General features: G+C 61.9%; 56 protein-coding genes, 1 tRNA gene and 2 riboswitches (1 of these 59 cut by a window edge). Of the genes, 25 read left to right on the top strand and 32 right to left on the bottom strand.

Translation table 11 applies throughout. The features are described from left to right. Positions 1-134: 134 nt before the first annotated feature. The 5 genes from AB0O97_RS10140 to AB0O97_RS10120 form a co-directional block, all read right to left on the bottom strand. Positions 135-365: a lipoyl domain-containing protein gene (locus tag AB0O97_RS10140; protein ID WP_363837430.1), complete on the bottom strand. Its 231-nt coding sequence runs from the start codon at positions 363-365 to the stop codon at positions 135-137. Next, the gene (locus AB0O97_RS10135; RefSeq protein ID WP_363882165.1) at positions 362-1,429 is read right to left on the bottom strand and encodes an alpha-ketoacid dehydrogenase subunit beta; all 1,068 of its coding nucleotides are present in this window, start codon (positions 1,427-1,429) and stop codon (positions 362-364) included. The genes AB0O97_RS10140 and AB0O97_RS10135 overlap by 4 nt, the downstream gene beginning before the upstream one ends. Further along, positions 1,426-2,448, bottom strand: coding sequence for a thiamine pyrophosphate-dependent dehydrogenase E1 component subunit alpha (locus AB0O97_RS10130; protein ID WP_363882163.1), 1,023 nt, complete (start codon positions 2,446-2,448; stop codon positions 1,426-1,428). Before AB0O97_RS10130 ends, AB0O97_RS10135 begins: the two co-directional genes overlap by 4 nt. A 249-nt stretch (positions 2,449-2,697) precedes the next feature. Then, positions 2,698-3,480 carry an IclR family transcriptional regulator C-terminal domain-containing protein gene (locus tag AB0O97_RS10125; RefSeq protein ID WP_363882161.1) on the bottom strand — a complete coding sequence of 261 codons (783 nt, stop codon included), beginning with the start codon at positions 3,478-3,480 and terminating at the stop codon, positions 2,698-2,700. A 288-nt stretch (positions 3,481-3,768) separates the two neighbouring features. Beyond that, positions 3,769-3,993 (bottom strand): hypothetical protein, encoded by a 225-nt coding sequence (locus tag AB0O97_RS10120; protein WP_363882159.1) that lies wholly within the window; start codon positions 3,991-3,993, stop codon positions 3,769-3,771. Between the two features lie 205 nt (positions 3,994-4,198). On the opposite strand from AB0O97_RS10120, the gene AB0O97_RS10115 reads away from it, so the two are divergent. Then, entirely contained in the window at positions 4,199-5,302 is a 1,104-nt protein-coding gene (locus tag AB0O97_RS10115) for a VIT1/CCC1 transporter family protein (RefSeq protein ID WP_363882157.1), read from the top strand. Between the two features lie 56 nt (positions 5,303-5,358). Here the strand turns inward: AB0O97_RS10115 and AB0O97_RS10110 are convergent, their stop codons facing one another. After that, the gene (locus tag AB0O97_RS10110) at positions 5,359-6,471 is read right to left on the bottom strand and encodes a Rossmann fold nucleotide-binding protein (RefSeq protein WP_363882155.1); all 1,113 of its coding nucleotides are present in this window, start codon (positions 6,469-6,471) and stop codon (positions 5,359-5,361) included. A gap of 115 nt (positions 6,472-6,586) precedes the next feature. On the opposite strand from AB0O97_RS10110, the gene AB0O97_RS10105 reads away from it, so the two are divergent. Beyond that, the gene (locus AB0O97_RS10105) at positions 6,587-6,895 is read left to right on the top strand and encodes a rhodanese-like domain-containing protein (protein WP_363837449.1); all 309 of its coding nucleotides are present in this window, start codon (positions 6,587-6,589) and stop codon (positions 6,893-6,895) included. A 63-nt stretch (positions 6,896-6,958) separates the two neighbouring features. Here AB0O97_RS10105 and AB0O97_RS10100 read toward each other — a convergent pair whose 3' ends face one another. Together AB0O97_RS10100 and AB0O97_RS10095 are read right to left on the bottom strand one after the other, a co-directional pair. Next, complete coding sequence (locus AB0O97_RS10100; protein ID WP_363882153.1) at positions 6,959-7,786, bottom strand: aldo/keto reductase; 828 nt, start codon at positions 7,784-7,786, stop codon at positions 6,959-6,961. A gap of 40 nt (positions 7,787-7,826) precedes the next feature. Further along, positions 7,827-9,047 (bottom strand): MFS transporter, encoded by a 1,221-nt coding sequence (locus AB0O97_RS10095; RefSeq protein ID WP_363882152.1) that lies wholly within the window; start codon positions 9,045-9,047, stop codon positions 7,827-7,829. Positions 9,048-9,198: 151 nt separating this feature from the next. Here AB0O97_RS10095 and AB0O97_RS10090 point away from each other — a divergent pair, with 151 nt between their 5' ends. Next, positions 9,199-9,657 carry a MarR family transcriptional regulator gene (locus AB0O97_RS10090; RefSeq protein WP_363882150.1) on the top strand — a complete coding sequence of 153 codons (459 nt, stop codon included), beginning with the start codon at positions 9,199-9,201 and terminating at the stop codon, positions 9,655-9,657. Between the two features lie 201 nt (positions 9,658-9,858). Here AB0O97_RS10090 and sucD read toward each other — a convergent pair whose 3' ends face one another. The 5 genes from sucD to AB0O97_RS10065 all read right to left on the bottom strand — a co-directional run bounded on the left by sucD (position 9,859) and on the right by AB0O97_RS10065 (position 16,440). Next, positions 9,859-10,761, bottom strand: a complete 903-nt coding sequence (gene sucD, locus AB0O97_RS10085) for a succinate--CoA ligase subunit alpha (RefSeq protein WP_363837463.1) — start codon at positions 10,759-10,761, stop codon at positions 9,859-9,861. Between the two features lie 15 nt (positions 10,762-10,776). Next, a complete protein-coding gene (gene sucC / locus AB0O97_RS10080; RefSeq protein WP_363837466.1) occupies positions 10,777-11,946 on the bottom strand; it encodes an ADP-forming succinate--CoA ligase subunit beta in 1,170 nt (389 codons plus the stop codon). A 265-nt stretch (positions 11,947-12,211) separates the two neighbouring features. Beyond that, positions 12,212-12,979, bottom strand: a complete 768-nt coding sequence (locus AB0O97_RS10075) for a hypothetical protein (RefSeq protein WP_363882148.1) — start codon at positions 12,977-12,979, stop codon at positions 12,212-12,214. Positions 12,980-12,982: 3 nt separating this feature from the next. Beyond that, positions 12,983-15,400, bottom strand: a complete 2,418-nt coding sequence (gene pcrA / locus AB0O97_RS10070; RefSeq protein WP_363838158.1) for a DNA helicase PcrA — start codon at positions 15,398-15,400, stop codon at positions 12,983-12,985. Positions 15,401-15,570: 170 nt separating this feature from the next. Next, positions 15,571-16,440, bottom strand: coding sequence for an inositol monophosphatase family protein (locus tag AB0O97_RS10065; RefSeq protein ID WP_363882146.1), 870 nt, complete (start codon positions 16,438-16,440; stop codon positions 15,571-15,573). Positions 16,441-16,472: 32 nt separating this feature from the next. Between AB0O97_RS10065 and AB0O97_RS10060 the strand changes: the two genes are divergently transcribed. The 6 genes from AB0O97_RS10060 to AB0O97_RS10035 all read left to right on the top strand — a co-directional run bounded on the left by AB0O97_RS10060 (position 16,473) and on the right by AB0O97_RS10035 (position 19,652). Next, positions 16,473-17,099 (top strand): hypothetical protein, encoded by a 627-nt coding sequence (locus tag AB0O97_RS10060; protein ID WP_363837474.1) that lies wholly within the window; start codon positions 16,473-16,475, stop codon positions 17,097-17,099. Between the two features lie 45 nt (positions 17,100-17,144). After that, a tRNA-Arg gene (locus AB0O97_RS10055) sits at positions 17,145-17,216 on the top strand. Positions 17,217-17,222: 6 nt separating this feature from the next. Continuing rightward, a complete protein-coding gene (gene rarD / locus AB0O97_RS10050; RefSeq protein WP_363882144.1) occupies positions 17,223-18,197 on the top strand; it encodes an EamA family transporter RarD in 975 nt (324 codons plus the stop codon). Positions 18,198-18,271: 74 nt separating this feature from the next. Next, on the top strand, positions 18,272-18,766 hold the full coding sequence (locus tag AB0O97_RS10045; RefSeq protein WP_363837479.1) for a hypothetical protein: 495 nt from the start codon (positions 18,272-18,274) through the stop codon (positions 18,764-18,766). A gap of 63 nt (positions 18,767-18,829) precedes the next feature. After that, complete coding sequence (locus AB0O97_RS10040; protein WP_363837482.1) at positions 18,830-19,165, top strand: YnfA family protein; 336 nt, start codon at positions 18,830-18,832, stop codon at positions 19,163-19,165. A 70-nt stretch (positions 19,166-19,235) separates the two neighbouring features. After that, positions 19,236-19,652: an NUDIX domain-containing protein gene (locus AB0O97_RS10035; RefSeq protein WP_363882142.1), complete on the top strand. Its 417-nt coding sequence runs from the start codon at positions 19,236-19,238 to the stop codon at positions 19,650-19,652. On the opposite strand, the gene AB0O97_RS10030 is transcribed toward AB0O97_RS10035, so the two are convergent. Together AB0O97_RS10030 and AB0O97_RS10025 are read right to left on the bottom strand one after the other, a co-directional pair. Next, the gene (locus AB0O97_RS10030; RefSeq protein ID WP_363882140.1) at positions 19,649-20,839 is read right to left on the bottom strand and encodes a M20 family metallopeptidase; all 1,191 of its coding nucleotides are present in this window, start codon (positions 20,837-20,839) and stop codon (positions 19,649-19,651) included. The two genes, AB0O97_RS10035 and AB0O97_RS10030, sit on opposite strands and share 4 nt — an antisense overlap. Positions 20,840-20,950: 111 nt before the next feature. Further along, a complete protein-coding gene (locus AB0O97_RS10025) occupies positions 20,951-22,852 on the bottom strand; it encodes an ABC transporter ATP-binding protein (protein WP_363882138.1) in 1,902 nt (633 codons plus the stop codon). A gap of 329 nt (positions 22,853-23,181) precedes the next feature. Here AB0O97_RS10025 and AB0O97_RS10020 point away from each other — a divergent pair, with 329 nt between their 5' ends. From AB0O97_RS10020 to AB0O97_RS09995, 6 genes are all read left to right on the top strand, one after another. After that, positions 23,182-23,991: an amino acid ABC transporter substrate-binding protein gene (locus AB0O97_RS10020; RefSeq protein WP_363882136.1), complete on the top strand. Its 810-nt coding sequence runs from the start codon at positions 23,182-23,184 to the stop codon at positions 23,989-23,991. 31 nt (positions 23,992-24,022) lie between these two features. Then, positions 24,023-24,682, top strand: a complete 660-nt coding sequence (locus AB0O97_RS10015) for an amino acid ABC transporter permease (RefSeq protein WP_363837495.1) — start codon at positions 24,023-24,025, stop codon at positions 24,680-24,682. Then, positions 24,669-25,475: an amino acid ABC transporter ATP-binding protein gene (locus AB0O97_RS10010; RefSeq protein ID WP_363882134.1), complete on the top strand. Its 807-nt coding sequence runs from the start codon at positions 24,669-24,671 to the stop codon at positions 25,473-25,475. Before AB0O97_RS10015 ends, AB0O97_RS10010 begins: the two co-directional genes overlap by 14 nt. A 189-nt stretch (positions 25,476-25,664) precedes the next feature. Beyond that, entirely contained in the window at positions 25,665-26,600 is a 936-nt protein-coding gene (locus AB0O97_RS10005; protein ID WP_363882132.1) for a hypothetical protein, read from the top strand. Further along, positions 26,597-28,195, top strand: coding sequence for a hypothetical protein (locus AB0O97_RS10000; protein WP_363882130.1), 1,599 nt, complete (start codon positions 26,597-26,599; stop codon positions 28,193-28,195). Before AB0O97_RS10005 ends, AB0O97_RS10000 begins: the two co-directional genes overlap by 4 nt. A 4-nt stretch (positions 28,196-28,199) precedes the next feature. Beyond that, positions 28,200-28,625: a hypothetical protein gene (locus AB0O97_RS09995; protein WP_363882128.1), complete on the top strand. Its 426-nt coding sequence runs from the start codon at positions 28,200-28,202 to the stop codon at positions 28,623-28,625. Between the two features lie 107 nt (positions 28,626-28,732). On the opposite strand, the gene AB0O97_RS09990 is transcribed toward AB0O97_RS09995, so the two are convergent. Beyond that, the gene (locus AB0O97_RS09990) at positions 28,733-29,809 is read right to left on the bottom strand and encodes an alpha/beta hydrolase (protein ID WP_363882126.1); all 1,077 of its coding nucleotides are present in this window, start codon (positions 29,807-29,809) and stop codon (positions 28,733-28,735) included. Positions 29,810-29,898: 89 nt separating this feature from the next. Then, positions 29,899-30,732 (bottom strand): formate dehydrogenase accessory sulfurtransferase FdhD, encoded by an 834-nt coding sequence (fdhD, locus tag AB0O97_RS09985; protein ID WP_363882124.1) that lies wholly within the window; start codon positions 30,730-30,732, stop codon positions 29,899-29,901. 68 nt (positions 30,733-30,800) lie between these two features. Here fdhD and AB0O97_RS09980 point away from each other — a divergent pair, with 68 nt between their 5' ends. Both AB0O97_RS09980 and AB0O97_RS09975 read left to right on the top strand, forming a co-directional pair. After that, entirely contained in the window at positions 30,801-33,128 is a 2,328-nt protein-coding gene (locus AB0O97_RS09980) for an FdhF/YdeP family oxidoreductase (protein WP_363882174.1), read from the top strand. A 584-nt stretch (positions 33,129-33,712) separates the two neighbouring features. Further along, positions 33,713-34,426: a hypothetical protein gene (locus tag AB0O97_RS09975; RefSeq protein ID WP_363882122.1), complete on the top strand. Its 714-nt coding sequence runs from the start codon at positions 33,713-33,715 to the stop codon at positions 34,424-34,426. 136 nt (positions 34,427-34,562) lie between these two features. On the opposite strand, the gene AB0O97_RS09970 is transcribed toward AB0O97_RS09975, so the two are convergent. The 4 genes from AB0O97_RS09970 to AB0O97_RS09955 are packed head-to-tail and all read right to left on the bottom strand — an operon-like array spanning position 34,563 to position 37,826. Next, positions 34,563-35,438 (bottom strand): alpha/beta fold hydrolase, encoded by an 876-nt coding sequence (locus tag AB0O97_RS09970; RefSeq protein WP_363882120.1) that lies wholly within the window; start codon positions 35,436-35,438, stop codon positions 34,563-34,565. Then, on the bottom strand, positions 35,435-36,763 hold the full coding sequence (locus AB0O97_RS09965) for a molybdopterin molybdotransferase MoeA (protein ID WP_363837524.1): 1,329 nt from the start codon (positions 36,761-36,763) through the stop codon (positions 35,435-35,437). Before AB0O97_RS09965 ends, AB0O97_RS09970 begins: the two co-directional genes overlap by 4 nt. A 7-nt stretch (positions 36,764-36,770) precedes the next feature. Further along, the gene (locus tag AB0O97_RS09960; protein WP_363882118.1) at positions 36,771-37,103 is read right to left on the bottom strand and encodes a DUF6457 domain-containing protein; all 333 of its coding nucleotides are present in this window, start codon (positions 37,101-37,103) and stop codon (positions 36,771-36,773) included. 3 nt (positions 37,104-37,106) lie between these two features. Continuing rightward, on the bottom strand, positions 37,107-37,826 hold the full coding sequence (locus AB0O97_RS09955; RefSeq protein WP_363882116.1) for an NTP transferase domain-containing protein: 720 nt from the start codon (positions 37,824-37,826) through the stop codon (positions 37,107-37,109). 145 nt (positions 37,827-37,971) lie between these two features. On the opposite strand from AB0O97_RS09955, the gene AB0O97_RS09950 reads away from it, so the two are divergent. Further along, the gene (locus tag AB0O97_RS09950) at positions 37,972-38,691 is read left to right on the top strand and encodes a helix-turn-helix domain-containing protein (protein ID WP_363882114.1); all 720 of its coding nucleotides are present in this window, start codon (positions 37,972-37,974) and stop codon (positions 38,689-38,691) included. Between the two features lie 187 nt (positions 38,692-38,878). Then, positions 38,879-40,543 (top strand): MDR family MFS transporter, encoded by a 1,665-nt coding sequence (locus AB0O97_RS09945; RefSeq protein WP_363882112.1) that lies wholly within the window; start codon positions 38,879-38,881, stop codon positions 40,541-40,543. 165 nt (positions 40,544-40,708) lie between these two features. Here the strand turns inward: AB0O97_RS09945 and AB0O97_RS09940 are convergent, their stop codons facing one another. From AB0O97_RS09940 to AB0O97_RS09930, 3 genes are all read right to left on the bottom strand, one after another. Then, on the bottom strand, positions 40,709-41,506 hold the full coding sequence (locus tag AB0O97_RS09940) for an NlpC/P60 family protein (RefSeq protein WP_363882110.1): 798 nt from the start codon (positions 41,504-41,506) through the stop codon (positions 40,709-40,711). 4 nt (positions 41,507-41,510) lie between these two features. Next, positions 41,511-41,712: riboswitch (cyclic di-AMP (ydaO/yuaA leader) on the bottom strand. A 151-nt stretch (positions 41,713-41,863) separates the two neighbouring features. After that, positions 41,864-42,673 (bottom strand): M23 family metallopeptidase, encoded by an 810-nt coding sequence (locus AB0O97_RS09935; RefSeq protein WP_363882108.1) that lies wholly within the window; start codon positions 42,671-42,673, stop codon positions 41,864-41,866. Positions 42,674-42,677: 4 nt separating this feature from the next. Next, positions 42,678-42,942: riboswitch (cyclic di-AMP (ydaO/yuaA leader) on the bottom strand. 104 nt (positions 42,943-43,046) lie between these two features. Beyond that, positions 43,047-43,742 carry a metal-dependent transcriptional regulator gene (locus tag AB0O97_RS09930; protein WP_363837549.1) on the bottom strand — a complete coding sequence of 232 codons (696 nt, stop codon included), beginning with the start codon at positions 43,740-43,742 and terminating at the stop codon, positions 43,047-43,049. Positions 43,743-44,020: 278 nt separating this feature from the next. Between AB0O97_RS09930 and serC the strand changes: the two genes are divergently transcribed. Next, positions 44,021-45,148 carry a phosphoserine transaminase gene (gene serC / locus AB0O97_RS09925; RefSeq protein WP_363882106.1) on the top strand — a complete coding sequence of 376 codons (1,128 nt, stop codon included), beginning with the start codon at positions 44,021-44,023 and terminating at the stop codon, positions 45,146-45,148. Positions 45,149-45,291: 143 nt separating this feature from the next. Here serC and AB0O97_RS09920 read toward each other — a convergent pair whose 3' ends face one another. Together AB0O97_RS09920 and AB0O97_RS09915 are read right to left on the bottom strand one after the other, a co-directional pair. Further along, a complete protein-coding gene (locus AB0O97_RS09920; protein ID WP_363882105.1) occupies positions 45,292-45,864 on the bottom strand; it encodes a DUF3027 domain-containing protein in 573 nt (190 codons plus the stop codon). A gap of 11 nt (positions 45,865-45,875) precedes the next feature. Next, a complete protein-coding gene (locus tag AB0O97_RS09915; protein ID WP_363837558.1) occupies positions 45,876-46,256 on the bottom strand; it encodes a cold shock domain-containing protein in 381 nt (126 codons plus the stop codon). A 198-nt stretch (positions 46,257-46,454) separates the two neighbouring features. On the opposite strand from AB0O97_RS09915, the gene AB0O97_RS09910 reads away from it, so the two are divergent. From AB0O97_RS09910 to AB0O97_RS09895, 4 genes are all read left to right on the top strand, one after another. Beyond that, positions 46,455-46,694, top strand: coding sequence for a hypothetical protein (locus tag AB0O97_RS09910; protein WP_363837560.1), 240 nt, complete (start codon positions 46,455-46,457; stop codon positions 46,692-46,694). Positions 46,695-46,714: 20 nt separating this feature from the next. Further along, positions 46,715-48,709 carry a helicase-associated domain-containing protein gene (locus AB0O97_RS09905; RefSeq protein ID WP_363882103.1) on the top strand — a complete coding sequence of 665 codons (1,995 nt, stop codon included), beginning with the start codon at positions 46,715-46,717 and terminating at the stop codon, positions 48,707-48,709. Further along, on the top strand, positions 48,702-50,447 hold the full coding sequence (locus tag AB0O97_RS09900) for a DNA repair helicase XPB (RefSeq protein WP_363882101.1): 1,746 nt from the start codon (positions 48,702-48,704) through the stop codon (positions 50,445-50,447). The genes AB0O97_RS09905 and AB0O97_RS09900 overlap by 8 nt, the downstream gene beginning before the upstream one ends. Before the next feature lie 248 nt (positions 50,448-50,695). Further along, a complete protein-coding gene (locus AB0O97_RS09895) occupies positions 50,696-51,487 on the top strand; it encodes a class I SAM-dependent methyltransferase (RefSeq protein ID WP_363882099.1) in 792 nt (263 codons plus the stop codon). 46 nt (positions 51,488-51,533) lie between these two features. Here the strand turns inward: AB0O97_RS09895 and AB0O97_RS09890 are convergent, their stop codons facing one another. The 6 genes from AB0O97_RS09890 to AB0O97_RS09865 form a co-directional block, all read right to left on the bottom strand. After that, positions 51,534-51,770 carry a hypothetical protein gene (locus tag AB0O97_RS09890; protein WP_363882097.1) on the bottom strand — a complete coding sequence of 79 codons (237 nt, stop codon included), beginning with the start codon at positions 51,768-51,770 and terminating at the stop codon, positions 51,534-51,536. After that, positions 51,771-51,947: a hypothetical protein gene (locus tag AB0O97_RS09885; RefSeq protein WP_363882095.1), complete on the bottom strand. Its 177-nt coding sequence runs from the start codon at positions 51,945-51,947 to the stop codon at positions 51,771-51,773. It abuts the gene before it with no gap. 84 nt (positions 51,948-52,031) lie between these two features. Beyond that, a complete protein-coding gene (locus AB0O97_RS09880; RefSeq protein WP_363882093.1) occupies positions 52,032-52,253 on the bottom strand; it encodes a maleylpyruvate isomerase N-terminal domain-containing protein in 222 nt (73 codons plus the stop codon). Positions 52,254-52,264: 11 nt separating this feature from the next. Continuing rightward, the gene (locus tag AB0O97_RS09875) at positions 52,265-52,621 is read right to left on the bottom strand and encodes a WHG domain-containing protein (protein ID WP_363882091.1); all 357 of its coding nucleotides are present in this window, start codon (positions 52,619-52,621) and stop codon (positions 52,265-52,267) included. Between the two features lie 481 nt (positions 52,622-53,102). Beyond that, complete coding sequence (locus AB0O97_RS09870; RefSeq protein WP_363882089.1) at positions 53,103-54,518, bottom strand: sulfatase-like hydrolase/transferase; 1,416 nt, start codon at positions 54,516-54,518, stop codon at positions 53,103-53,105. Positions 54,519-54,578: 60 nt separating this feature from the next. Further along, positions 54,579-55,523 (bottom strand): TIM barrel protein, encoded by a 945-nt coding sequence (locus AB0O97_RS09865; RefSeq protein WP_363882087.1) that lies wholly within the window; start codon positions 55,521-55,523, stop codon positions 54,579-54,581. Between the two features lie 122 nt (positions 55,524-55,645). On the opposite strand from AB0O97_RS09865, the gene AB0O97_RS09860 reads away from it, so the two are divergent. Then, a protein-coding gene (locus AB0O97_RS09860) for a sulfatase-like hydrolase/transferase (RefSeq protein WP_363882085.1) crosses the window boundary here: on the top strand, positions 55,646-56,109 show its 5' portion. Its footprint extends 1,126 nt past the window's final position; only the first 464 of its 1,590 coding nucleotides appear in the window; the start codon lies at positions 55,646-55,648; the stop codon falls past the right edge of the window.

The raw sequence follows: 56,109 nt of genomic DNA, 5'->3' as shown, positions 1-56,109 counted from the left end.
TTAGACGGCCGTCTTTTCCCGCAAGCGCCGTCCGATGTGGAGCTACCCCACTATTTAGGTGCCCACATGATGAGGCGGGCCACAGCTCATCACCCCGGGTCCACTAAATGGATAGCCATCTTATTCAATGGCGTCTATTCAATCGCGGCGATCACCGCGCCCTGAGCCACCTCGTCCCCCTCGGCGACCCGAAGCCGGACGGTGCCGGGAACGGGTGCGTAAATCTCGGCGTCGACCTTGTCAATGGAGACCTCGGCGAGCAGGTGCTTTTCCGCCACCTGTTCGCCGTCCTCCACATACCAGGTGGACACGACGCCGGGCTCGCTGGCGTCCCCGGTCATCTTCGGGAAGAGAATTTCAGTCATTCGGCAACCGCCTTTCGCACCGCGGCCTCTATGCGTGTGGCCGTTGGCAACACAGCATATTCCAGTTCCTGGGCGTACGGAATGGGCGTATCCGGCATGCACACCCGGCTGAAGTGTGTCAGCAAGGTGGGGCTGTGCTCGGTGATGGTGGCAGCGATCTCCCCGGAGAGGCCGAACGATTGGTAATCCTCATCCACCACAATGACTTTTCCGGTCTTGGCGGCGGTGGCGATGATGGCCTCACGGTCCAGCGGAACCAGCGAGCGCAGGTCCAGGACCTCAACGCTGATGCCTTCCTCCGCCAACTTTTCAGCGACGTCCAGGCTGTGATGCACCGAGAGTGACAGCGTCACAATGCTCACGTCCGTGCCCTGACGAACAACCTTGGCCTTGCCCAGCGGAACCTCGTAATCTTCCTCGGGCACGGCGCCGATGGAGCGCTTGTTCTTCGACATCCAGGCCAAGCCCATGACGCCCTTGTGGAACATGTACACCACGGGATCATCGGAGCGGATGGCCGCGGTCATGAGCCCCTTGGCGTCATACGGGTTCGACGGGATCACCACCTTCATCCCGGGCAGGTGGGCGAAGGTGCCCCACAGCGCCTGGGAGTGTTGGGCGCCGTCGGAATAGCCGCCGCCCACGGCTGTCATGAGCACCATGGGGACGCGGACATTGCCGCCGGATTCGTAATGGATCTTGGCCATGTGGTTGTAGATCTGGTCCATGCAGACACCGAAGAAGTCCACGAACATCAGCTCCACAATGGGCCGCATACCTTCCACGGCCGCCCCGATGCCCAGCCCAATGAAGGCCGACTCCGAGATGGGTGTGTCAATGATCCGCTTCGGCCCGAACTTCTCCAGCAAGCCCGTTGTGGAGGAGAAGATGCCGCCGTAGGCACCTACATCCTCACCTAGGACAAACACGGCCGGATCCTGCTCCATCGCCGAACCGATGGCCTCCTGCAACGCCTTGGCCGTGTTGAGGCGGCGAGTCCCTGCGGGAGGTTCCAGCGGCAGCGCCTTGAGTGCCGCCGTCGTATTTTCCGTTGTTGCACTCATGATGAGGCTCCTTCCACAAAGACGTACTTGAGTGCCTCGGCCGGGTTGGGCGTTGGCGAGTTTTTGGCATGCTCGACGGCGTCCTCCACCTGCGTGCGCGCGTCGTCTTCCATCGTGGCGATGTCAGCGTCGGTGAGCACACCGGCGTCGAGCAGTTTCCGGCTGTAGACAGGGATGGGGTCGTCGTCGGAAACGGTGGCCAAGTCCGGCCGGTAGCCTTGGGCGTCGCCCTCGAAGTGGCCCCACAGGCGCAGGGTGTGCACCTCGATCAGGCTGGGTCCCTCCCCTGCCCGTGCCCGGGCCACTGCCTCGGCGGCCGCGGCGTACACGCCTTCCACGTCATTGCCCTCGACCCGCACGCCAGGAATCCCGTACCCGGCGGCACGGACTGCGTTGGAGGGAACCGACGTTGAGCCACTGCGGGGAACGGAAATGCCCCAGTCGTTGTCCTCGATGACAAAGATGACGGGCAGTTTCCACAGCGCGGCCAGGTTCAGTGACTCGTGGAAGGCGCCGGCGTTGGCCGCGCCCTCACCGGCCACGGCGACGGCGACGTTGTTGGTGCCAGCGTTGCGGAACGCGAACGCCTGGCCCAGCGCCGGCGGAAAGCCCTCCGCGACAATGCCCGAACAAGAGAAATGAATTGATGGATCAAACAGGTGCATGTGCCCGCCGCGTCCTCGGCCCAGCCCGGATTCACGGCCGAAGATCTCACCGGTCAGCGAACGCAGGTTCATCCCCTTGGCTATGGCCAGGTGGTGCGGACGGTGAGCTGCCGTGAGTGCGTCACCTTGTTCAAGGTGGGCACACAGACCGGCCGCCACCGGTTCCTGCCCGGCGGCCAGGTGCATTTCGCCCGGAATCAGACCCTTGCCGATGTCGAATCCCGGCCCCTTGTCCGCATGGTATTCGCGCAGGATGGCCTCTTCGAAGGTTCTGATCAGTATCATTTGGCGCAGCAGCCCGCGCTGCTGCTCTGCGCTGAGCGCCGTTGCGGCCTCAGTTGCTTCGGTGGTCATAGCGACTCCTTTGTCCAGCCCTAGTGTCCGAACAGGGTGCGTGGGAGCCCGCGGTTGCGCTGCTTGCTGCGCTGTATCAGCACTCGCCACGCCGCGCATGGCCAGCTCGACGCCCCTGTCTTCCGAGCGTAGGCGTGCGGCGTGTGGGAGGGTATGGCCAAGATTTCAGTCCGTGAAAAGTGCGGCCTTGACCGTGGGAATTGTCTCGGTTCGTCTCGGCACGCTTCGGTTGGCCTCGGAAGGAGCCGGTCAGGGGCCGTCGTGGCCGGTGCCGAGCACCAAGGATAATTGCCCGGCAGCCTCATGCAGCGCCTTCGCGTACTCGGCGCGCGAAGTCCCGGACGCGTCCCGTTCTCCTGAGGGCACCGACAGCGCCAGCGCCCCAATCCAGGACGAGGTGGACACCGGAACCGCAATGCAGGTGAAGCCCAGGGCGTATTCCTGGTGGTCCATCATGGTGGTGGAATTTTGCTCCAGTTCCCGCAGGAATTCCCGGGGCGATCGGATGGTGTACGGCGTCAATTCGGCCAGCGGGTGGCGGGCGATGTAGTCCAGACGGATGTTGGCGTCGAGGGAGGCCAGTATCTGTTTGCCGAAGGCTGTGGCGTGCGCACCGTCCTGCATGCCCACCCAAAGATCCACCCGCGGCGTCAGCGGCGTGTCCACAATGTCCACCACCTCGATCTCACCATCCGTGAATCGGCTCAGATAAATGGCCGCACGAACCTCATCCCGCAGACCGTTCATGATGCCGCGGCTGCGCGCCAGCGTGACCGCTTGGCTGCCCGCGGCCAGAGCCGGATGTGCCGGCCCCAACACGAAACCGTCGCGCTCGGCCACCACATAGTTCGAGTGGGCCAGGGTGCGCAGCACGTTGTAGGTGGTTCCCAGACTTTGACCCGTGGCGCGTGCAATGGACTTTGCCGAGAGCGGGCGGGACGCCGAGCCGATACAGTCCAAAACCGTCAGGGCGCGGCCTACCGATGTCAGCAGTGTGCCCGGTTTTTCACCCTCGGTTGCCATCGTGTGCATGGTTGAGCCTCCACTGCCAGCGTACAACGAGACGCTGCGGGCGGGGCTGTTACCCATCCGTCGGCCGCGGTGCGCCCCCTCCAAGGTACGACGCCGGGACGTCACCTTGCGCTGTCAGGCGGGCTCACGCCGTCGTTGCTCAGGTGCCCGGCGAGGGGCTGGCGTTACCCATTGCCGAAGTCCCGTTTCACTCTGCCACGAGTTGGGTACGGAAGCTGGTGTGGGTGTCCCGCGGGATATGTCCCGCGGAAATGGTTTTCTGTGTACTCGTGTACTGGGCCGGGCTGCTCAGTTGTGGGCCGCTGCCTTCTTCTTGGCCGCGGCTACGGTGGAGGACCAGACCGCGGCGAGCAAGGCTGCGGTGGTGGCGGCCATGACAGTCATTCCAGCGCTGCCTGTGATCAGCCCGGCGATGAACAGGGCGGCCATGCATGCGAGCCCAGCAACAGGGCCAATCCACAGCAAGCGGGTGCCATAGTTGTTTGCTGCTGGGGTCTTTGTGGTGGTGTTCATGGTGTTCTCCTTGAGATGAGGTATTCGATGGTGAAGCAATAACTCAATACTAGGGAAGTACTTTCCGTTACGTCAAGTACTTTCTAATAATTGTTTTTCTTGATGTGTGATTTTGCGGGCAACCTAAACTTTTTTCCGAGGCTAACCGGCCAAAAAACCGCGTGATTCCGCGCTACAGTGGTTGCTGACTTAGAGGAGTAACACCGTGGCAGAGACAGCGCCAGACCGAATACCCACACCTGCAGAAATCAAGCGTTGGCGCCAATACTTGGCTGATGAACGGGCCGAGGCAGCCGTGTACCGTGACTTGGCTAAGCGTCGAGAAGGCGAAGAGCAAGCCATCCTGCTAGCCCTCGCCGAGGCCGAAGGACGCCATGAACGGCATTGGCTGGAGCTACTGGGCGAGAATGCAGGGGCTCCAGTCCGCGGTTCACTGCGCAACCAACTACTGGGCTTACTGGCACGCCGTTTTGGCTCCGTTTTTGTTTTAGCGCTGGCTCAGCGTTCCGAGTCCAGGTCCCCCTACGCCACGGATGTTGACGCAACCGACGCCATGGCTGCCGATGAATCCATCCATGAAGAAGTGGTTCGAGGCCTAGCTACGCGGGGCCGCATCCGCCTCTCGGGTTCATTTAGGGCAGCAGTCTTTGGCGCCAACGATGGTTTGGTCAGCAACCTCTCGCTCGTCGTCGGCATGGCCGCGACAGGTGTATCCAGCCAAGTAGTACTGTTCAGCGGAATCGCCGGGCTGCTGGCCGGAGCCCTGTCCATGGGCGCCGGCGAATTTGTTTCCGTCCGCTCCCAGCGCGAACTCCTCGACGCTTCCCAACCCACACAGGTCACCCTGACAGCTGCCCAATCGCTGGATCTGGAAAACAACGAACTCGTGCTCGTCTACTTGGCCCGCGGCATGACGCGCGAAGCCGCCGAACACCGTGCGGCCGAGCGAATGGGACAGTTCAGCTGCGACTGCGATCCCAGCCTGTCGTTGCAGCCAGAGAACTTTGAATCTCCCGACGAACACGAAACTCTTGGCACAGCCTGGGGCGCCGCCGGATCAAGCTTCTGCTTCTTCGCTTCTGGCGCCATCATTCCGATCCTGCCATTCCTCTTCGGCATGACCGGACTCGGCTCGCTACTACTCTCCTGCATCTTGGTGGGCATTGCGCTCATGGGAACCGGAGCCATTGTTGGCCTGCTCTCCGGAGCATCACCACTCTGGCGCGGTCTGCGCCAGCTGGCCATCGGCATGGGTGCCGCCGCGGCCACGTACCTGCTGGGCTTGGCATTCGGCGGTCTGATCGCCTAACGCACGGCGCAACGCGAGACCTAGCGCGCGGGTCCGGCCCAAGACTGGCCCGTCGGTCAGCCAGCTAGAACCTGACACGCTTCCTCCACGGTGTCCACCACATGGACAAAGTTAGCCATAATCCGGCCCTTGGCCAGCGTGTGCAGCAACGGCACTACAGGCACTTCAACGGCCCAATAGTGATGGTCCACCAACACCATCGGCGCCACGGCACCTTCGGCGGCGTAGTAGTTTTCGCAGGCGTCTTGGAACACTTCTTGCACAGTCCCCGCAGCGCCGGGCAGGAACACGATCCCGCCACGGGAACGGTCCAGCAAGATCGCTTCACGCAGCGCGTTTGTAAAATATTTTGCGATGGCGCTGGCAAACACATTGGGCGGTTCGTGGCCGTAAAACCAGGTCGGAATCCCCAGGCTCGGGGCCCCGTCCGGATACCGTTCCACCACCGCCATCGCCGCCCGCGCCCATTCGGTGACCGAGGGGCGGAAACCGGGGACGTCTGTCAAGGTGAGTAGGGCACTTTCTAAGGTCCCGGCGTCGTACGTGGAAAGATAGGCACCCAAGTTTGCAGCTTCCATGGCGCCGGGCCCGCCGCCGGTCGCGACGAGAAATCCGGCCTGCGCCAAGGCCCGACCCAACTGGGCCGCCTGCACGTACTCCCGGCTCCCCCGCGCCGCCGCGTGCCCGCCCATCACGCCAACCACCGGCGCCGACTGCTGGGCAAGGAAATCATCGAGTGCGTTGGTGATGGCGTGGTCGTGCATGGCGGTGGCGAGTGTGGAATGCAGCGCGGGGCCCGTCTGCAGGCTCCACTGGTAAATGCGTGCGTCCGGTACCTGCTCATATTTCGCAGCGGAAATCCCGGCGAATAGCTCGGCGCCCGTGTACAGGTGGCCGCGGTAAGCGTTGAAAGGCAGGTCCGGCAGCGCTGGAAAAATCAGGGCACCGCGCCCGCGCAACAGATCTGCCACACCCGTATCAAAACTGCAGCCCATGAAAACTGCACCGGAAGCATGCAACGCCACCAGCGCCGCCGACCTCTCGCGCAGATCGACCGATTGGAAATGCCAGCCGTGCATGGACTTCGCACCGCCGGCAATCAGCGCATCAAAATGATCCAGCTCTTCAATCTCAACGGTGCGGGCATGGGGCGCGAGGGGTGCATTCACGCACCCAGCCTAGCCGCGCCGCCCACCAAATCCCGTCTAGGCTGGGGGTACTTCATTCGTGCGCGGCGCCAGCAGCTACGTCAGCACCGCGTCCACCCATCATTCAGGAGACCCCATGCAAGAAATCACCCCCGCCGATATCTTGGCCGCCGATCCCGATGTGCAGATCATCGACGTCCGCGAAACTGCCGAACTGGCCACGGGCATGATCGAGGACGCTGTCCATATTCCTTCGGGCTCTGTGGTTGAGCGTGCGGGTGAGCTGGATAAGAATCGCCGCGTCATTGCCGTGTGCCACGGCGGCGGGCGCAGCGGTCGGGTTGCTGCAGCCCTAACCGAGCTCGGATTCAACGCCGACACGCTGACCGGCGGCATGAGCGGATGGGAAGCCGAGGGCCTGCCTATGGTGCCCCCGGACGCCTAAGCTCCGCCGCCGCACGCGCTCGCCCGCACCCGCCCGTACTCGCCGCACGCACGCGCCGAGATCTTAGCCGTTGAAGTCAGCCGGATTCAGGCCCGTGCGGCACTCTCGCTCCAACGCGTCAATGGCAGCAACCTCAGCCGAGGTGAGTTCGAAGTCTAGAATGTGCAGGTTCTCGGCAATGCGGGCCGGGGTGACCGATTTCGGAATGATGATGCGCCCCTGCTGCAAGTGCCAGCGCAGCACCGCCTGAGCGGGTGTGCGTCCGTGTGCCCCAGCAATGGCCAGTACTGCGGGATCGTTCAGCACGGCGCCTTGAGCCAGCGGACTCCATGCCTCGGTGGCGATCCCGTTAGCTGCATTAAAATCAGTGATTGAGCGCTGCTGCAGGGCCGGGTGGAGCTCCACCTGGTTCACAGCCGGAATAGTTCCACCGAGAGCAATGACCTTCTCCAGGTGTTCAGGCAGGAAGTTGGAGACGCCGATCGCCCGCACCCGCCCAGCCGCCAACAACTCCTGCAGCGCCTTCCACGACTCCAGGAACGCATCCGTTGCCGGGGCTGGCCAGTGAATCAAATACAGGTCTAGGTAATCAAGGCCAAGCTTGGCCAGACTCGCATCGTAGGCGGCCAAGGTCGCTTCATATCCGAGATCGGAAATCCACACCTTTGAGGTGATGAACAGCTCCTCGCGGGCCAGTTCAGATGTGGCCAATGCGCGGCCCACACCTTCCTCGTTGCCATAGATCGCGGCCGTGTCGATGCTCCGGTAGCCAGCAGCAAGCGCCGCCGTCACTGCCTTCTCGGTTTCATCGTTGGGGACCTGGAAGACGCCGAAGCCGATCTGTGGCATGGCCACGCCATTGTTCAAAGTGATGGTGGGGATGGAAATCATGATGTGTTCTACTTTCGTGAGTGGTTAGAAATCGGGGTAACTAGAGTGCCGCGTGAGCGGTGGCCTCATGCTGCGAACCATGGCCGACGGAGGGCGAAAGCGTGAGTGCTTTGGCTTCCCTTTTGCGGCCGTCAACTGCAGCAAAAGCCATGACGGCCACGGCCAGCAGGGTCAGGCCAGCCCCGGCCCAGATGGGCGAGGTGTAGCCGAGTCCGGCCGTAATGGTGACTCCGCCCAACCAGGCGCCCAAGGCGTTGCCCAAGTTGAACGCGCCAATATTGGCGCCGGATGCGAGGGTGGGTGCCGCCGTCGCCCATTTCATGACACGCATCTGCAAGCCGGGAACGGTGGCAAAACCAATGCCACCCATCAGGAACAAGGACGCAATAGTCATGGGCTGGTTGCTGGCAGTCAGGGCGAACACGGCGAGGATAACCACGAGGACCGGCAGGATCACCATGAGCGTCGCATCGACGTTCTTATCAGCTGCCTTACCGCCGAGCGTGTTGCCAATGAACAGACCTACGCCGAGGAGGATCAGCAGCCACGGCACGGAGGTCGCGGCGAATCCGGAGACATTGGTCAGGGTGAAGGCGATGTAGGTGAAGGCGCCGAACACACCGCCATAGCCGAGCACTGTCACGGCAATGGACAGCCAGACCTGGCGCGATTTGAAGGCCTGCAATTCACCGCGGAGGCCAGCGCTGCGTTCGTGGGTAATCTTGGGCACGAGGAGCAAAATGCCGATCAGCGCAACCACGCCAACAGCCGTGATGGCCCAGAAGGTGGAGCGCCACCCGGCCTGCTGGCCGAGCAAGGTACCCAACGGCACGCCCAAAACGTTGGCAGCGGTGAGGCCCGTGAACATGATGGCGATGGCGCCAGCCTTCTTGTTGGGTGCCACCATGTCGGCGGCCACCACGGCACCAATACCGAAGAACGCTCCGTGACAGAGGGCAGCGATGACGCGGCCGATCATCATGGTGCTGTAGTCGGGGGCGAGGGCGCACAACAGGTTCCCGGCAATGAAGAGGACCATGAGTGCGGCAAGCACGGGCTTGCGCGGAAGGTGGGTAACGGCGGCGGTGAGGAACAGTGCGCCAATGACAACGCTGAGCGCGTAGCCGGAGATGAGCCAGCCAGCGGTGGCTTCGCTAACTTGGAAGTCGGCGGAGACTTCGGGCAATAGGCCCATGATGACAAACTCGGTGAGTCCGATGCCGAACCCTCCCAAGGCCAGTGCAATGAGGCCAAGAGGCATGATTTTCCTTTGAGAGACTTGGGTACTGCTTGCAATGCGCGTAAACTATTAGTTGCAGACGCGTTATAAATTGTTGCACACGCAACTATCCCGCGCAAGCAACTAAATACTTTTGTGCTGCACAGCACGTAATCTCGGGAGGGGAAGGTCCATGGGCATCAAGGACGACGCCGTTGAAGTTCGCGCCCAGGGCTGGCGAACACTGGCGGCTCTGCACGGACTGATTGAGTCCAGCATGGAGAAGTCGCTGCAGAATGCAGCCCAACTCTCTGTTGTTGAATTCACAGTTTTGGATGCTTTGGCACGGCAGGATGGCTGGCACATGCGCATGCAGCAACTGGGCCGGGCTACGGCGCTGAGCCCTAGTGCCACCACGCGCCTGGTCAACCGGCTGGAGGATCGCGGGCTACTCACGCGGATCCTGTGCGCCGATGACCGCCGTGGGATCTATACCGAGCTCACGCCTGCGGGATCCGAACTACTGACCTTGGCGCGGCCTGTTCACGACGAGGCTCTCGAGCATGCCCTCGCCGAAGCGGCCCTGCTGCCCGAGCTGGCACCGCTGGTTACCGCACTCCCCCAGCTCCACGCCGCGGTTCCTGCCCCGTAGCGCCGGGTACCCACCGGGAACCGTAGGAACTTTAGGCACGTTCGGGACGGACTGCCTTCGCCTCATCCCATCAGGGCGGGCACCAATGAAAAATGCCGCCGTTTGACGTAATTGCCATAGTTCAAACCATGGCAATTACGTCAAACAGCGGCATTATTCACAAGTGGCGCCAGTTTGGCGGCACCCGGGAGTAAAGAAGAATTACAGAGCTGCGTAAACTTCGCGCAGCAGGGTTGCGGTCTCGGAAGGCGTCTTGCCAACCTTGACACCAGCAGCCTCGAGGGCTTCCTTCTTGGCCTGAGCCGTACCTGCGGAGCCAGAAACGATGGCGCCGGCGTGGCCCATGGTCTTGCCCTCAGGAGCAGTGAAGCCTGCAACATAGCCAACAACGGGCTTGGTGACGTGGGCCTTGATGTACTCGGCTGCGCGCTCTTCAGCGTCGCCACCAATTTCACCAATCATGACGATGGCCTTGGTCTCCGGGTCAGCCTCGAACGCAGCAAGTGCGTCGATGTGCGTGGTGCCGATGACGGGGTCGCCACCGATGCCGATTGCGGTGGAGAAGCCCAGGTCGCGCAGTTCGAACATCATCTGGTAGGTCAAGGTACCGGACTTGGAGACCAAGCCGATCGGGCCCTTCTGGGTGATGTTGTTCGGGGTGATGCCAACGAGTGCTTCACCGGGGGTGATGATGCCGGGGCAGTTCGGGCCGATGATGCGGGTGATCTGCTCACCATTAGCGTCAACCTTGGACTGAGCCAATGCCCAGAACTCGGCAGCGTCCTGAACCGGCACGCCTTCGGTGATGACAACAACCAGCGGAACGCCAGCTTCGATGGCTTCAACGACGGCGTCCTTGGTGAATGCCGGGGGGACGAACACGATGGAGACGTCTGCGCCGGTAGCGGCAACAGCTTCTGCAACAGCGCCGTAAACGGGCAGTTCAACGTCGCCGTGCACAACCGTGGTACCGGCCTTGCGTGCGTTCACGCCACCAACAACCTGGGTGCCAGCCTTGAGCATCAGGGCGGTGTGCTTGGTGCCTTCGCCGCCGGTGATGCCCTGGACGATGACCTTGGAGTCTTTAGTCAAGAAGATAGACATAAGTTTTCTAAACCTCTACTTTGCTGCGTGGGCGAGTTCGGCAGCCTTGTCGGCGCCCTCGTCCATGGTTGCGGCCAGGGTGACCAACGGGTGGTTGGCTTCGTTGAGAATGCGACGGCCTTCTTCAACGTTGTTGCCGTCCAGACGGACAACCAGCGGCTTGTTGGCAGCTGAGCCGAGCTCGGCGAGTGCGCCGACAATGCCCTTGGCAACAGCGTCACAAGCGGTGATGCCACCGAAGACGTTGACGAAAACGCTCTTGACCTGGGGGTCGTTGAGGATGACGTCCAAACCAGCGGCCATGACCTCTGCGGATGCTCCACCGCCAATGTCCAAGAAGTTGGCGGGCTTGACGCCGCCGTGGTTTTCGCCAGCGTAAGCAACAACATCCAGCGTGGACATAACCAGGCCGGCACCGTTACCAATAACGCCAACTTCGCCGTCGAGCTTGACGTAGTTCAAATCCGCAGCCTTGGCCTTGGCCTCCAACGGGTCAGCTGCAGCAGCGTCTTCGAGTTCCAGGTGGTGCGGGTGACGGAAGTCGGCGTTCTCATCGAGTGAGACCTTGCCGTCCAGAGCCACGATGTCACCGGCGCCGGTGAGAACCAGCGGGTTAACCTCAACCAGGGTTGCATCTTCCTTGATGAAGACGTCCCACAACTTGATGATGGTGGCGGCCACCTTCGGAGCCAGCTCGGCGTTGAAGCCTGCGGTGGCGACGATCTCGTCGGCCTTGGCCGCATCGATACCGACGGCCGGGTCAACAGCAACGCGGGCCAGAGCTTCGGGGCGCTCAACGGCGAGTTCCTCGATCTCCATGCCGCCTTCTACCGAGCACATGGCCAGGTAGTTGCGGTTTGCGCGGTCCAGCAGTACGGAGAAGTAGAACTCCTGCGCAATGTCTGCACCCTGTGCGATCATGACCGTGTTAACGGTGTGACCCTTGATGTCCATGCCGAGAATGTCAGAGGCATAACCGAACGCCTCTTCAGCGTTCTTGGCTACCTTGACGCCGCCAGCCTTACCGCGGCCACCGACCTTCACCTGTGCCTTGACGACGGTGACGCCGCCAATCTTCTCGGCTGCTGCCTTTGCTTCTTCAGGGGTGTGCGCCACGATGCCGGCCAACACGGGAACGCCGTGAGCCTCAAACATGTCGCGCGCCTGGTATTCAAACAGGTCCACGGATTAGTGTCCTTCTGCGTCGAAGTAGTGATCTTGAGGGTGTTAGCCCCTTTCACACATTACCGTCTCACACCACAAGCACATATTTGACTAATTCACCACTGTTTTAAAGCGATTAACGGGTAATTCGGCTCACACTGACCCTCTAGTGACGCACGGAACGCACGACGGCGTGACCTTCCTTGCGCGCGCACCAACCGTGCGCGCTCCCTCGGCTAGGGCGTGGGTGCGCCCCCTTCCACAAGGAGCGGGCACTTTCCCGCACTTATGAAGTGGGTGCGGCCGAAGTGGGTGCAGCAGATGCCTTGACGTCGGGGACGTCGGGGACGTCGGGGACGTCGGGCCCGAAGATTTCATATTTCTTGGCCGCAATGAAGAATCCGGTCTCGTCGGCCAGGTTGGCACAGGCCACCCCGTCGTCCAGGGGTGCGCAGCGATACCCTTGGGCCTCCATGGCATTGCCGGGTGGCAGCACGGCAATGCTGTTCATGTCTTGGCCACCCGAGTTTTGCTTGGCCGCTCCGCTGAAACCAAATACAGCTTCAACAGCGGTGACCCCTGCCCGGCAGCCACCATATTCGGCATAATCTGGGTAAAGCAGGGCTGTGCCTCCGAGGTAGCCGATATTGGTGCCGGCGCAGTTATCAACGATGTCGTTCTGGGCAGGCGTCGGATAGTTCGCCATCTGACAGTGCGCCACGGGGATGATCGGTGCGGCCTCGTTGGCACTATTGCCGTAGTTGTTGGGTTCCCACGGCAGGTTCAAGTTTCCAGCCTGTGAGGTGGTGAAAATGCAGGCGATATTGCGTGAATCCGTCACAAACTGCGGCAGTTCAGTGCTGGCGAGACCATCCGTGGGCTTCACCACCGGAGTAGCTTTCAGCCGCTCCACATAAGTGAGCGGATCCGTGGGCCCTTGGCTGGTGGCAGTTGCCGGCGCTGGATCCGGAACGGTGATGCAGCCGGAAAGAGAAACACAAAAAAACAGCATGGCCGCGAGCAAAGCCGCAGTTCTGCGCAGAGCCACTCCCATCCGTTACCCTTCTTCTTTCACCAGCGGTGCATAGCGCAACAGCAGACGCTTTTCGCCAATCTCAAAACGCACCTTGGCCACTGTCTTGTCCCCTGCACCACTGATTTCCAGAACCACGCCGTTGCCAAAGCTGGTGTGGTTGACCTTGTCGCCCACGCTGACGGAGATGACTTCTTTCTGCGGTTCCACACGCCCAGCAGCGGTGCGGGCGGAGATGCTGGGCGGCAATGCACCAGAATCGCGGCCGCCCACGGCCGATCCTGCACCCCAGGAGGAACCGGAGTAGCGGCTGGTGCCAAAGTTTCCCGCCACCGGCGCCACCCGGGCCGTGCCTTCGCGCTTCCATTCGATCAATTCGGCAGGAATCTCATCGATAAACTGGCTGGCCGGGTTGTACTGACTCTGTCCCCAGAGGCTGCGCATTTCCGAGCGGGTAATGTATAGCCGCTTGCGGGCACGGGTGAGCCCCACATAGGCCAGCCGGCGTTCTTCGGCCAGCTCCTTGGGGTCAGTGGCGGAGCGCGAATGCGGGAACAATCCGTGTTCCAACCCGGTCAAGAACACCACCGGGAATTCCAGTCCCTTGGCCGTGTGCAAGGTCATCAGCGTGACCACACCCAGCCGTTTGGCTTCGGCAACGGCAGCCGCGGCTTCAGCTTCGGAGCCGCCGGGGGCATCGGGAATCTGGTCGGCATCTGCCACGAGTGAGACCTGCTCCAAGAACTCCCCGAGTGTCCCCTCCGGGTTTTCCTGCCCAAATTCACGCACGACGGCGACCAGCTCGGCTAAGTTTTCCACCCGCGATTCGTCTTGCGGATCGGTACTGGTGCGCAGTGCTTCGAGGTAGCCGCTCTGCTCCAACACAGCTTCCAGCGCTGTGGCCGGTGAGGAGGTTGCCGCAATTTCGGCAAGGTCGGCCATCATCTTGGCGAAGGTGTTGACGGCGTTCAGCGAGCGGGAGGCAATGCCGGGGGCTTCTTCGGCACGAGCCATGGCCGCCGAGAATGAAATCCGCTCGCGTTCTGCCAGCGCTGCCACGGCACCCTCGGCGCGATCGCCAATCCCGCGCTTGGGTTCGTTGAGAATCCTGCGCAAGTTGACGTCGTCGTCCGGGTTGACCAGGGCACGCAGGTAGGCGAGGGCGTCCTTGATTTCCTTGCGCTCGTAGAAACGGGTGCCACCCACCACGCGGTAGGGCAGGCCCACGCGGACCAGGATGTCCTCAATGGCGCGTGATTGGGCGTTCGTGCGGTAGAAAATGGCAACGTCGCCGGGGCGGAGTTCGGACTCGTCCTGAAGCCGATCAATCTCCTTGGCGATGAACCGGGCTTCCTCGTGCTCGGACTCGGCAACGTAGCCCACGATCTTTTCGCCGTCGCCCTCGGCAGTCCACAGCCGCTTCTCCCGGCGATTCGGGTTGCGTGAAATCACGGCGTTGGCGGCGCTGAGGATGTTCTGCGTGGAGCGGTAGTTTTGCTCCAACTTGATGGTGGCCGCGTTGGCGTAGTCCTGCTCGAACTCCACAATATTGCGGATGTCAGCGCCACGGAACGCGTAAATGGACTGATCGGAGTCGCCCACAACTGTCAGCTCGGCGGGAGCCACAGCGGCGCCGGCTTCGGTCCCCACAATTTCTTTTACCAGCGCGTATTGGGCGTGGTTGGTGTCCTGGTACTCGTCCACCAAGACGTGGCGGAAACGGCGCCGGTAGTACTCGGCAACGCCGGGGAAGGCGCGGAACATGTACACGGTTTGGGCGATCAGGTCATCGAAGTCCATGGCGTTGGCCTGGCGCAGACGCTGGGCATAGCCCTTGTAGACTTCGGCAACGGCTGCCGCGAAGGGGTCGCTGAAGTTGGTGTTCATGGAGTTTTCATCGTCGTCGATGAGCTCATTTTTCAGCGCTGAAATCTTGTGCATGATCGATTTCGGTGTGAACTTCTTCGGGTCCAGATCCAGCCCCTTGGCCACCAAGGTGATCAGGCGCAGCGAATCGGCAGAATCATAAATGGAGAAGTTGGAATTCAGCCCGATCGTCTTGGCTTCGCGGCGCAGGATCCTTACGCACGAGGAGTGGAACGTGGAAATCCACATGCTTTTCGCCGCGTCCCCAATGAGCGCCTCGATACGTTCGCGCATTTCCGCGGCGGCCTTGTTGGTGAAGGTGATGGCCAGAATCTGCCCCGGATGAGCCTGTCCCGTGGCCAGCAAATACGCGATACGGTGGCTGAGCACTCGGGTTTTGCCCGAGCCTGCACCGGCCACAATGAGCAGCGGTGAGCCAGTGTGGATCACGGCGGCTTCCTGCTGCGGATTCATGCCCTCGAGCAGGCTGTCCCGATCGGGCCAGCGACGCTGCGAAGGCTCCTCCGGCTGCGCGTGCTGCTCCCAAGCAGGGGCCGCTCCGGCGAACTCCGGCATATCGGCGCCGGGATCTTCCTGCTCAAAAGGCTGCCACGCGGGCAGTCCGGCACCTGCGCTCAGCGTTGGCTTGGGCTTCTGGGGGTAAGGGTCAAACAACATATCCATGGTGCAATCCAGTGTAGTTCGCCCCACTGACATTCCCGTGCCTACCCGCTACTCGCGCGCAGCTACCCCGGCAGAGCTCCTGTCCGCAGCGCTGCGGCAAGCTCGGCCACAGCAGCTTGAGGACCAGCCACACACCAATCCAAGCCATTGACGCGCACGACGGCGGTGTCCCCGCCTGCCGCTTCAACGATCCCTTTGCCCGGGAGCCAGTCCCAGGACGGGACGCTGTGCTGGAACCATACTCCCAACTCGCCTTGGCCGACCCGGGCAAGATCGCACGAACCGGATCCCATCATGCGCAGCGTGGCGGGCAGTTCGGCGGCTTTCCGCCACGGCAATGCCGCCCGGGGCTGGGCTAGCCAACCGGGGTGGATGTACGTTCCGGCAGACAGCGACCCCACCAACGCCGGCGCAAGGGTGCGGATCGGCTGCCCATTCAACGTGGCAGGCACGTCGGCGCCCCCCAACCACAGTTTGTCTTCTTCAGGCTGGAACACTGCGCCCAGCAGCACCTCAGCGTTGGTGAGCGGGTCCGGCGTCGAACTTTCAGGGGCGCCTTCATCGGTGGAGAGTGGCGAAGATCGGACCAGGGCCAGCGCCGAGCACCAATAGGAGGAGCCGCTGGTGAAGTTGTAGGTGCCATCCACGGGGTCGATGATCCAGGTCCGCCCCGAGGTGCCCACATATCCGGCGCCTTCCTCACCCAGAATGGAGTCCTCCGGGCGGGCGGCGCGCAGGGCCTTAAAGATGTGGGCCTCGGCGGCGAGGTCGGCGGCGGTGGCAAAATCGGCGACGTTCGCCTTGATCTGGCGGCCGGAGTGCAGGGCGTCGAGGCCTTCGGCTCGGATGGATAGGGCCAGTGCCCCGGCTTCGCGCAGGAGTTTCGTCGCCAATTCGCTGTCGCTGGGCGCTGAATTCTGAAAGTGTGCCATGCCCCAAGCCTAATCTGGGCGATAATGGATTCATGGCAAAAACTCCCGCCCAGCGTGCTGCCCTGCATGGCAAGGCTGCAACACCGCCCAGTACACCTATCGTTAACACGAGCACGACGCGGACGCCGCAGAAGGCTCAGGGCAACGCAAATCTGATCCTGATCGCCGGCTCCGTGGCCAGCCTATTCTTGTTTGCGTACCTTCATCTGCTGACACTGAACCAGATGAGGGACCTAGCCGACGGTTTGGCCATGCCGCAGTCGTTCGTTTTTGGTTTTAGTTCGGCCCATGTGGAGGCGCTGCGCCTGGCCATGGATGCCGATGCGCTGGGCCAGCTGAACTATGTGGGCAAGACCGCCGGGACCCTCTTCGCCCTGATTTTCGCCATCACGGCGTTGACCTTGATCGCCTCTAATGTGGCCAAAAAGTCGCTGCGCTGGACGCTGTGGGTGCTGCCGCTTGCCTTTGCCGCGATTTCCCTGTGGTCCAATGCGGCCGTGGATTCCATGCTTGGGGCCGAAACCCTTGACTCGGGAGCGGTGTCGCTGGCTTCGGGACTCGTCACGGCCTCATGGATGTTGCTGATCGCCTCACTGCTGGCTATCGGTGTTGCCCTGTTCCTCGGCGGCAAGAAGAAAGCCGCTTCGCTGCGAGCCTGAACCAGTTTTTTGCTTGCCTGCCTGTTCCGCTAGGCTAGGTGACGCGCCTCTGTAGTCCAATGGATAAGACAGCCCTCTCCTAAAGGGCAGATCCGGGTTCGATCCCCGGCGGGGGCACTTTTCATGCCCGCATTCAGCGCTGCCGTCCCGGCGTTTTTTGGCGTTTTGGAGAAAGTGAGAACGGTCATGGCTTCCGGGCTTACTTCCTCAGCTCCTTCCCATGCCGGCCGTGGTGTGGCCACATCCATCGTTGCCTCGGTCCTGTTCGCCGTCATTTTCCTGATTGCCGGGCTCCTTCCGGGGTGGGGCGCTCAGGAGATCTTTGGCTGGCGCGTGGTCCTGACGTTGGCAACTCTGGGCGCAATGATGCCGTTCCTGCCCGGGGCTCGTACTGAGCTCCGGAACCTTCTCTTTAGAGTTCGACGCCGGCCAGCCCTCCTTCTGCCCGGGGTATTCGCGGCCGGGATCGTCGGCGTGCAGCTATGGCTTTTCATGTGGGCGCCGCTGAATAATATGGCGCTCTCGGTGTCCTTCGGTTATTTCCTGCTGCCACTGACCATGGTTTTGGCGGGGCGGATTTTCTTCGCCGACAGACTCAGCCGATTGCGGAAATTTGCGGTTGCCGCAGCGGCGGTGGGCGTGGCTCATGAGGCGTTCTCCGCGGGCGGTCTGGCCTGGCCAACTCTGGTGGTGTGTTTGGGCTACCCCATCTACTTTGTGCTGCGGCGCAAATTTGGATTCGACAACCTGCCAGCCTTTGCTGCCGAGCTACTGCTGTTGCTTCCGGTGGGCCTTTTTTTCATTCTGACCGGTCCACACGGCGTGGGTTCTGATGCCGGAACCACCGGCCTCTTCGCAGCCATCTCGATCGGCGTGCTCGGTGGTGTCGCCATGGCCCTGTATTTGCTGGCGAGCAAGTGGCTACCCCTCTCACTGTTTGGACTGCTCAGTTATGTGGAACCGGTCCTCTTGGTGGGCGTTTCCGTGTATTTGGGCGAAACGCTGGGCTGGAGTTCCATATTCACCTACGGTCCCATCTTGTTGTCGCTGCTATTCCTAGCGGTGGATGGCCGGCGCCGGACCCCTCGCCTCCGCTGACCGGCGCCGTCCACCTGCCACACCCAACGCTCCCTCTCTGCGTGCAAAACACTGGCCGCGCTAGACTCAACGCCATGAACCAGCCCCTGGCGTTTAACGGATCTTTCCCTCTTGACGAAGACGGTTTTCTGGCCTTGGTTTCCCCGGCACACTACAGCGGGTTCGTTGGCGAGGACTGGACTCTGGCTCAACTCCTGGACCGGTTCGTGGAGCAAATGAACCTGGGGAACGCCTTCATCGCCTATCCAGGAGACGACGCTGCCGATGAACCATTCCAGCTTGTGAACCGGCATGTTGCTGGCAGGGTGGTGCGGGAGGCGTCTGGCACACTCCGGGTGGGCGACGCCGGTCTGTGGCTGACGAGCTATACGCAGCTGACCATGGCAGCACAATTTCAGGACGAGGACGCTGCCGATCCTCAAAATAGCCTGCGCCTGCCCTGCGCCCCTGGCGTTCACCGGGTGTCGCTGCGTGAACTGGCAGACGCCGACTCCTCGTTTGAACTTGAGCTCCAACCGGCGGACAACGCCGTACCAGTGCAGCACAAGTCTGTCCCCTGGTTTGGGTAATGAGATTGCGTGGGCGGCGCCTCCCACTCGGCGGGCCAGGTCCCAGCGGGGGATGATGGAGCCATGAGCATTGCAAAAACCGTCATCTTGTTCGTCCTGGCCGCCGTGGCTGAAATCGGCGGCGCCTGGCTCATTTGGCAGGCGGTGCGCGAGGACAAGGCCTGGTGGTGGGCCGGACTGGGAATCGTGGCGCTCGGGGCGTACGGCTTCATCGCAGCAATGCAGGCCGACGCCAACTTTGGCCGCGTCCTGGCCGCGTACGGCGGGGTGTTCATTGCAGGTTCCCTGGTCTGGGGCATGGTGTTCGACAAGTTTTCACCCGACCGCTGGGACGTGATCGGCGCCCTTATTGCACTGCTTGGCGTCAGCGTAATCATGTTCGCCCCGAGGGCAGCCTAGCCAGTCTCCACCATTGCACCCGTTCTCGGCGCCGTCAGTACTTTGGAATTTCGACGGCTAGGATCAACACGTGAAAAAAATCCTCAGAGTCTCAGCCGTCTGCATTTACGATCCAGCCGGGCGCCTGCTGACAGTCCGCAAACAGGGCACCAGCAAGTTCATGCACCCTGGAGGCAAACCGGAGCCCGGCGAATCCGCCGCTGAGGCCGGTGTCCGGGAACTATCCGAGGAAGTCGGACTGAAGATAACCGCCGTCGACCTTGAACTCATCGGGGTGTGGACGGGCACCGCCGCGAATGAGTCCAATACCGACATCGAAGCCACGGTCTTCACGGCTCCCGGCACGTGGGACCCTGCTGAAATACACCCGGCAGCCGAGATCGCAGAACTGCGTTGGATGCATCTGGATGCGGCCGCGGACTTCGACGATCTCGCCCCGCTCCTCACCGAGTACGTCCTCCCCCACCTCACCAACCTAAACAACTAGCCCTCCTGCGGGCCGAGGTGACTGTAGGCAAGCTGGGCCAGTGCCGCTGCCTGGTCGCCAAGGACGGCGTCGTCGAAAAGCACGCGGGGTGAGTGGTTGAATTCGGCGGTGGCCAGGTCCACCCCATCCGGCGAACAGCTCAGGAAAACAAACGTCCCGGGGACTTCCGCCAGCACGAGTGAGAAATCCTCGGACCCCATCAAGGCCGTGTCCATCAAGGCCACCCGGTTCTCACCAAACTGCGCGCGCAGCACCTTGATGGTGGCGGCGGCACTGTCGGGATCGTTGTTGGTCACCGGGTAGGTGGTCAGGAATTTCACGTCAGCGGTGCAGCCGTGGGCGGCGGCAATACCGTCGGCCAGCTGTTTGGATTCCGCGGCGAGCTTGTCGGTGGAGGCCTTGGACAGGGTGCGCACGGTGGCTCCCAAGGACGCCGATTCGGGGATGACATTGAGCCCCTCGCCGGCGGACAGCTGGGTGACCGAGATGATGACCGGGTCAAAGGCATCGAACTTCCGGGTTGCCATGGTCTGCAGGGCCGTGCCGATCTCCAGGAGTGCCGGTACGGGATCCGTGGCGGTGTGCGGCTGCGAACCGTGCCCGCCAACCCCGTTGACGGTGATGTGCAGTTCGTTGGCGCCAGCCAAGATGGGTCCCGGCTTCGTCATGAAGACACCGTTGGGCCCCGGCCCCACGTGGATCGCGTAGGCGGCAACCGGCTTGTCCCCGGTCGCTTCAAGGAGACCCTCGCCGAGCATGACCCCGGCACCGTTGTACCCTTCCTCGCCGGGCTGGAACATGAATATGACATTGCCGGCAAGCGCATCGCGGCGGGCAGTCAGCAGGCGGGCGGCACCCACAAGTCCAGCAGTGTGGAGGTCGTGTCCGCAGGCGTGCATGTAGTCGTTGGTTGAGGCGTAATCGAGGCCAGTCAGCTCCTTGACGGGCAGGGCATCCATGTCGCCGCGCAGCAGCACCGTGGGCCCGGGCGCGGCCCCGCGCAGGACGGCAACAACAGAGGTGGCTTCGGCACCGAGCGTAATTTCTAGGCCCAATCCGCGAAGGGCGGCAAGGACCTTGGCCTGAGTGCGGGGCAGGTCCAGACCAATCTCCGGGTTTAGGTGGAGGTCGCGGCGAATGGCCACGAGGTCATCGAGAATCTCGGCTCCGGCTGCGATGAACGACATTTAGTACCTTTCACATGGTGCAGGTTTCACCGCGCAGGAAACACGCCTGTCACCCAGAAGATACAACTTAAAGTCCCGCTTGGCCACAGCTTGGCCACAGCCGGGGCGCCGCTAGTTGCCGTCCGGCACCTCGGCGTCCGCAACAGCGGCCACAGCCTGGGCGAACTGGGTGTCGTGCAGTTCGGCGTAACGGCCACCGGCACCAATGAGCTCCTCGTGCGTGCCACGCTCAACAATGCGTCCAGCTTCCAGCACCAAAATCACGTCGGCAGAGCGGATGGTGGAGAGCCGGTGCGCAATGACCAGCGCGGTCCGGCCTTCCAAAGCCTCACCCAAGGCGGCCTGCACGGCGGCCTCATTGGTGGAGTCCAGAGCGGCCGTTGCCTCATCCAAAATCACCACGGCCGGCTGCACCAACAACAGTCGCGCAATGGTCAGGCGCTGACGCTCGCCACCGGAAAGCCGGTACCCGCGCTCCCCCACCACAGTGTCCAGACCGTCGGGCAGCGCCTTCGCGAAATCCTCCAACCGGGCACGGTGCAGCACATCCCAAATCTCCGCATCCGTGGCCGTGGGCTTGGCCAGGCGTAGGTTGGAACGAATGGATTCGTGGAACAGGTGCCCGTCCTGGGTGACCATGCCCACGCCGGCGCGGAGGCCATCGAAGGACAGATCCCGCACGTCCACGCCACCCAAGCGCACGGTGCCGGAACCGACGTCGTACAGGCGGGACAAAAGCTGGGCAATGGTTGATTTGCCGGCACCCGAGGATCCCACCAGCGCAATGGTCTGGCCGGGCTCGGCGCGGAAGGAAATCCCGTGCAGCACGTCTTCGCCGCCGCGCGTGTCCAACACGGCAACGTCTTCCAGCGAGGCGAGCGAGACCTTGTCAGCCGACGGATAGGCGAAGCGGACATCGCTGAACTCCACGGCGAGCGGGCCCGCCGGCAGCACCACCGGCACAGGCTTTTCGGCAATCAGCGGCTTCAAATCGAGAATCTCAAACACGCGGTCAAAGGAAACCAGCGCGCTCATGATGTCCACGCGGGCGTTCGCCAGGGCGGTGAGCGGGGCGTAGAGGCGGGTCAACAGCAGGGCCAGTACGACGACGTCGCCCGCGTTGAGCGTGCCACCGATGGCTAGGGCGCCACCCAAGCCATACACGAGCGCCAGGGCCAGGGAGGAGACCAGCATGAGCGCGGTGAAGAAGACGAATTGCAAGATGGCCGTGCGCACGCCAATGTCACGGACACGGTTGGCGCGGGAGGCGAACTCGCGGGATTCCTCGGCGGGGCGGCCAAACAGCTTGACCAAGGTGGCGCCGGGAGCCGAGAAACGCTCGGTCATCTGGGTGCTCATATCCGCGTTCAGGTCGGCGGCCTCGCGGCGCAGCCCGGCCAGTCGGCGACCAAAACGGCGGGCCGGCATGAGGAAGATCGGCAACAAAATCAGGGCCAAAACCGTCACCAGCCACGAGGTATTCAGCATGACAATGAGCGTCAACACCAGCTGAACGGAGTTGGACACAATGCCCGAAAGCGTGCCGGAAAATGCCTGTTGCGCGCCAATGACATCGTTGTTGAGGCGGCTGACGAGCGCACCCGTGCGGGTTCGGGTGAAGAAGGCGATGGGCATGCGCTGCACGTGGTCGAACACGGAGGTGCGCAAATCCAAGATGACCCCCTCACCCAGATTCGCCGAAATCCAGCGGATCACCAGGGAGAGCCCAGCGTCCAAAACAGCTACGAGAGCAATCAGACCTGCAAGGCGGATCACCACATCCACGGCAGATTTCGCCACAATGGCATCCACCACCTGGCCTGCCAGCACCGGAGTGGCCACCGCCAGCGCCGCCGAGATGACCGACAGCACCACAAAGATCAGCAGTTTGCGGCTGTAGGGCTTGGCGAACAGGATGGTGCGGCGCAGGGTGTCCTTCGAGATTCCGCCGTTGGACTTATCCGAGCGCATGGTGCTCCAAAGTGAGCTCCAGGCAGCGCCTTCCATACTCATGCGTGTGTTCCTAATCATTAAGAGGGCAAGCTACAAGCCTAAACGCCCGGCCCCGCCTTGGGAATTCCCGGGTTCCGATTCCGCTGCCGGCCTGCGCCTCCGGCATCCAGCTCCGGCATCCAGCTCCGGCACCCTTGAGACCGAGATTCACATCACCAACGTCTCCATTGCTACGCCGGAGGAAATATTGCCGACCGTTTTGTGGTTTCACAGTGGTAGCGTCCAAGCATGGGCTCGCCGTGACCCAACAATTTGGCGGCATACGGCATTACAAAAACGTGCACAACAAACGCGCACGGCAATCGTTCACAGTAAAGGAACACATCAACATGAATCGTCGCAGTTTCGGAGTCGTCGGATTACTTGCAGCAGCATCGCTTGTCCTGGCGGCATGCGGCGGCACCACGGATACGGGAACCACCGCTGGCGGGGACACGTCCTTGAGTAGCGTGAAGGATGCCGGTGAGATTGTGTTCGCTACCGAGGGCACCTACAAGCCGTTCAGTTACCACGAAGGTGGTGCTGGCGAGCTGACCGGTTACGACGTTGAGGTCGCCAAGGCTGTGGCCGAGAAGATCGGTGTGAAGGCCAAGTTTGAAGAAACCCAGTGGGATTCCATCTTTGCCGGGCTGGAAGCCAAGCGCTTTGACGCCATTGCCAACCAGGTGACAGTCAGCCCGGAACGTCAGGAAAAGTATGAGCTGTCCACGCCGTACACGGTTTCCCGTGGCGTCATCGTCACCCTGGAAGGCACCACGGATATCAAGTCCTTTGCCGATCTCAAGGACAAGACCACGGCTCAGTCGCTGACCAGCAACTGGTACACGCTGGCAACTAAAAACGGCGCCAAGGTGGAGGCCGTTGAGGGTTGGGCCCAGGCTGCCTCGCTGCTGAAGGACGGCCGCGTTGATGCCAGCGTCAATGACAAGCTCACCGTGGAGGACTACATGAAGAACACGCCTAACTCGGGCCTGAAGATCGCCGCAACCACCGATGAATCCTCCGACTCCTCCATCGCCTTCCACAAGGGCTCTACTGCTCTCAAGGACGCCGTTGATGTGGCGTTGAAGGATCTCGCCGCAGATGGCTCGTTGACCAAACTGAGCGAAAAGTACTTTGGCGAAGACTTCAGCAAGTAAGCGCCGGTCACGAACCCGTTAGAGTTCAGCCATGGACTTTAATCTTTTCTGGAGTTCCTTAGGCCCCATGCTGCTGGGCGCCATCAAGGGCACCATTCCACTGACACTGGCCTCGTTTGTTCTGGGCTTGCTGATCGCGCTGGTCATTGCCGTCATGCGCATTAGCTCGAACAAACTGGCCAGTGGCGTGGGCCGGGTCTACGTCTCGATCATCCGTGGCACACCCCTACTGGTGCAGTTATTCGTGATTTTCTACGGGCTGCCCACCATCGGGGTGAAGCTCGATCCCTGGCCCAGTGCCATCATCGCCTTCTCCCTGAATGTGGGTGGTTACGCGGCCGAGATCATTCGCGCCGCTATCCTCTCGGTGCCCCGCGGCCAGTGGGAAGCCGGGCACATGATCGGGATGTCGCGCAACCAGACGCTGCTGCGCATCATCTTGCCGCAGGCCGCTCGGGTGTCCGTCCCACCGCTGTCCAACACCTTCATTTCGCTCGTCAAGGACACGTCCCTGGCATCGCTGATTCTGGTCACCGAGATGTTCCGTGTGGCCCAGCAGGTGGCCGCATTCAGCCAGGAATTCATGCTGCTTTACCTTGAAGCAGCCCTGATCTACTGGGTCATTTGCCTCATCTTGTCGACTGCCCAGACCCGCGTGGAAAAGAGGTTGGACCGCTATGTTGCCCACTAATACTGCTTCAGTTCTTCAGGTCCGTGGCCTGACTAAGGCTTTTGGTGCCAACACCGTGCTGCGCGGCATTGATCTCGATGTCCCGCGCGGCAAGGTGGTGGCGCTCATTGGCCCATCTGGGTCCGGCAAGACCACTGTGCTGCGTTCCCTTAACGGCCTTGAAACCCCCGACGCCGGATCCGTCACCATGGGTGCCCGGGACGCAACCGCAGAGTCCGCGCTCACCATTGACTTCGGTGACTCCGCCGCCTCGAAGAAGGCTCGTGCAGCTGAGGTTGCCGCGTTACGTGACCGCAGCGCCATGGTCTTCCAGCACTACAATCTGTTCCCCCACAAAACGGTGTTGCAGAACGTCATCGAGGGCCCGGTTCAGGTGCAAAAGCGCCCCCGTGCCGAAATTGTCGCCGAGGCGGAAAAGCTGCTGGCGCGCGTGGGCTTGGCCGACAAACGCGACGCCTACCCCTTTGAACTTTCCGGCGGACAGCAGCAGCGCGTGGGCATTGTGCGCGCCCTGGCTTTGAAGCCGCAACTACTCCTTTTCGACGAGCCCACCTCTGCACTAGACCCTGAACTGGTGGACGATGTTCTGGCCGTTATCAAGGAGTTGGCCGAAGAAGGCTGGACCATGGTGATCGTGACCCACGAACTCGCCTTTGCCCGGCAGACAGCGGACGAGGTGGTCTTCATGGACGGCGGCGTGGTGGTGGAGCGCGGTCCGGCCAGTCAGGTGCTACGCAACCCCCAACAAGAACGCACCCAAGCTTTCGTACGGCGCCTGCTTCACGAAAACTAACGCCGGGCGCTGCTTCTGGGTAGCCCGCTCTCAGGTAGCGCCGCTCTGAGGTAGCCGCGCTCTCAAAAGATGGGGAGTGCGCCCCATCGCCAACTGCATACTCGGTGACATAGCTTGATACAAAGCTATTCCACGCTACTGGATTGATTTTTTTATCCGGCGTATTCCGATCTTGCACAGGGGAAACACATGAGCGAACCATCCACCGCCGGCCCTATTATTTTGCGGCGCATGCAAATGAGCACCACGGCATGGACACTGCTGTGCGAATCAACCAGCGCCACCCTGGGACTACCGGCAGAAACCACAAACAGTGCAGCACCCTTAGCTAAGGAAGCCACGGCGGCGGGCTGGGCAGAACTCAATGAACTCCAGATGTCCCCGCTGCCAGGTGAGGTAACGCGGCAGTGGACGGGCGCCGTCGCACTTCTTTTGACGGCTCCCATCACGGTGACGGCGCGGGGCACGTACAACGGTGTCAGCACTACTAGTGCTGTGGGGCTGCGGGCCGGGCGCGGGCTGGCCGTCCACCAGCGGCACGTGTCGGAGCAAGGCCCGGCTGGGACCACCATCACCGGCAGCGAAGACAGCATGGAGATCACGCTGTTCAACGAGGAAAACGTGTGGGGTGCGGTGTCCCGGCTACTCCCGCCACTGGATGTAGTGCGTGCACCGGCCAAGGCTGGACCCAGCAACGCCGAACCTGCGGTGGTCCTCGGTGCGGGGACCGATCCGGCGTCGCTCCCTCCCGAGGACGCGAATATCACTCTCAGCGTCACCACGGTATCCCCCGGACTTCCACCGCGGGTATGGTCAGGCATGTGGTCGGTCCAGGGCGAGACGTTGTATTCGGTGACCACCCGCAACACGGCATCCAGCCCTGAGAATAACAGCGAAAACAGCGCTGCGGCTAACACCTCAGCCAATGGGGCGGCCCCTGAATTGCGGATGACCGAGGTGCCTGCAGGGCACATCGCCCACGAACTGGTCTTCGCCGTGGTTGGCGCCCACGACGCCTTGGCGGCAGCCGAAGCCGCCGCTGCAACCGCGCCGAGTGCGGCCGGTGCGCCTGGTGCGGCCGGTGCACCGAGTGCGCCGAGTGCGGCCGAAGATAGCACCAAATGAGCACGGGGATGCAGGGGCTTGATCCCGCGGACTGCCGTGATCTGATCAAGGTCTTGAAGAATTCCGCGCGTCAGCTGGACCAGGCAGGTGCGTTCCTGAGCCAGACTGTTGCCCACACGGGATGGCAGGGTCCGGATAGCCAGCGGTTCCGCGCGCAGTGGCCGGCCAACCGGAAACGCCTGAGCAGCACTGCCCGAGATTTGGACGATGCCGCAACGCAGCTGCTGCGCGAAATTGCTGAGCAGGAACGGGCCAGCTCCGTGGACGATGGCGGAGGCTTCTGGGACAGCATCATCGATGCTGGACAGAACCTCTGGGAGGACGTCACCGAAGGCGTCGGCGATGTTGTGGATGGTGTCGGCGATGCTGTTGACGGCGCCCTTGACACGGTGAGAGACGGGCTGAGTTGGCTTGGCGGGGAAATCATCCGGCTCCCCGCCATTAGCCCGGTGTGGAACTTCGCCAACCAGTTGGGCCATTTGAGCGTCATGGGCTTCAATATGCTCACCGGCAATCCACCGTCCGTGTCTGCACTGGCCGCCCAGGTGGGCTTGACCATAGGGGCTGGCATCAATTTCGGGGTGAACGTGTTTACCCGGGGCCAGGTGGATCTCCATATTTTTGACGACGGACGTCCCTACGCTGGGGAACCCATCCCTGTAGCTGACAACACCTCACGACCCGAACTGACGCTACCCAGCTCCGCCAGCGCCATGATTCAAAGCGTCTCCGACGCGTACGTTGCCGGAGATGTGCCGGGCACCGAGAACGGTGATATCCGCATCCTGAAGATTGAACAGCCCGACGGTAGCTTCGCGTACATAGTCAACATCCCGGGAACAGAGAATTGGGGCGTCACTGGCGGTGGACAGAGCCGGGATCTGACCAGCAACTTGATGGTCATGGCGGGCCAATCCAGTTCAGCCCAGCAAGCCGTAATCCTGGCCATGCAGCGCGCCGGCATCCCTCCGGGAGCGCCCGTCATGATCAATGGGCACAGCCAGGGCGGCATGCTGGCGATCGCCCTCGTATCGGATCCTGCCTTCATGGCACAGTACAACATTACAAACGTCATGACTGTCGGTTCACCTGTGGACGGCGCCAATGTGGACCCCCGCGTCAATATCTTGGAAGTTGCACACGCGGGCGATCTAGTCCCCCAGCTGGACCTCGGCGGCCTCCGCGCTGATGACTCAGTCCCCAGCCAACCCTCCAATGTCACCACCGTGACCATGGACAACCCACCTGCCAACGAGCAACAGGACGCTCAGTTTAGTCAGACGGGTCGGGGCATCGGAGCTGGGGTTGGTGAGGCCATAGGAAACCTTCCGGGCGGAGCTACCCCAGATCAGGCCAGCAGGGTTGTCGGCGCTGCCGGGGCGGCTACTGGCACGGCTGCCAGTGACGCCATCACGAATCATGACTTCAATAATTACGTCGATTCCATGGCCAACACCGATCGGTACACGCAAATCGCGGACTATGAAAACGATCCGTCCATGAATCCGTTCCTCACCAATGATGCGTCCCGGGTGACCGCCGTGGATGTCCCCACCGGCCGGTATGAGATTTGGGACAGGATTAGGTTAAGGTAGCCAGATGCTCAAGAAAGCAAAAACTGTCGCCCTCGTGGGGCTGCTGGCACTGCTGCTCAGCGCCTGCAACGTCGGCGGAGGTGCCAATAAAACCGGCGACGACGGCTCCGTGGCACAAAACCTCAACGTAGCCATCGCAGCTGTTCCCGGTGTGGAGTCGGTAGATTCGCGGTACACCGTGAAATCCGGTATGGGTTCCTCCGTCACAGTGAGGATTACGGCCGAGGCCGGAACCCCTTCATTGGAAACAGTCATGGAGGAGTCCTTGAGAGCGTTTGCGGGTGCCTCCGAAGGGATCAACACAACGTCAAAGGTGTCCTTCCAAGTCACCGAGGCTGGGCAGGAAAACACCATCAACCCCACCGCGCTCGGACTTCCTCAGAAGCCCAGCGTCACGCAGATCATCGCCTACGCCAACGGTGCTCAATAAACGGGGCTCAATAAACGCACTACCGATAATGTTCGCCGTAAGTTCCATGATCACCGTGGCCCCTAGCCCGTTGCAGCTGGCCCGTTGCTAGTTGATCGCCGCCCGTTCTAAGGATCAACTCTGGATTGGCGAATCGCGGCGATCCCCGCTCGCAAAGATTCAACCGCAAGAGCGAGCTCCCGGCGTCCGGTCTGGCCAACGCCAATAACATTGACAAAGGCGTGGATGTGTCCGGTAGCGATCTGCCGAGTGACAGGGACCCCTGCAGCCTCAAGCTTGTCGGCGTAGGCCAGCCCCTCATCGCGCAGCACATCAAAACCGGCAACGGCCACGTGAGCAGGCGGGTGGCCGGCAACCTCCCCTAGGAGAGGTGAGACCAGCGGATCGGTGGCTTGTCCGGGATCGCTCAGATAGCGCTCCCGGTACCAATCCATCTTGGTGCCGGTCAGGAAGAACCCTTCGCCGAACAGTTCGTAGGAGCGGTGTTTCGTGGACAAATCAGTCGCTGGGTAAAACAACAACTGGTAATCCGGTGCACCCTCTTCAAGCGTCTGGGCACACACAGCTGCGCTGAAGGTGGCGCCTGCACTATCTCCGGCCACCACAACAACATCGCCCCATTGCGGCTGCGTCCGCACCCACCGGTACGCATCCACAGCGTCTTGAAGTCCGGCTGGGAAGCGATGTTCAGGCGCCAGCCGGTAGTCCACCGAAATCACGGCCACATTCGCATGGGCGGCTATGTAGCGGCACACTGAATCCGTGGAATCGAGCCCACCCACCACCCAGCCGCCACCATGAAAGTAGACCACGGCCGCTTCCACCGGGCTGGCCGGATCATTGATATAAACGCGGGCTCCCACCGAGGCTGCACGGGTTGGAATAGTAATGCTGCGCACCTCCCCCACCGGCGTACTCAACCCCAGGAGCAAGGCCGCATCGACGGTCTGTTCCCGCGCCTGAGCCAAGGAGGGGTCGTGGGGCTCTGGGAGCGCGTTGAGCAGCCGCAACGCCATCTGCACTTCGGTGAACAACCGCTGGCCGTCAATTTCCACAGGCTTTCCGGCGATCAGCCGCTGAACGGGTTCCGGCAGCGCAGCAACAGCACGAATCAGTCCACGCGCTACGCGCATTGAAACCGCACCGACCGAAATTGCCCGGGCTGAAACTGAACTTTTCGGCATGTTTCTCTCCTCATCAGGCGCCAGAAACGCCACATCCGCACAACATCGCGCCCGGATATGTGACGCGCCCGGATATGTGAGCCGTGGCGTCAGCCCACGCGCCCAGGATGTGTGTAGACGTTTAACGTGCTGCCGCGGCTAAAGCCCACCAGCGTGATCCCTGCGGTTTGGGCCAGTTCAACAGCCAAGGACGACGGCGCACTCACGGCCGCGAGCATCGGCACCCCTGCCATCGCTGCTTTTTGGACGAGCTCAAATGAGGCTCTTCCCGACACCTGCAAGATGGTGTTATTCAAGGGGAGCTGTTTTTCCCTGAACGCTGCACCCACCACTTTGTCTACGGCATTGTGCCGGCCCACATCTTCGCGCAGCGAGAGTAGCTCGCCATCCGGGGCAAACAGCCCTGCCGCGTGAACACCACCGGTCTTTTCAAACAATTTCTGCTGTTCCCGCAGCGTGTCAGGCAATGCAGCCAGCACGGAAGCTGAAAGTAGTACCTCATCCAAGGGCGCCGCGACCCTAAAGTGTGATGACTTGTGGACCGCATCAATGGAAGCAGTCCCGCAAATTCCGCAGGCACTGGAGGTAGTGACGTGGCGTTGGGCTGCCGGCAACGGCATGGCCACATCGGGGCGCAACTGAGCTTCGACCACATTGAAGGTTTGCTGCCCGTTTTCATCCTCACCGGCACAGAACCGCAGCGAAATCAGCTGTTCCGGTTCAAAGATGATCCCTTCCGAGACCAGAAAACCTGCCACCAGATCGAAATCATCGCCCGGGGTGCGCATCGTGACAGTGAAGGACTCGTGCCCTAAACGAATTTCAAGGGGCTCCTCAACGGCCAGAGCTTCCTCGCGTATAACTCGGCGGCCATCGGTGATGCTGACCTTGGTGGCCTTGAGCCTGCGAATGAGCCGTCCCATAACATTCCTCCAATAAAACTAAAGCGTCTAAGATCAACAGTAGATGCTCCGCGATGAAGGGAACCATCATGGCTGGCAAGGCGCCGCAGGAAAACATTGACGAACAGCAACTCTCGGTGGGTAGCGTGCAGAAAAAAGCTGTAGGCATTCCAGGGATCGTGCACGCCTTGGAAATCTCCCTCAAGCAAATGGGGCCGCTGCGGTCGGTCCAAACCTTGGTGCAGATCAACCAAAAGGACGGCTTTGACTGCATGGGCTGTGCCTGGCCCGAATCCGACAAGCGGCACAAGGCAGAGTTCTGCGAAAACGGGGCCAAGGCTGTCGCCGAGGAAGCAACGAAAAGGCGCGTGCCGCCGTCGTTCTTCGCAGAGCACAGCGTCAGCGAGCTGCGCACGTGGGATGATTTCCGGCTGGGACAGCAGGGCCGCCTGACCGATCCCATGTATCTCGCCGAGGGCAGCGATCACTATGTCCCGGTCTCGTGGGAACGGGCGCTGGGGATTCTGGCCGATGAGCTCAAGGCGCTCAAAGACCCCAACGAGGCCATCTTCTACACCTCCGGGCGCACCTCCAACGAGGCAGCGTTCCTGTACCAGCTGATGGTGCGCGGGATGGGCACGAACAATCTGCCGGACTGCTCCAATATGTGCCACGAGTCCAGCGGTTCTGCCCTGACGGAGACCATCGGCATTGGCAAGGGCTCGGTGTCGCTGGAGGACATTTACGAGTCGGAGCTGATCCTGATTGCGGGCCAGAACCCGGGCACCAACCACCCCCGCATGCTCACGGCGCTGGAGAAGGCCAAGAAAAATGGGGCCATCATCGTCGCCATCAACCCGCTGCCCGAGGCCGGGCTCATGCGCTTTGAGAACCCGCAGACCATCCGTGGTTTGGTGGGTGGAGGCACCGCGCTGGCTGATGATTTCTTGCAGATCAAGCTCGGCGGTGACCAGGCGCTGTTCCAGGGGCTGGGTAAATTCCTGCTCGAGGAGCAGCGTCGCCCGGGGTCCGCGCATGCCGGCCGGGTCTTCGACACCGCGTTCATCGATTCCCACACCATGGGCCTGGGCGAGTATCTGGAACAGTTGGAGCAGGTCAGCTGGGCCGAGATTGTCAAGGCCACCGGACTCACCGAGGCGCAAATCCGGACCACCGGCGAACGCCTCTTGGCGTCCAAGGCAACGGTGGTCTGCTGGGCCATGGGCTTGACCCAGCACAAACACTCGGTGGCCATGCTGCGTGATATCGTCAACGTGCTGTTGCTCCAGGGCAACATCGGCAAGCCCGGCGCCGGTGTGTGCCCGGTCCGTGGCCACTCCAACGTCCAGGGAGACCGGACCATGGGCATTTTTGAGCGCATGCCCGAATCTTTCCACGACGCCCTCGATGCCGAGTTCTCCTTCGCCTCCCCGCGCCCCCATGGCTTCGACACCGTAGCCGCGATCGAGGCCATGCGCGACGGTTTGGCCGGTGTCTTTCTGGGCATGGGCGGCAACTTTGTCCGTGCCACTCCGGACTCAGATGTCACCGAGGCCGCGCTGGGCCGCTTGTCATTGACGGCGCAGATCTCGACGAAACTGAACAAATCGCACCTGATTACGGGCCGCTCTGCCCTGATCCTGCCCACGCTGGGCCGCACCGAGCGTGACACTCAGGCCGGCGGCGACCAACGCGTCACGGTTGAGGATTCCATGAGCGCCGTGCACGCCTCGCGCGGGCGGCTCGCTCCGGCGTCGGATAATTTGCTCTCCGAGGTTGCCATTGTGTGCCGGCTGGCCAAGCTGCTGTTTTCCTCGGACGACGGCGGCACCCGCCCAGGTGCCCCCGACGCCGACTGGGATGCCATGATGGGCGACTACAGCCTCATCCGCTCCCACATTGCGGCAGTGGTACCCGGCTTTGAGGACTTCGAAGCGAAGATCGACGTGCCCGGCGGCTTCATCCTGCCGCACGGTCCCCGCGATTCCCGCACGTTCACCACCGACTCCGGATTGGCACACTTCACCGCCAATGAACTGGAGTATCCGAAGGTGCCGGAGGGGCGGCTGCTGTTGCAGACCCTGCGCTCGCACGATCAGTACAACACCACCATCTACGGCAAGGACGATAGGTACCGCGGCATCAAGAACGGGCGCCGCGTAGTGTTCGTCAACCAGAAGGATCTGGACTCCTTCGGCATTGCCGATGGCACCATGGTGGATCTGGTCTCAGAATGGAAGGACGGCGTGGACCGCCGCGCCCCCAACTTCCGCGTGGTGGCCTATTCCACCCCCGTGGGTTGCGCCGCCGCGTACTACCCGGAAACGAATGTCTTGGTTCCCCTCGATTCCAAGGCTGACGTCAGCGGAACGCCCACCTCGAAGTCGGTAGTCATCCGCTTGGAGCCCGTGGCCTGACCCCCGTGGTCGGCTCCGGCCCCGTGGTCGGCCCCGGTGGTCGGCTCCTGCCCCGGTGGTCTGGCCCCTCGAAATCGCTGCACCTCCAGCCGCTTCGTCCATCCGTGAGAAATGGTCGCTTTGATCCGTCAAAGCGACCATTTCTCACGGATCAATTTTGCAAAGCGACCATTTCTCACGGATCGCCGCAATAGCCCCCACCTAAGTGCCTAGTTGTTTCCTCCACTGGGGCGCCACATGCTGTCCCGCCCACAAAAGCACAACACAGGGTGGAGTTCATCTCGGACCTGGCCGTCAATGGAGACATGAGAACTCCGAAGCCACTTCCATTGCACCTCCTCGGGAGACCATTTACGTTCGATCAAGCCCGACAGGCTGGTGTGAGTCGTGGCAGAACCCGGGCAACCGACCTATGGACACCATGCCGCGATGTCCGTTTGCCGAAGAACGTGGCAGTCAGTCTGATTGACAGCTGCAGAGCAATCACTGCCGTGACCCCGGGAGGTCTCATCAGCCACATCACAGCAGCCAAGCTCCATGGGTTTCGGCTCCCACTTCGGTTCATCAACACACAGGATATTCATTTGTCCAAAAACCTGGGCCGAGGCAGACCTCAGCGCACCCGAGTCGAGGGCCACGAATTATCTCTGGCGGCAACGGACTACGACATAGTTCAAGGAATTCCAGTCACATCCGTTCAACGAACGCTCTTGGATATTGCGCAGGAGCTCTCAATTGATGAACTCGTTGCTGTTGCCGACCAGATTGTTTGCGCCCACAACCGTAGCTTTGGCCCGAAAAAGCTTCCAATAGTGGACATCAGTGAGCTGCACTCTTACATTGCCCAGCACCGAGGACTTCGCGGAATACGAAAGTTGCAGGCGGCGATGAAGCTGGTCAGGGTCGGCGCCGATTCAGCACCGGAAACCCAGCTGCGGCTGTGCATCAACCACTGGGCCCTGCCTGAATTCATATGCAACTTTGAAATCAAGGACGCCGCGGGGAACCCCAAAGTTGCTCCGGACTTGTCCTGCCCTCGTTACCGCACCTGTGCGGAGTACGATGGCGGCCATCATTTAACTCCAGAACAACAAGCCAAGGACCACGACCGGAACTTCTTGACCACTTCGCTGGGATGGCACCAAAGCGTGATCAACAAGAACGACATGGGGAACGACGGTCTAGTAGCCATCACCAAAATAGCGCGAATGCTGGTTCTCGGAGGGTGGAACGATCCAAAAAATCTAGCCCGAAACTCGCTTGAAGGGCAGCTGTATGTCCGCAAGGACATCACGTGAATGCATCTCCGCCACGTCGACACCTCAACCTTCGTCGATCCGTGAGAAATGGTCGCTTTGATCCGTCAAAGCGACCATTTCTCACGGATCAATTTCGCGGTGAAGCGGTGAAGCAGTGAAGCGGTGCAGAGATCGGTTACCCGATCCAGCTGCCACTGCACAGCCAATGCAGTGACTGCTCCCAGAACGTGTCCTTGTGGCGGCTGTGAAACAGGGCGAAGTGGCCCAGCTTGCTCTCCCCGTAATCCCCCGGCAGCAGGTGGATCACTCTGGAAGCACTGTTGGGTGTATAGGAAACGGCCCGCTTCATGGCGGGGATCGTGGCATAGGGATCGTCGTTCGGTGCCAGCGCCATGATCGGCGCCGTCACGGCAGCTTGGTGGGCGCGGAGAGAATCACGTTCTGAACCGGTAGCTGCGGTCGTAAAGTCTTTGCGGGAACGAGCCCAGTCCAGGGCAACACCGGCGGGCAGGTCTTCCATAAGCCGCAGCCTCTTGGCCGGAAAATAGCCCATCACGGCAACCAACGGCAGCATGACGGCAGCACGGCCGAGGTGACCGATCTGGTGCCGCGGCGTGAGGTCACGCCAATATGCGTGCTGGGCGCCGACTGTCAGGATGCGGGAAAGACCGGCCGCATGTTCGGCCATCCCCACGCCGAAACCGCCGAAGCTGTGTCCCACGAAATTCACCGGCAGCCCGTCCGAATGCTCCAAGGCCCAGGCCAGGACCGAGTCAATATCCAGCGATCCCCAGTTGTACCAGCGGACTTTCTGCCCGCGCAACGATCCGTCGCGGGATTCACCAATTCCCCGGTAGTCGAAGGTGACGGCGGTGAAACCGTTGGTGGCCAGGAATGCGGCGTAGCGGTGGTAGTAATTTGCTTTCACTGCCGTGGCGCAGCCAATGACAACCGTCCCGAGCCGCCGGGTCCCAGGGGCCACGTCAAATACCGTGCCGTGCAGTTCCCGACCGTCGGCACACTTGAACACCGTAGCCGAAGAAGTGCTCATTTCCAGGGCAGAATCATGGAGGGTAGCAGCTCCCCCATTTTGGCGCCGTGCGGCGGAACTGCCATGACGCCGTCGGCCGCTGCGAGTCCTCGCATCATGGCCGAATCGGTGTGGGCGACGGGTGAAGCCAACCCGTAGACCAAGCGGTAAGGCATGATGCGGGTGGGTCCCTGATATTCCTTGATGGGTGAGCCGCATGGCACCTCGCTCAGCGTCGGCATGGGCAGGCTTCCGAGGCGAGCTAGCAACGGTGCACCCAAGGTCATGAGTCCCACCATGGCGGCCAGCGGGTTGCCGGGCAAGCCCACGATGAACCGTCCGTCGGGCAGCTCGGCCAGCAAGGTGGGGTGGCCTGGGCGCATGGCAATGTGCGGAATGTGAAAGGTGCCACCCATGGATTCGATGGCGGCACGTAGGAAGTCAGCGCTGGAATGTCCTGTTGCGCCGGTGGTAATAACGACGTCGGCCGGGTCGTCTTCGTCGTCGGCCAGGGCGTCCAGCATGGAGGCAAGGTTGTCGGCTGCGCGTTGCAAGCCAACCACCGTCCCACCGAGCATCTCAACCACGGAACCGAGCTGAGGCGAGAAAGCGTCGCGCACAAATCCGGGTTCTGGCAGACCCGAGGGCACCACCTCGTCACCGGTCAGGACAATCTTGACGGCAGGGCGGCCTAACACCGAGAGTTCATCGAGGCCACCGAGTGCCGCGAGTGAAACATGGGCCGGGTTCAGGGTAGCGCCTGCGGCGATCAGCAGTTCCCCTTCCGCAGCCTCCTGCCCGGCGGGGCGGATATGCTGCGCATTCTTCGGCTCACCGGGACGAGCGTCACCTCCGCGTACTAGGATCGGCAGTCCGTCGTCGTCCTTGGCAAGCTCGCCCGCTTCGCTGCGCAGCACAGCTTTAGCACCAGTAGGAATCAGGCCCCCTGTGACAATGGGGACGGCCTGTCCTGGTGCCAGCCGCCGGCCAGGCTCTGCCAGAATCCACGGAGGGCTACCCGCAATGGCCCAGCCGTCCATGGCCGAAGAGGCGTAATGCGGCATAGCAAGACTTGCGAACACGTCTGCGGCAAGTATCCGGCCCACAGCCATGCTCAGCGGAACTGTATGTGCAACCAGCGGTTCTGCCGCATGCCATGCAGCCTCCCGCGCTTCCTGCCAGGTATGTGGCAAAACTTTGCCGGGCACGGCCTCGGGTAGGACAACCTCGGCCTGTGCCCTCGAACCTCCTGCTGAATCAGCGGGCACAGTGCCAGCAGTTGGTTCCCCAGTTGCAGCGGTCGGCTCGGTAGCAGCGGTAGCAGCGGCGGCCGCGTCATCCATCATGCCGGTACTAGTTTCCCTGGGATTTTTCGCCAGCATCCACGGCAGGCGCATCCACGGCAGACGCTTCCACGGCCGGGGCCTGTGCCGCAGCCAGCTTCTTGGCCAGCCCCAGCGCAGCCTTCATGGCCACTGGTTCAGGTGCTTGGCCCGATCCCGCCGCCAAACCTGCCGCCAGCCCCGCCACAAAAGTAGTCAGAGGCGCCGCTGGACGAACGATCGAATGCGCAGCGACACCAGCAACATTCAGGACCGCGTGAATGTCCACGTCGAGGTCGCCAATTTCAAAGGCCTCCAGAAGCTTCTGGGTCCACTCTTGCAACAACTCGTCATGATTTTCCAACAGTCATCCTTCCGCACCGGCTGCTCCCGCAGCGATCCCCTGCGCACGAGCATCCGCCCAAGTGTCAATGTCCGCCGTCAGCTCTGCTGGCACGACGAGTTCCTTCATGTTCACATTAGCAACCAGCGCGAAAACCGAGGCATTCTCCAGACGGTGCGCCGCCCGCGCCGTGTCAGCCGCGGCCCGCAACTCACGCAGCGGATAGACGGCGGCCAAGGGCTGCTTCTTCCCGTCAGCCACCGCCATCACGCCCTGCCCAGGAGAACAGTCACCAGATGCATCCAGCAAAAGTCGCGCCACCGCACCGGCCCACGGCATATCGCACGCCAGAACTAGCACGTGTCCGCGATCGGCTGCCAGAGCCTCAATCCCGGCCGCAATCCCGGCCGCAGGACCGGAATACGGTGGATCTTCCTGGACTGCCATCGCCTGGCCTGCGTGTTCGGCCGTCGCCAGCCAGCCTGCAATCTTTTCTACGGGACCTACGACGGCGATGCCGCCTTGCGCTGTCGCCACACCGTCTGTTTGGGCTGGGGTGGACGCGGAAGTGAGCTGCGTTGCGGTGCTCCGGCCGGCGAGTAAGCCCACGACGGCATCAACGGTGCGTGCCAAGAGTGTTTGGCCTTCCATTATGAGCCCCGCTTTGGGTACGCCACCCAGTCTGCGCGAGAGCCCACCAGCGAGAATCAGTGCTTGCAGAGGTCTCTCTTGATCGCTAGTCATATGGCCATCGTATCGGTCGCGCCAGCGGTGGCACTCACCGGAGAATAATTGTGCACTCACTAAAAATTTGCAGGAACTACAAATAGAATTGAAGCTGTGCTCAACGGAATCACGTGGCACTGTGCACACCTTCACAGGAATCAGCATGAGCGTGAAAACAACGCAGTCGTCGTCCGAGGACGAATCGCTCCCCAACGCTCAACACGCTCAACATGCTCAAAACGCTCAACATGCTCAGGACACCCGGGACACGCTGCGCAATAGAAAGCGGGCCGCCACACGGCTGTCCATTCGCCGCGCGGCCATTGAGCTTGGCCTTCGTCACGGCTATGAGAACGTCACCGTCGAGATGATCTGTACGGCTAGTTCCGTCTCCCAACGAACGTTTTTCAACTATTTCGGCAACAAAGAGGGCGCCTACGTCAGCCCACGGAGGCCGCTGCCGACCGCAAAGCAGCACCGAGGTTTTCTCGAAGGTGGCGGGACCAGTGTTTTTGGTGGGTTGTTCGGGCTGATCTCAACAACCTTTATCGAGGCCGAGACCGATCTGGAACTGTTTCAAGCCAGGCATCGGCTCATCCACCAGACTCCCGGGCTGCTGGAGCGAGAAAAAGCCAAGATCAGCGAGACGGAAGAGATCTTTGTGGGCTACATACTGGAGCGGTTCCGCCATGACGGGCGCAGCACCACAGAAACCCCGGATCTTGAGGACGAGGCACACATCGTTGTCGCCCTCGTCTCAGGTGCCCTCCGTTTTGCCCTGCAAAAATGGGCCGCAGGAAATTTCACTGCCAACCGTGAGTCCTTGATGCAGACCACCGCTGAGCTCATCCAGCGCATCACCGCCAACGAACACTGGCCGTGAGCAGCCACTAACAGTCAGCAGCGCAGTACTCAACCACTGCCGCACCATCTCCTCACCCGGCGAGCCACCGCACAAGCCAGCACTCCTGAGCAACAGCTGAGAAACGCCGTCGAACCTTCAGCCGTACATTCATTAGAGTCATCAACCCGCAGCCGCCCGCACCTCACACGGCCGCTAGGAAAACATCATGACGTCAACTACTAACACCGTGGATCAACTCCCAACGTCCGACCGCCGCAGCATCCTCCTCGTTTTCGCAGGGCTGATCCTGACCATGCTGCTGGCGTCGCTGGACCAGACCATCTTCAGCACCGCGCTTCCCACGATTGTTGGCGAGCTCCATGGCGTCAATCTCATGCTGTGGGTCATCACCATTTACATTCTCGCCTCCACCATCATGCTCCCCATTTACGGGAAGCTGGGTGATCTCCTAGGACGCAAAGGCCTGTTCATCGGCGCGATCTCCGTCTTCATCCTCGGTTCAATCGTGGGTGGTTTTGCGCAGGACATGACGTGGCTGATCATTGGCCGCGGCATTCAGGGGTTGGGAGGTGGCGGTTTGATGTTGCTGTCCCAGGCCATCATTGCCGACGTGGTCCCTGCCCGTGATCGCGGACGGTACATGGGCATCATGGGCGGCGTGTTTGCGGTGTCCTCGGTGGCTGGTCCGCTGCTAGGCGGCTGGTTCACTGACGGTATCGGTTGGCGGTGGGGCCTCTGGATGAACATCCCCTTGGGCCTGCTGGCCATTGTTTCCGCCGTGTTCTTCCTGCGGCTGCCCGCCCATCCCAAGGTTAAGGCCCGTGTTGATGTGGCTGGCATGGCATTGTTGGGTATCGCATCAACGCTCTTGGTTCTAGTGAGCACCTGGGGAGGGACAAAATATGCGTGGGCTTCGGTGCAAATCATCGGCATGGGTGCCGGCACTATTGCTGCCGCTGTGCTGTTTGTCTGGGTAGAGAGCAAAGCCGATCATCCCATCATGTCTTTGCACTTGTTCAAGGACCGCAATTTCAATCTGACGACGGCGGCCGGCCTCATCACCGGGATTGCCATGTTTGGGACGCTGGCCTATATGCCCACATTCCTGCAGATGGTGACCGGCGCCAATGCCACGCAGGCGGGTTTCTTGATGATTCCCATGATGATGGGGTTGCTGGTCACTTCGATAGCTTCGGGACAATTGGTCAGCAGAACCGGACGGTACAAGTGGCTGCCCATCACGGGGATGTTCATTGTGGCCGGCGCCCTGATCCTGCTCTCAACCATGACCGCTAGCCTGCCCGTTTGGATCATCTGCTGCTACCTGGCCATCATGGGCATCGGGCTGGGCACCTCGATGCAGATTCTGGTGCTGATTGTGCAAAACCAGTTCCCGAACTCCCAGGTGGGCATGGCGACTGCGTCCAGCAACTACTTCCGTCAGATTGGCGCGTCGTTGGGATCAGCCGTGGTGGGCAGTCTCTTTGCGCACCGGTTGGCAACGCTGCTCACGGAGCGGATTCCTGCGGGTAGCTCTGGTGCGCAGGGTTCCGGCAGTATTAACTCGCTCACGCCCGCCATTGTTCGGGGGCTTCCGGAACAGTTGCGCCACATTGTGGTTGGGTCCTACAGCGATGCGCTGACACCAATTTTTGTCTACATGGTGCCGTTGCTGCTGTTAGCCGGGCTCTTGTTGCTGTTCGTCAAGGAGATCCCGCTGGCCACAAGCATCAACCGGGGCGGGCCGCTGGAAGGGGTTGAGGCTTCAGAAAGGTCCCAGGTGGACGGTTCCGCAGCCCGGGAAGCCACTAACCTTTTGGATAGCCTGTACGGCGCGACGTCGCCATTGATACGGAAGGTGCAGTCATAGTGGCCCAGCCCGGGGTTGGCGGCTTCGGGGATCCGGGCCGGACGGGGACGATCGGCCGCCACGCCAAGGTGCAACGAGCTAGAACTCAAGCAGGCGAGTAGATGCACCGTTAAATGCCAAAGCCCCGTCAAAAGACAGGGCTTTGGGCACAAAAGCTGGTATTACTTAGTGACCCACAGCAATGAAGACGGGAGCGGAAGCTCCATAAATAGAAACTCCTGCGATCTTAGTGGTTCCCTGGTAACCGCCGTGAACTGCCTGGCCGTTGCCAATGTAAACAGCGATGTGGGCCAGACCCACGCCACCGTCTGCATAGTAGATCAAGTCGCCGGGCTGTGCTTCGCCCTGAGATACTAGACGGCCCTTGTTCAGGTAGTCACCGGGCCAGCCAACCCAGGAAATCCCAGCGGCAGACAGAGCGTTGCGAACCAGCGCGGTGCAGTCCTGGCCAATTCCGAGCTGACCCAAGGCAGCACTGGCAATGATCGCGCCAACGCCACTCGGGGCTACAGACTGGGTTGCAGCCGGCTCAGGCGTTGAGACCGTTACGGCCGGCGCTGCGGCCGGTGCTGCGGCCGGTGCTGCTTCAGCAACCGGAGCTGCAACTGCAACTTCACTGGACTGCGCCTCTACAACTACCGGCTCTTCAATGACAGGAGCCGGGGTGGAGGTGATGGTGGGTGTAGCGAAGGAAATCTTCACCGTGGAAGCTGCCGTGATGGCGGAAGCGAGTTCCGTGTTCAGGTTCAGCGTTGTGGCACCGTCCGAAGCGCGCTCCACTGTGGGAGTTGCGGCGTTTGCGGCGATACCGGAAGTCAGTACAAGCCCTGAAGCTGCTGCGATGACAGCAGCCTGACGACCAACCCCGCCGACATTGAAACTGACGGCTTTCGTGAGGGTGGAGATCGGACTGGTCTTAACAACCTCGGCGCGGTGGCGCCCGAGGGCAGTGTTTGAAGCCAAGAAGGATTCCTCTCCCAAAGCCTGCGAGGTAAGCTGTCGGATTCGGATGGGAGTCACCCGGCCGCTCCACGTTGTCCCACCCAAGGAATTTCTTCCCTGCCAGTGACTGAACGCTTCGCGGCTTCACCCCTAGGGTTTCGCAAAACCGCTGCGAATCCCGATTATTGGTTCCCCCGCCCCTGCCAGACGATTGATACGAACGGACCATGAGTAGTGGCAGAGCTAGGCAATCGACTCATGGGCGCCGACTTGATTCGAAGTTGGCGCGATTACGACGGTACAACAGTTTTTTCTCAATGTCACGTTCAGGTCACGGTCGTGTGACTAAGTCGTAACTATGGAGGCCCTGTGGAGGACTTACAGCCAACCCTTAGGATCGACAACTTCGTCGTCGATGATGACCTCGAAATGCAGATGGGGGCCGGTAGAGGCGCCTGTGGAGCCACTGAGGCCCACAACATCTCCGCGTTCAACCTTCTGGCCAACCTGCACCAGATTGGCGCTCATGTGGTTGTACGAGGTTGAGAGGCCGTTGCCGTGGTCGATAACCACGCGATTGCCACCACCGAAGTCATGCCAGCCCGAGAAGGTAACGGTTCCACCAGCGGCGGAAAGTACTTCTGTGCCGCTTGCGACGGCGTAGTCCTGGCCGGTGTGACGCTCATCGATCTGGCCGGTGATGGGGCTGATGCGGTTACCAAAGGGTGAACTCTCAACCAAGGTCAGCAGGGGTGCCGAGAGGGTCCCTTTGGAAGCCTGGGGCGTCACGTTGGAGGCGTTGACCTTGAGGGTTTCTTTGAGCTGACCATCAGGGTTCAAGGCACTGCCGATTTCCGGAGTGGCGAAGGTGATGGGGATCTGCGCGCCTGCTGTGACCAGTGTTTCCGCGGAAACAGCTGCTGCAGTATCGAGGTGAAGGTCTTCGGAAACCTGCGTGGAAGGAAGCGTGACAGCCAGGACTAGACCCGTGGCCGCCATGGCTACGCCCATTTTTTGGCCGGCGCCGCTGGCGACTCCGGCACGCAGCAACTGGGCTACTGCACTACTTGTTGGGGCACTTGCACGCTCTGCGGCAATTGCTTCCCGGCGACTACCGGGTACTGACAACAGCTCATGAGTTGCCAACGAAGACGCACGACGGCGTCCCCGCACTTTGACCTCTGACACTAAAAACCTCTCTCGATAAAGCACCTGCGAAGTTAGCTGTCGGATTCGGATCAGAGAGTGTAACTTTTGATCCGGCCCACGCTCTTTTGACACAGGCATAGCCAAGGCGCAGTCAGCGTTGGAGCTGCGTCATAGGTGTTGCGAGTGTTGCATTTCGAGTGTGGGCTTCACCCCAAGACGGACCCATGGTCCGTCAAAAGTGGTTCCCCCGCCCTTGCCTAAATGATTACTGTCCGTGCTGCGAAGGCAAGGTTCGGTGTCGCAGTACGGTAACGCTTTGGTTACAGCGTCATATGTTTACTATACGGTACAAGCGGTAAACGTAATAATTCCGTTATCTTATTCATCAATAGTGCAGTGTCAAAAAACGCCGTTAGCCCAAGGACACGAAAACGTGCGATGCGACCTCTGGCGGAAGCTCCAATGCGCCCTCAATTCCTGGCACCCGCACGGAGATGTACTCCCCCACTTGTCCCAAGGAAATCCGGGCCCCAGGGCGTAATCCACCCTCATCCAATTGGAGCAGGAGTTCAGGGTCCACCTGTATCCGTTCGGACAGCCTGTGAATGATCACTTCTTGGCCGACTGTGTAGCCACTCATGGCCTCCACCAATGTGACCAAGCCCGCAGCAAAAACGGGAGCTACCTCACCTCCCAGCTCTTCCAGACCCGGGATGGGGTTTCCGTACGGAGATTCATTGGGACGTCCCAGCAGGTCAAACAGACGCTGTTCAACCCGCTCACTCATGACATGTTCCCAGCGGCAGGCTTCTTCGTGCACAAAGGCCCAGTCCAGCCCAATCACATCTGAGAGCAAACGCTCCGCAAGGCGGTGCTTGCGCATGACCCTCGTTGCCTTGTCGCGACCCTCGGCTGTCAGCTCCAAGTGCCGATCACCGGAGACGATGACCAGGCCATCGCGTTCCATGCGTCCAATGGTCTGGGAAACGGTAGGACCCGAGTGGTGCAGGCGCTCGGCAATACGCGCCCTCAAGGCGACAATGTTCTCTTCTTCCAACTCCAGGATGGTACGCAAGTACATCTCAGTTGTGTCGATCAGATCAGCCACGGCAATGACCTCCTGTTATTGGGCGAGTTTTATGGCAGTAAGCATCGTCTCTACGTTAGCCTGCTTGCGCCCTTGCGGGGAAACCCGACAGGACTAGAAGGGGTCCACATGAAGATTGAAAGAAGAGCTGAACTGGCGCAGTTGTATTAAAACCCCATATTGCGGGACTGATGTCTTGCATTTGTCGTGTATTTTCTTCTGCGCGCACTTCTACGGCAGAATTGGCAACAGCCCTTGGCTCAAAACACAACTTCCATCGCTTAATTTTGGAGCAACTCGTGAGCGAATCCACGCCCCTCACCATCCCTGCCAACCTGCGCCCGGTCGACGGCCGCTTCGGCGCTGGTCCCTCCAAGATTCGCCCCGAGCAGGTCGCGGCGCTCTCCGAGGCCGGAGCAGCCCTACTCGGCACCTCCCACCGTCAGGCACCGGTCAAGAACCTCGTGGGCGATGTCCGCAGCGGTTTGAAGCAGTTTTTCAACGCACCCGATGATTATGAAGTGATCCTCGGCGTTGGCGGCTCCACCGCGTTCTGGGATGTAGCAACCTTTGGTCTCGTAGAGAACAAGGCCCAGCACCTTTCCTTCGGCGAGTTCGGCTCAAAGTTTGCAGCCGCCACCGATAAGGCCCCGTTCCTGGCTGCTTCCTCCATCATCAAGGCTGAGCCCGGCACCCGCCCGGTGTCCATTGCTGAAGCAGGCGTCGATGTCTACGCGTGGCCCCAGAACGAAACCTCCACCGGCGTTGCTGCCCCGGTGCAGCGCGTTGCAGGCGCCGACGATGGCGCACTGGTTCTGATCGATGCGACCTCCGCAGCCGGCGGCCTGGCCGTTGATGTGAGCGAGAGCGATGTCTACTACTTCGCACCCCAGAAGAACTTCGCCTCCGACGGCGGCCTGTGGCTCGGCTTGTTCTCACCCGCAGCCCTTGAGCGTGCAGCACGCATTGCCGCCTCCGACCGCTGGGTTCCGGACTTCCTGAACCTCAAGACAGCCATTGACAACTCCCTGTTGAACCAGACGTACAACACGCCTGCGCTCTCCACGCTGGTTACCTTGAACAACCAGGTCCAGTGGCTCAACGACAACGGTGGCCTTGACTTCGCCTCGGCACGCACGGCTGATTCCGCTGGCCGCTTGTACACCTGGGCCGAAGAATCGGCTGTCGCTGCCCCGTACGTCGTGAACCGCGAAGACCGCTCCAACGTCATCGTCACCATCGACTTCGACGAATCGGTCGACGCCGCCGCGGTTGCCAAGGTGCTGCGTGCCAACGGCATCGTGGACACCGAGCCTTACCGCAAGCTGGGCCGCAATCAGCTTCGCATCGCCACCTTCGTGGCGATCGATCCCGAAGACGTCACCGCACTGATCAAGTGCATCGACTACGTCATTGAGAACATCTGATTCCTAAGCACCACAAGATAAGGCCGCTACCCGTTCAGGGAAGCGGCCTTATCTTTTGCCTAGAACCTTGTGGCTGGCACCTTCTAGCACCTTGTGGCTGCCCGAGTTTGTCCCCTTATGTGAGGACCGAGCCCAGATGTGTTTTAGTTGTTCCCGACTTCGCCGTCAGCCTCGTCCGGCTCGCCGTCAGCGTCGTCAGCATCGTCATCGAAACTAGCGGCGTCGCCATCAGTAGCCCCGGCATCGTCTCCGGATTCACCAGTGGTGGCGTCAGCTTCGGCGTCGTCCGCTTCCGTTGAGGCCACCTCGGCGGCGGCGTGCTCCTCGTCCTGCTGGTCCTCGGGACGAACCCGCTCGGCCCACGGTACCCATGCCGGCGCCAGCACGGAGTCCTCGGTGGGCAGCATGCCGACCTCGTTGACCGTGGATTCCTTGCTGCGCGAAACACGGCTCAGCGAGGCGAACCAGACCCAGCCCGAATAGCCGGGCTGAAGGGACTCGAACAAGTGGGTCACGCACCGGACGCCTTCGCTGCGCGCGCCAAGGTGCTTACCGATGGCCCAGTCACTGGCAATACTCGCCACGGCGTCCCGTGCAGTGTCCACGTCGGCCGCCAGGAAAGCATCAGGCTTGCCCACCCGCCACATCGGAACGCCGGGAAGTGGCGCGGAAACGGTTGCTTCTTGGGCATCTGTGGGACTGGAAATTTCGGTCATGATGGGCACCGTTACGCGTCGAAGTTGTCGGCAACCTTGCGCAGCGCAGCAGCAATCTTGCTTGCGTCACCGTCAGGATATTTGCCGTTATTGAGGGAACCAATCGAGTGCTCAAGCAGCGAGACCAGGTCCTGGACAATCGGTGCCAGGTCGCGGGCAGGCATGCGCTTAGCCTTGGCCACGGAGGCGCTGCGCTCAAGAATCTTTGCCGCCATGGCCTGGGCACCCTTGCGTCCGTCAGCCACACCAAATTCCATGCGCATGCCGGGCTTGATATCGCCGGCGTCGGCGGGCAGGGCGTTGGCTCGCAGGAAAACCTCACGGCCGTCGTCGGCCGCAATGATGCCGAAGCCCTTTTCGTTGTCGTACCACTTCACTTTGCCGATAGGCACTTGCTTACCCCTTATAAGTTGAAAGTCGCGAACTGCTTTCCATGCCTGTGCGGTTGCTCTACGCCGTTCCCGGTCCCGGGAATCTGGCGGGCGGTGCCTGCAGCAGCAGGTTGCGCAGTTCTACTGGGTACTAGGTTACCGTGTCGGCGAAACCCGTGCGGCTTTGTGCCTCACCTGTCCGCTGTTAGCGTTATGTTCATGAGCCCCCATTTTTCCGCCCCACAACGCCTCAACCGCGGTTGGCAGCTGTTCAATTACACCGCCATGGCGCTGGCCCTTGCCGCCCTGATCGCCTTGATCGTGGTTTTGGTCAGCAAATGGGTTGGCGGCACCCCATGGCCCGGCTTCAACTGGATCGCCATGATCGCCCTCCCCGCAGCATTTCTGATGATGGGCACCAGCGTCTTGTACGCCGTGGCCGCCCGCCGCCGACTCTGAGCCGCCCGCCCCACCGTTCCTTGGGCACTTTGCAGGAGTTTGCCACCAGTCTCGCAGTCCGCAGCGACGCGGACTTGCTCCGGCTTTTCGCCCGGCGTCCCGACGCGATCACTCCCCCGGTAGCCACCTTCGCGGATCTCGCTAGCCGGCTCTCCACCGCGGCCAGCATCAATGCAGCGCTCGATCAGCTCGGCCTCCCGGCGCTGCGTGTCCTAGCCGAGCTGCCTGTTGGCGGTTTGCTTTCCGAGGGTTTGCCGGAGCTCAGTCAACTCCACGAGCTCGGCCTCCTTCTCCGGGCGGATCCCGCCGCTCTTCCTGCCCTAGTTCCTACCCGCCTTCCCGCCCTGAGGCACGACGCCGGCACGCACCTCTTCCAGCCCCTCACCGCTGTGACACTTTCCTTGGGCAGCGAGGACTCGCCTCCCGTCAGTGCTCTTCCCGTTCTCCCCGGTTTTCCCGATTTTCCCGGTTTTTCCGAGGTACCTCAACCACGCCTGTCTCCTGTTTCCTCCTCAATGCGCGACAACGCTGTTGGCAGCGCGGTCGAGACGTTAGTGCGCACCATGAGCGAATTGTTGGAGGTGGCCGGCGGCGCCGGCAGCAGCCTCGCCGGGCTGCGGGCCCCTGGACTGACCGTTTTGCGAGATGGCACCCTCGGTGTCCGCACGCTGCGTGAGCTCTCGAAAGCCTTGGGGCTCGACGCACCAACCGTGGGCTTCTATCTAGAACTAGCCGCAGCCGCCGACCTCTTATCCTTTGACGGCTCTGGTCGCTGCTGGCGCGCTGATACCCTGCACGGCCCTGCCGCGAAGTGGAGCTCGTTGGAGAGAGCCGAGCAGTGGTTTGTCCTCGTTCGCTCATGGCTGGACAACGCCCGGCCACCCTCAGCGCTTCTCAATGCGCTGGAACCCTACGATCCTCCCCGGCAGGCGCGGCAATGGCGCCGTCAGCTAGTAACAGTTATGGCCGCTCTTACGGCTGGCTCTGCGGCATCAAGCTCACCAGCGCCTGACGTGCACTCGGTCCTCGATGCCTTGAGCTGGCACCATCCGCGGCAGACTGCAGCCCTGAGCCACGAACTTCCGGATCTTTTGTGCGAACTGGAATGGCTCGGAATCACAGGCGCTGGCGCCCTCAGTGCCCCGGGCCGGGCAGCCGCCAGCGGTGAGGCTGCGTTGGCTGACGATGCCGCTCTGGCTGAAGCAGCTCTGGCGATCGCCGCCATGCATGCCTTGCTGCCCGCTCCCGTGGACCACTTCGTGCTGCAGGGTGATCTCACGGCCATCGCACCGGGTTTTCTGGTCCCGGGCATCACCTCGAAACTCAAGCTCATGGCACTCCCCGAGGGTCGCGGTGCTGCCGGAATCTTCAGATTCAGCCAGCAATCGCTGGAGTTCGCCGCAGCCTCTGGCCTGAGCCGTACCGCTGTGCTCGATTTCCTCCAACAGCATTCAAGCACAGCTGTGCCACAATCTTTGGCGTTCCTCATTGCCGAGGTCTTCCGCAGCAATCATGACCCAAGCTCATCAACCCCACCGTCCCCGGCAGCAGCCCGGCGACAGGTGGCGAAACAAATTCAGCCGGGCTACGGCGTCGTCCATGAAGACCCAGAGGCCTTAGCGCTGGCACAGTTAGAGCGTCTGCGCAGTCAGCCTGTCTGGGCGAACGATGGGGTGGGCGAATCCGGGCCAGCACTGGTCATGGAAGAACTACGGCGGGCGCTGGGGCTCGGCGATCTCCTCAGGGTACGGGTTGTGGACGGCACCGGGGAGATTGAGGAACTGCTGCTGCGGCCGGTGTCGTTGGAGGCGGGGACGCTGCGAGCGAGACTGTCGGGCGCAAATCGAGAGCGGCGGCTCAGCATTCACCGGATCATCTCGGCGGCCCCGGCACGGCAGGACGCTGAACCCCAACTCAAAGAACCTCAGCTCACAGAACCTCAGATCGCAGACCCGGACCACGCAAATACACCTGCCACCAGCACATCTACCACCAGCAAGGAGCGTCATGGCTGACGGACCGTTGATCGTTCAGAGCGATAAGACCATCCTCCTGGAAGTGGCGCATGCGGAGGCCGAGGATGCCCGGCATGCCATTGCGTCGTTCGCTGATTTGGAACGCGCGCCCGAGCACATGCACAGCTACCGGATTACACCGTTGGGGCTGTGGAATGCGCGGGCGGCAGGGCACGACGCCGAACATGTGGTCGATACACTGCTGCGTTATTCCCGCTACCCCGTGCCGCATCCGTTGCTGCTGGACATTGTGGAGATCATGGCGCGGTATGGCCGGCTCCGGTTGGAGAATGACCCCACTCACGGTTTGGTACTGCGCAGCGATGACGAGTTGATTCTGACGGAAGTGGCGCACGGCAAGAAGGTGGCGGCGTTGCTCGGCGCCCGCATTGATCCGCTGACGGCGGTGGTCCATGGTTCGGCGCGAGGTGAGCTCAAGGCCTTGCTGTTGCAGGCGGGCTGGCCCGCGGAGGATCTGGCTGGATACGTCGATGGCACCGCGCACCTGATTGCGCTGACGGATGACGGCGATAGCGCTACCAACGCTGAGCTGCCCGCCGAGACCGCCGATGCTGTGTCCGCCAGTGACGCAGCCGCCGGTGACACCGCCAAACCCAAAACCCCGTGGACGTTGCGGCCGTACCAGCGCCAGGCTGTGGAGAATTTTTGGGCTGGCGGTTCGGGCGTCGTGGTTCTACCGTGTGGTGCGGGCAAGACGATTGTGGGTGCTGCCGCCATGGCCGCCTCGGGGACCACCGTCCTGATTCTGGTCACCAACACACTTTCCGCGCGGCAGTGGAAGGCCGAACTTCTCAAGCGCACCACCCTGTCCGAGCACGAAATCGGCGAATACTCCGGGGCTGTCAAGGAATTGCGTCCGGTCACAATTGCCACCTATCAGGTGCTCACCACGCGCCGCAACGGCATGTACACGCACCTGGATCTGCTTAACGATCACGATTGGGGCCTGCTCATTTACGATGAGGTACACCTGCTGCCGGCCCCTATTTTCCGGATGACCGCGGACCTTCAGGCCCGTCGGCGGCTGGGACTGACCGCCACCTTGGTGCGCGAGGACGGCCGCGAAGGCGAGGTTTTCGCCCTGATCGGCCCCAAACGCTATGACGCTCCGTGGAAAGATATTGAGGCTCAGGGCCATATTGCGCCAGCCGATTGCGTTGAGGTTCGTGTGGATCTGAGCCGTGCCGAGCGGCTCGCCTACGCGACTGCGGACGACGGCGGGAGGTACCGAATGTGCGCCACCTCCCCTGCCAAGTCTGTGGTTGTGCAAGCCCTTGTGGTGTCCCATCCGGATGAACAGATTCTGGTGATTGGGCAGTATCTGGATCAGTTGGATGAATTGGCTGCGGCACTGCGGGCTCCGCTGATCACCGGCAGCACGAGCGTCAAGGAACGCCAACGTCTATTCGAGGAGTTCCGGCAGGGCCAGATTTCCGTGCTGGTGGTCTCCAAGGTGGCGAACTTTTCGCTGGACCTGCCGGAGGCTTCCGTGGCCATTCAAGTCTCCGGGGCTTTCGGTTCCCGGCAGGAAGAGGCGCAGCGATTGGGTCGGCTCATGCGTCCCAAGGCCGACGGCCGGACGGCTCGTTTTTACACCGTCGTTGCCCGCGATACCGTGGACTCCGACTTTGCCGCCAAGCGCCAGCGCTTCCTCGCCGAACAGGGCTACGCCTACAGAATTGTGGACGCTGCGGACATCGCCGGGCCTCTCGACTGACCGACTGACCGACTGACCGTCCGACGCTATCGCGGCAATGTCGGCTTTTCCGGCAACGCTATCGCGGCAATGTCGGCTTTTCCGGCGACGCGATCTCACTGGGATCCAATAAATATGCCCGGCAACCAAGAGCGCATTCGCTCCCGCCCAACTCCGCCCGCGCAGACCCCTCTCCGTAGCACCCGCGCAGGAGTAGGATCAAAAAATGCGGGATTCTCCGCAGTTCGCGTGGACCGTTTGGAGACGCCATGAACACCGAGGAGTCAGTTGCCGCCCACTACGGACGCAGCAACGTAGAAGACCAATTATTGGGAATCATCAAGGCTGCCGGCGGGAACCCGGAGAGTTTCGCCCCGGCTGATCTACAGGGCGCGGACCAACTCCATATCGGCGGCGCGGCGGCCACAACCCGCGTTGCCCACCGCGCCGGCATCAACGCTGGCAGCCATGTGGTGGATCTGGGCTCAGGCACGGGCGGGGTAGCCCGCCATGTGGCGCACGACTTCGGCGCCACGGTCCACGGCGTGGACCTGACACCAGGATTCGTGGACGCCGCCCGCTCACTCACCAAGCGCACCGGACTATCCGGGCAGGTTGCGTTCAGCCAAGGCAGTATTTTGTCCTTACCCTTTGACGCGGACTCTTTCGACATCGCACTCATGATCCATGTGGGCATGAACATCCAAGACAAGGACAAGGTCTTCGCCGAGGCCGCCCGTGTCCTTCGCCCCGGCGGCATTTTTGCCGTGTACGACATCATGCTCCTCGGCGGCGACATCGAACCCTATCCCCTGCCCTGGGCGCTCACACCGGAGACCTCCTTTGTGCAACCGCCCCTGGCCTACAGCGACGCGCTGGCCCAAGCCGGTTTTGACGTTGACCAGGAAGCCAAAGCGCTGGCAGAAGGAATTGCATTCTTGGAGAAGGCGCTAGCCTCCGGAGGCCCCGTTGGCGTCGAGGCCGGAGCCATGTCCAACCTCCTCACAGCTTTCAAATCTGGGCTTCTTGCTCCGGTGGAGATTTACTCCCACCTCGCCTGAAAATCCTCCTAGTCCGATAGAACGGCCCCCTCTTACGCCAGCCCCGTTAGAACAGAACTCGCAGCCCGCCCAGCGTGTGCGCAAGCTGCGGATTCCCCGAAACTGTGCTGATGCCCATGGTCGGAATCCGCCCGGACAGGCTGCGACACAGTTCAAGTTCGACGGCGGGTCCCTCACCCCACGCTGTGGCTGCGTCCCGCACAATTTGGGCCATCACCACGGCATCCATGTCAGTGGCGAAGCGCTGCACCCCGGTAGCCCTCGCCAGATCGAAGCCATGCATCTAGGCGTCGCGCAGATAGCTCACATTGAAGAGGTAGCCCAAACGCAGCGGCACATTTCCGGGTCCCATGGTGGCGTCCACGGGAATCCCGGCCAGAAATGCGGGAAAACTACCTACCCGCTTGGCCACCCTGGCAATGTTGGCCCGGTACTGCTGGCACAGCTCCGCAGAAGACAAGCCTGCGTGGTCCTCAATTTGCACTTGGTTGGCGGCGTCCAGGAGCGAAAGGTGAGGGTGCCGGCGTCGTCCGTGTTCCCGGCGTCAGAGAACAGTGGGCACGCTGAGCAGATCTTCTTGGGCACCCAACAAATGCGCTGCCACATCTCGAACCGTCCACCCCGTGCATTCAGTATCCAGCTGCCATTGTTCGGGAGTGAGCGCCTCGAGGGCATCACCCACAGCTCGCATGACGGTTGGGTAGGTGGCGCCCGCATCGGCCTTAGTTGAGCTGGAAACGGTGGCGGCATTGACGGTGGAATTCATGGCGGTCTCCCTCAGGGAGTGTAGTGGGCCAGCCACATGGCCAGCGCGGGGTCCAGCAGCCGGGCGTACCGGCCATCCTCGGGTCCGGCCTGGGGCTCATTGGCTAATTGTTGAGAGACGACGCCGGCAACCACCGAGGTGAACAGCAGCACGGCCTCCTCGGTGGCGGCTTCCGGGATGAGCCGGCCCCGCTCGACGGCGAGCACCAGTAGGGCTCGCAATGAGGCAATTATGGCGATGCTTGGCGCGAAGGCCTGCGCCGAGGGTTCGAAGCCCGGCACTGGCCGCCAGTGCAGCAACTGGGCACTGACGGGATTCCGCAGCGACCAGTCCACATAGGCGCGGGCCCCGGCAGAGAGTGCAGCCACGGGATCATCGTGGACTCGGGGGTAGTCCTGCCCACGGCGCGGGCCACGGCGGAGAGCGACATGCCTGCCACTCCGCCGCGAGCCATCAGCTCGACGGCGGCGGCGAGAGTTGGACGGTTCCGGGTCAGCCGCTCCACCGGATGCATAGGGGATCAGGCGCCCAAGATAATACTGACAGCACCACCGGACGGCGGGTTGCCCGAGACCGCTGGGCCCGGCGTGTAGCCGCGGGGGCAGTCGGTGGTGGTGGAGGTGTCGATCGATGGATCTTGTGCTTGGTCAGGTCAGGTCTGGTCTGGTCTGGTCTGGTCCATCATGCCGCCAGCCAGCACCGGAGTCCCCACAACGGCGCCGATGCGAGAGAGTCCATTGACAAGTACATTCCTTCGACCGACCGTTTTTGCGACAGGCTTTGGGCGACCTTAGCAGCGGATTCCAGACGTGTTACTTGGCAGTGGATCAGGGTCCATGGCGGGGGTTATTAGGAAACGCTTGCAGATTCGACACCGGCACTCCCCACGTCCGCCACCCAGGCCGCATGCAGGGCGGCGAGCTCGGCGGCAACTGTTGCCTCGGCGTCGTACAGGTTGGTGGTCTCGGCAGGATCCTGCGCCAGGTTGGACAGGAAGTAGCCGCTGCCGGGCTCGGCATGCTCCACGTCGCGAATGGCCTCCGCCACGGGCGAGCCGGGTTCCACCCAGTGCAACTTCCAGTCGCCGCGGCGCACCGACCACTGCCAGCCGCAATCCCAGTGCAGGGCCTCGTGTCCGTCGGTGGCGAGCAGGTCCCGGCCGTCGCTGTGGGCGTAGGCGGCAGGGTTGGCACCGGCGGCAGCCAAGGCCGTCGGGAGGATGTCCATGGAACTCGTGAGTCCCTCGCGGACGACGCCGGCGGGCACCCGGTCCGGCCAACGCAGCAGGAACGGCACGCGCACGCCGCCCTCCCAGAGCGTGTACTTGGTGCCACGCAGGGGCAGGTTGACCCCGTAGTTGCAAGTGGAACCGCCGTTGTCCGTCAGATAGACCACGATGGTGTCTTTGGCCAGGCCAAGCGCGTCGAGTTGGTCCAGGATGAGTCCGATCTGCGCGTCCATGAGCTCCAGCTGTGCCAGGTAGTAGGCCCGGCCGTTTTCCAGGTGTGGGCTGATGGCGCCGTCATACCAGTCAAGGTATTCGCCGGCGCCCGGGTTCCAGTCCTCGTAGGAGGGGAGGCCGCGCTTGGCGAGCTCCTCGGCGGGAAGCTGCCAGCAAAAGTTGTGGACGGCGTTGAACGCCACCGTGGCAAGGAAGGGCTTGTCCGCGTGCTCGGCCACGAAGGCCCGGGTCCGCTCGCCAATGGCGTCGGTCAGGAAGCCCTCCAGTGCCTGCGGCTCTTCCCCGTTCCACAGCGGCTGAACGGCCATGGGGACTGCCGCCTCGCCATACTCTTCCACCGACTCTTCAGAGTGGTGGAGGTAGTTGAGCCGGCCCATGGACTCCCCCGCCAGCCCGTAGAAGGACTCGTCGTAGCCGTGCTGCGGCGGAGTGCCTCGGTCCCCGTGGTGTTCGGTGCCGTAGTGGACCTTGCCGAAGTAGCCGGTGGTGTAGCCCTCGTTGCGGATCAGCTCGGCGATGGTAGGAACCTTCTCCGGACAGATTTCCGAGTCGGTGAACCAGCGTGCACCCCACCGCTGCTGGTAGCTGCCAGCCGCCAGTCCCGCCCGGGACGGCGAACAAATCGGCGCCGTCACGTACGCGTTGGAATACGACGCCCCCTCCCGGGCCAGCCGGTCCAGTGCGGGTGTGTCAACATCGTCCTGGACACCCAGGATGGAACGGTCAGCATAGCCGTGGTCGTCGGAAATGATGACCATGATGTTCGGGCTGTTGGGCTTGCGCTTCGTTGCGGCGGTGGGCATGACTGCTCCTATACAAAACGGGGGACGTACATGGGGATGCGGTTTTAAGCGCCCGGGCGTTCAAGCGCCCAAGACCTGCTTGAGCGATTCCAGTGCTTCGGCAACGGGCGGCAGCTGCGGATGCCAGGCGCGTTCCCATTCCAGTGAGACCCACGGGTCGGCGATGCCGTGCGCCGCGGAAATCCCAGCCACCAGCTGCCTCATGTCCAGCAGCGGCAGCTCGCCGTCGCCGGGCAGTGTGAGTGTCACGGTGTTGGTGCCCGGATTCCGCACGCCGTCCTTGTACTGGGCATAGGCCAGCGAGTCCGCTAGCAGCTCGGCCGTGCGCGCGGGCGTCTCGTCATGACGCCACGGATGCATCAAGTCCCAAATCACCTTGACCGGCGCATCCTGCTCAACATGGGCCAGAATGCGCACAATGTCGGCGGCACGCGGGTGTGAATCGTGCGTTTCCAGCAGCATGGTGACCCCCCGCTGCCTGGCCCGCTGCGCCGCGGCATTGAGCCGGCGCGCGCCCAAAAGGTCCGCCGCCAGCAGTTCCGCCGACGGCTCCTCCCCCGGCCCGCACGGCTTCAGCCCCGCCCCGGGAAACACACGCACCTGCGCCCCGGTACCGGCATTCCCTGCCGACAAGTCAGCGGCAAGGTCGACGGCGGCCAGCAAGTCCGCGAGCACCGGATCGTTTGCGCCGGGGCCTCCTTGGGCAGCGGCACCCGGGCCGCGGGATCCGCCGTCGTGCCTGTCCTGCTCAAGCGGGGCACACACCTGAACATAGCTGGCCAGGGCCAGGACGGTGAGGCCGGCGCCGGCCAGCTCCCGGGCGACGCCCGCACGTTCCGCCGCAGTCATGCCGGGGAACACAAACTGGCCCTCGGCCGCCCTTATCTCGATGCCGGTCGCCCCGGTGGCGCGGGCGGTGTCAATGACCTGGGCCAGAGAGTCCCCCGGACACCCCAATGTGGAAAACGCCAAAGGCATGGTGGCCCTCTCTGCAGCAATCGTCAATGTCCTCCAAGACTAGTGCGGAATACGCTTTCCAACAATGTTTGGCCACCGAAAAGCACTCCTTGATTCCTCTGGTGGAACACTGGTATCTGTGGTGGTTACCCCACATCCAAGGAGAAGCAATGACCGGCCCTGCCCACAACACCCCCACCACAAAAACCGCAGGTGCCAGAGCACATCAGCCAAGCCTGCCCAACATTGTGTTCATCCTCAGCGATGACCAGGGTCCGTGGGCGCTGGGCTGCGCCGGCAACGACGACATCCACACCCCCGTGCTGGACGGGCTGGCGGCCGAAGGAACACGGCTGGAAAATTTCTTCTGCGTCTCCCCCGTCTGCTCCCCCGCCCGGGCCAGCCTGATGACGGGGCAAATCCCCTCACGCCACGGCGTCCACGACTACCTGACAGGCGTTGAGGTGGGAGCCGGGGCCCCGGACTACCTGGCCGGGCAGCAGATTTTCACGGACGTGCTGGCGGACAACGGCTACCGGATGGGGCTTTCCGGAAAGTGGCACATGGGCGCCAACGACGCCCCGCGCAAGGGCTTCGTGCACTGGTACGGGCTCGAAGGCGGCGGCAGCCCGTA

The sequence above is a fragment of the Specibacter sp. NPDC078692 genome (assembly GCF_040686835.1).
In the GTDB taxonomy this organism is placed as follows: domain Bacteria; phylum Actinomycetota; class Actinomycetes; order Actinomycetales; family Micrococcaceae; genus Specibacter.
Note: the sequence above shows the minus strand (reverse complement) of the source record. Positions and strands in the feature narration are given on the sequence as shown.

Bases quoted from the DNA above. Each gene is read 5' to 3' on its own strand.
- sucD (WP_363837463.1), bottom strand. From the start codon at position 10,761: ATGTCTATCTTCTTGACTAAAGACTCCAAGGTCATCGTCCAGGGCATC.
- AB0O97_RS09870 (WP_363882089.1), bottom strand. From the start codon at position 54,518: ATGCCCACCGCCGCAACGAAGCGCAAGCCCAACAGCCCGAACATCATG.
- AB0O97_RS10015 (WP_363837495.1), top strand. From the start codon at position 24,023: ATGGACTTTAATCTTTTCTGGAGTTCCTTAGGCCCCATGCTGCTGGGC.
- AB0O97_RS10135 (WP_363882165.1), bottom strand. From the start codon at position 1,429: ATGAGTGCAACAACGGAAAATACGACGGCGGCACTCAAGGCGCTGCCG.
- AB0O97_RS09900 (WP_363882101.1), top strand. From the start codon at position 48,702: ATGGCTGACGGACCGTTGATCGTTCAGAGCGATAAGACCATCCTCCTG.
- AB0O97_RS10100 (WP_363882153.1), bottom strand. From the start codon at position 7,786: ATGATTTCCATCCCCACCATCACTTTGAACAATGGCGTGGCCATGCCA.
- AB0O97_RS10045 (WP_363837479.1), top strand. From the start codon at position 18,272: ATGAACCAGCCCCTGGCGTTTAACGGATCTTTCCCTCTTGACGAAGAC.
- AB0O97_RS09895 (WP_363882099.1), top strand. From the start codon at position 50,696: ATGAACACCGAGGAGTCAGTTGCCGCCCACTACGGACGCAGCAACGTA.
- AB0O97_RS10095 (WP_363882152.1), bottom strand. From the start codon at position 9,047: ATGCCTCTTGGCCTCATTGCACTGGCCTTGGGAGGGTTCGGCATCGGA.
- AB0O97_RS09890 (WP_363882097.1), bottom strand. From the start codon at position 51,770: ATGCATGGCTTCGATCTGGCGAGGGCTACCGGGGTGCAGCGCTTCGCC.
- AB0O97_RS09920 (WP_363882105.1), bottom strand. From the start codon at position 45,864: ATGACCGAAATTTCCAGTCCCACAGATGCCCAAGAAGCAACCGTTTCC.
- AB0O97_RS10025 (WP_363882138.1), bottom strand. From the start codon at position 22,852: ATGAGTATGGAAGGCGCTGCCTGGAGCTCACTTTGGAGCACCATGCGC.
- AB0O97_RS09910 (WP_363837560.1), top strand. From the start codon at position 46,455: ATGAGCCCCCATTTTTCCGCCCCACAACGCCTCAACCGCGGTTGGCAG.
- AB0O97_RS09995 (WP_363882128.1), top strand. From the start codon at position 28,200: ATGCTCAAGAAAGCAAAAACTGTCGCCCTCGTGGGGCTGCTGGCACTG.
- AB0O97_RS10060 (WP_363837474.1), top strand. From the start codon at position 16,473: ATGGCAAAAACTCCCGCCCAGCGTGCTGCCCTGCATGGCAAGGCTGCA.
- AB0O97_RS09955 (WP_363882116.1), bottom strand. From the start codon at position 37,826: ATGACTAGCGATCAAGAGAGACCTCTGCAAGCACTGATTCTCGCTGGT.
- AB0O97_RS09970 (WP_363882120.1), bottom strand. From the start codon at position 35,438: ATGAGCACTTCTTCGGCTACGGTGTTCAAGTGTGCCGACGGTCGGGAA.
- AB0O97_RS10090 (WP_363882150.1), top strand. From the start codon at position 9,199: ATGGGCATCAAGGACGACGCCGTTGAAGTTCGCGCCCAGGGCTGGCGA.
- AB0O97_RS10105 (WP_363837449.1), top strand. From the start codon at position 6,587: ATGCAAGAAATCACCCCCGCCGATATCTTGGCCGCCGATCCCGATGTG.
- AB0O97_RS10075 (WP_363882148.1), bottom strand. From the start codon at position 12,979: ATGGGAGTGGCTCTGCGCAGAACTGCGGCTTTGCTCGCGGCCATGCTG.
- AB0O97_RS09965 (WP_363837524.1), bottom strand. From the start codon at position 36,763: ATGATGGATGACGCGGCCGCCGCTGCTACCGCTGCTACCGAGCCGACC.
- AB0O97_RS10040 (WP_363837482.1), top strand. From the start codon at position 18,830: ATGAGCATTGCAAAAACCGTCATCTTGTTCGTCCTGGCCGCCGTGGCT.
- AB0O97_RS10020 (WP_363882136.1), top strand. From the start codon at position 23,182: ATGAATCGTCGCAGTTTCGGAGTCGTCGGATTACTTGCAGCAGCATCG.
- AB0O97_RS09990 (WP_363882126.1), bottom strand. From the start codon at position 29,809: ATGCCGAAAAGTTCAGTTTCAGCCCGGGCAATTTCGGTCGGTGCGGTT.
- AB0O97_RS10125 (WP_363882161.1), bottom strand. From the start codon at position 3,480: ATGCACACGATGGCAACCGAGGGTGAAAAACCGGGCACACTGCTGACA.
- AB0O97_RS09950 (WP_363882114.1), top strand. From the start codon at position 37,972: ATGAGCGTGAAAACAACGCAGTCGTCGTCCGAGGACGAATCGCTCCCC.
- AB0O97_RS10065 (WP_363882146.1), bottom strand. From the start codon at position 16,440: ATGGCACACTTTCAGAATTCAGCGCCCAGCGACAGCGAATTGGCGACG.
- rarD (WP_363882144.1), top strand. From the start codon at position 17,223: ATGCCCGCATTCAGCGCTGCCGTCCCGGCGTTTTTTGGCGTTTTGGAG.
- AB0O97_RS09980 (WP_363882174.1), top strand. From the start codon at position 30,801: ATGGCTGGCAAGGCGCCGCAGGAAAACATTGACGAACAGCAACTCTCG.
- pcrA (WP_363838158.1), bottom strand. From the start codon at position 15,400: ATGCCGGAGTTCGCCGGAGCGGCCCCTGCTTGGGAGCAGCACGCGCAG.
- AB0O97_RS10005 (WP_363882132.1), top strand. From the start codon at position 25,665: ATGAGCGAACCATCCACCGCCGGCCCTATTATTTTGCGGCGCATGCAA.
- AB0O97_RS10010 (WP_363882134.1), top strand. From the start codon at position 24,669: ATGTTGCCCACTAATACTGCTTCAGTTCTTCAGGTCCGTGGCCTGACT.
- AB0O97_RS09945 (WP_363882112.1), top strand. From the start codon at position 38,879: ATGACGTCAACTACTAACACCGTGGATCAACTCCCAACGTCCGACCGC.
- AB0O97_RS10140 (WP_363837430.1), bottom strand. From the start codon at position 365: ATGACTGAAATTCTCTTCCCGAAGATGACCGGGGACGCCAGCGAGCCC.
- AB0O97_RS10120 (WP_363882159.1), bottom strand. From the start codon at position 3,993: ATGAACACCACCACAAAGACCCCAGCAGCAAACAACTATGGCACCCGC.
- AB0O97_RS10000 (WP_363882130.1), top strand. From the start codon at position 26,597: ATGAGCACGGGGATGCAGGGGCTTGATCCCGCGGACTGCCGTGATCTG.
- AB0O97_RS09880 (WP_363882093.1), bottom strand. From the start codon at position 52,253: ATGAATTCCACCGTCAATGCCGCCACCGTTTCCAGCTCAACTAAGGCC.
- fdhD (WP_363882124.1), bottom strand. From the start codon at position 30,732: ATGGGACGGCTCATTCGCAGGCTCAAGGCCACCAAGGTCAGCATCACC.
- AB0O97_RS10130 (WP_363882163.1), bottom strand. From the start codon at position 2,448: ATGACCACCGAAGCAACTGAGGCCGCAACGGCGCTCAGCGCAGAGCAG.
- AB0O97_RS10030 (WP_363882140.1), bottom strand. From the start codon at position 20,839: ATGTCGTTCATCGCAGCCGGAGCCGAGATTCTCGATGACCTCGTGGCC.